The organism is Psychrobacter sp. M9-54-1 (assembly GCF_016613355.1).
Classification (GTDB): Bacteria; Pseudomonadota; Gammaproteobacteria; order Pseudomonadales; family Moraxellaceae; genus Psychrobacter; species Psychrobacter faecalis.
This window is the reverse complement of record NZ_JADGFW010000026.1, coordinates 57,672-115,342: the sequence shown is the minus strand read 5'-3', so window position 1 is coordinate 115,342 and position 57,671 is coordinate 57,672. Positions and strand designations below refer to the sequence as shown.

Here is a 57,671-nt window from a genome sequence, read left to right as displayed (position 1 = left end):
TGAGGCAACGCCTAAAAGTACACACTATACTTAATATTAATGGTAATCATCTATGAACCATCTTGCCCCCACCGTAGGCAATGCGCAACTGTATTCGCCTGCCGCTGCACCCGCTATTTTTGATGGTGATTCATCATCGAAAACGGCTATCACGTCGTATTCCCCGACTACGCCCTCTCAACCATTGACCGATGGTTTCGCAAGACGTCTTACCTATTTGCGTCTATCGATTACTGATTTTTGCAATTTTCGCTGTGAGTATTGCCTGCCAAATGGCTACCAAGGTAAACCGCCTAAGGGTGAGCTTAGCGTCACTGAAATTGCGACCTTAATACGTGGTTTTGCTCAAGTCGGTACCAAAAAGGTAAGAATTACGGGCGGTGAGCCGTCTATACGTCGTGACGTGGTAGACATTATCAGAACCATCAAAAACACCGAAGGCATTGAAACGGTTGCTATGACCAGTAATGGTTATAAACTTGGCAAACACTTAGCAGCTTGGCAAGCGGCTGGCCTGAATCAAATTAATATTAGTATGGATAGCTTTGACGCCGCGACTTTTCATAAGATGACGGGCTTTGATATGTTGCCGCAGCTGTTGGCTGATATGGATACTTTGCTTGCGACCACAGATATTAAGCTAAAAATAAACAGTATTTTGATGGCAGAAACCGCCTTTGAAAATCTGATGAATGCGATCAACTATGTCAAAGACAGAGCCGTTACCTATCGCTTTATCGAATTTATGCAGACCAGTGACAACAGCGATTTGTTTTTTGCCCAGCACGCACAGTCCGATATCATTACCAATTATTTAATCAAGCACGGCTGGCAAACCCACGAGCGTGGCAGCACCGATGGTCCAGCGATAGAATATAGCCACCCTGATTATAAAGGTCGTATCGGCATGATTGCCCCTTATGCTGCCCATTTTTGTGACAGCTGCAATCGCTTGCGCGTCAGTAGTCAAGGTAAGGTGCATTTGTGCTTATTCGACCAAGGTAACTACGATATTCGTCCGTATCTCGAGCAAGATGATGTGGCCGGGCTTGTGAATACACTGCACAGCTTTATGCCGATTAAACCTGAGCATCATCACCTTCACGAATCAAACAGCGGCATGATGCATAATTTGTCGATGATTGGTGGCTAATTGATTTATCATAAAAACTTTTAATTTTTATAACAAGCGTTAAGGAACATCCATGAGTAAGCTGCAAGCACCTTTTACCCCGCTTAACATTGCTATTTTAACGGTTTCTGACAGTCGTACTCTTGCAGAAGACACCTCAGGGCAATATTTGGTCGACCAATTAACCGCAGCAGGTCATCAACTTGCCGACCGTCAGCTGATAACTGATGACATTTATAAAATCAGAGCCGTCATTAGTAACTGGATTGCCGACCCTGAGGTGCACGCTATTATTACTACCGGCGGTACTGGCTTTTATATCCGCGACAGCATGCCAGAAGCGGTTGGCGTATTATTTGATAAATCGGTCGATGGCTTTGGCGAGATGTTCCGCTTAATCTCAAAAGACGATATCGGCATGTCGACCATCCAATCGCGCGCCGTCGCTGGTATGGCAAATGGCACGGGGATTTTTTGCCTGCCCGGTTCATCAGGTGCTTGTCGCACTGCTTGGGAAGGTATCTTACAAGAGCAGCTTGATAGCCGCACGCGTCCTTGTAATTTTGTGCCGCACTTTATGCGTACCAACCCAGGTCATGACTAATTCATGCTTGCAGTTGCAGATGGCTTAGTCCAATCAGACGAAGTGGATAAATCCAAGCGCTTAGCAGGTATCGTTATTTTGGCAGGTGGCGCCTCCAAACGTATGGGGTCGCCAAAAGCTGAGCTTACCCTGCCAACAGGCGAACGTCTGCTTGATTATCACGTCAGGCAAGCGCTTGAATTAAGCAGCGCAATGATGAGCAATCTACCTATTATGATTGCCGATAATGGACGTGGTTTTAGCGTCCATGTAGATTTGACTAAGAAAAAACCGCAATCGCCAATTTTTTGTATTGCTGACTACTTATCTGCTAACGGTCTTTGTAGCAAAAAACTATCTGACACAAAGCTATCTGGCAAAAGTCTTTCTAACAAAGATGACAACTCGATTGAAACAGGCGGGGCGTTGGTAGCGATTGAAGCAGCACTGCAAGCATTGACGCCACAAGAAAACACTAATAATCTCACCAAAATAACAGATACTAAATCGTCTTGGCTGCTGGTTATTAGCTGCGATAGCTTAATCCCTGTCATGGGTTTATGGCAAAAACTGCGGCCTTATATTACGCAAGACACAGATAAGTCAGTCATTTGCCTTACTGATGACAGTCATTTATACCCTTTGTTAGCTTTATATCGTTTAAGTATTGAACCTGACTTAAAGCATTATATCGACAATGGTCAGCGGCAGGTGATGAAATTTATTAAGCCAATTGTGCAAACGGTACCTTTTGCCAAAGTATGGCAAGAGTTAACCAATTTTAATACACCTAAAGATTTTGTCCGTGCTTGTTTAGCTTTAAACGACTCATGAACTAAACAACTTAAAAAAACGTTTATTGAAAAGAGCCGACCGTTTAAGAGAAATTCGTTTTCTAAGAGAAATAAAGAATGAATAGTGACAATCCAAAAACCAACAATCAACCAAGCAATCAATCGGGCCTCTCGCATTTAGACAGCGACGGTGATATTACCATGGTCGATGTGAGTGACAAGACGCCCACTACCAGAGAAGCCCATGCGAGTGGACAAGTAATTTTTCCAGCGCCCATTTATGATCAAATCAAAGCTGCTGATGGTATGACCAAAAAAGGCAGCATTACTCAAACTGCTCATATCGCTGGCATCATGGCGGCCAAACGCACCCATGACCTCATTCCGCTTTGCCATCCCTTGCCTTTAGATAAGATTGGTTTAAGCTTTGCATATGACGATGCGCACCAGAGCATTACCGTAACCGCTACCGTCAAAGTCACCCATAAAACTGGGGTAGAGATGGAAGCACTGACCGCGGTTAGCGTTGCCTGCTTGACCATTTATGATATGACCAAAGCCATCTCGCATGATATTGTGATTGACAATATTCATCTGATGAAAAAAACGGGCGGTAAATCCGACTATCAGCATGCGTAAAAGTGCTTTAAAAATCATAAATTCTTGAAAAACATACAGTTAAACAATGAATAAGCAGTTTAAAAAATAAGGAAGATTGCCATGAGCACCTTAGTAGAAAGCAATACAGAGACAAATGCGACGATGGATATCAACGTTTTATACTTTGCCAGCTTAGCTGATGAAGCCAATTGTCATGAAGAAAAAGTTACGGTGCCACAGTCGACCTCATTAACTGAGCTATATGAGCAGCTGCGCCAAAAGCATCGCTTTAGTCGTCCGCAGTCAGAACTACGTGTGGCGGTAAATGACTATTTTGTGAAATGGACAGATGAGATTTATGACGGCGATAGTGTGGTGTTTATCACCCCAGTCGCTGGTGGTTAATTCAAATGGTTAATTGAAAACCGTTTATTTATTTATCTACTTTTTATGAGGGGCGTTACTTTGCGCGCCGCTTAACAGCTAAACACCTTGTTAAACACTAGAGTGAACTCACTATAAAATAAACATGGTGCTACCGGTATAAATTTTCCGTAGCCTCTGTCTGCGTAGGCACAGCAAGCAAGGAAGATTTATATCAGTAGCACATTTTTGTACAGAATTTTTAAGATTAACTATAGGCAGAGAAATAAATGACAGACAACGTACATGGGCAATCGATGAGCATCAAACGTAGCATCGATGAGGCGTATCTCATCGCTGAACGTGATGGTTTTGCGCTTTTAGATACCGATATTGATGAAAGCCGCCTTAAAAAAACGCTCGATGATGACAGCTGCGGTGCCTTTGTCTGCTTTGAGGGGCGTGTTCGCAACCATAATAATGCCACGAGCGTTAACCGCCTAACCTATTATGGTTATGAAGATTTGGCCATCAATCAAGGCCGCGCCATCATCGAAGAAGCCAAAAAGCGTTTTGAGATTACCCATGCCATTGCTATCCATCGTATTGGCGCGCTAGAGATTGGCGATGTGGCAGTTTGGGTTGGTGTGGTTTCTGCCCATCGCTATCCTGCTTTTGACGCTTGCCGCTGGATATTAGATACCATTAAAGCCGATATTCCGGTGTGGAAACAGGAATACTATCAAGATGATTCTTCAAAATGGCTGAGCAATAATGGCTAATTAACGGTTAATTAATGATGACTCACTCAATAACATTGATGAAAAATAGGTAGTCGTGATATGCATATCGTTTAGAAAATAATTAAGCCAATAACTATAAAAAACTGATATATACTGCAAAATTATTCATTTTTACTGACTATTGTTCTTTTTTAAAGTAGAGGATGTAGGTTATGCACTCAAAACCATCAAATGCTCAGCATCAACCCCTTACCAATTTTTCTTATTTAAAACGGTATAAATCGATAGCAACATTGGGCGCATCCGCGTGCTTGGCTTTAATACTCAGCGCTTGTAGCCAAGAAAACAGCCCTAATGAAACCGCAGTGGTTACAGAAAACGCACCACAGACCACTCAACCTAGTGAAGCCATTCGCATTGCTGCCGCCGCCAATTTATCGGACGTATTGCCTGAAATCATCGAAGGTTATAAAAAAGATAAGAACCTGCCCAATCAAGAGATTGAGGTTACCTTTGCTTCTTCAGGTAAGCTATATTCGCAAATCACTGCCGGCGCACCTTACGATATTTTCTTAGCCGCCAACCAAGAGTTTCCGGCTAAATTGGTAGATGGGATGTTTAAAGGTGACAGCAGTCGGACGCCGTTTACCTATACTCAAGGTCAACTCTCTATTTATAGCGCGGCCAAGCCGGTTGATAGTTTGAATCAGAGTACACTGACTGAGTTATTAAAGCGTGATGACAAGACGAAAATTACTATCGCCAACCCTGAGCTTGCGCCTTATGGCGAATCTGCCAAGGCTTATTTACAAGCACAAAACCTTTACGACTCTCTAACGGCAAAAAAGCGCATCATTCAGGCGGAAAATATTGGCCAAGCTTTTCAATATGCCCACACAGGTAATGTCGATTATGGCTTTGTCGCCCAGTCGCAAGTGACAGCCATCAAAGCGACGCCCGAGCAATTTTATATTTTACCAGCCGACTCTTATCCTGCTATCCTGCAGGACGGTATCGTTATTACCGATGTTGCTAGCGCAGCAGATTTTACTGATTACCTGCGCTCGCCTGCTGGACAGGCCTATTTTGCTAAAGCGGGTTATTTGGCTGTTAAGTAGCTTGTTTGTAGCAATCTATCGAAAGAATAAGGACGGATTAGGTTTGCTCAAGTGAATACTTTAGCCCTTTGATAAGCTTGCCTTCGTGAAATAAGTGAAATGTGACATAAGTAACACGTTATCAAGGCAAGCGATCTATAAATAACGTGACAGCATAAATAATGCCCTATCAGCGGCGCACTGGATAAAAGGTAGATAGATAATCACGCTATGATGTCCCAGTTTCTTATTTCAGACATGCTGCTGCCGGTATGGGTAAGCATCAAGCTTGCCAGCATTACCACCCTTTGCTTATTGTTATTTGCGACGCCATTGGCCTATTGGCTTGCCAAGCCTAGCCGAGGAAATATCGTTGGGCGTATAAAGATTCTATTGATGGGCATCATTGCGATGCCTCTTGTTTTGCCGCCTACCGTCATTGGTTTTTATTTATTATTATTACTCAGCCCGAGCGTCGGTATTGGACAATGGCTTATCGAGCATAATATCAGCCCTTTGGTTTTTACCTTTGAAGGGCTGGTAATTGGCTCTATCATCTACTCCCTGCCCTTTTATATTCAGCCCGTCTATGCTCAGTTTTTGCGTATTCCCCAAAGCGTGATGGAAGTGGCAAGCTTATTAGAACCTAGCCGTCTTAGACGTTTTATAAAAATTGTCCTACCGCAAGCGCGTATCGGTATTATTCTAGGCGGCTTAATCAGTTTTGCGCATACCATTGGCGAATTTGGCGTGGTACTGATGATAGGTGGCAGCATTTCAGGTGAGACCAAGGTTGTCTCTATTGCGATATATGAGCAAGTAGAGGCGCTAAATTACGAAGCAGCGCACCTGATGTCGGGGATTCTTATTATTATGGGTATTATTATGGTGGCGCTGATTGCTGCTGTCAGTCGGCTTAATCAGCGCCTGTAAACACTTGCTTTATAAAACAATAATAAGTCAAATTTCTTGTTGTAAGGAATCAAACTTCTGACTTACGGCTTTTTTCGCCAAATCCAAATCGTTGGCATAAGCAAATAAAGCTGGCGCACCGCCAGTATGCCAAAACAACACACTATCGGTTTTCTTAATCTTCCCCCTACGAATCATATCGATAAGTCCGCCCATCGCGCGACCAGTATAAACAGGGTCGACCAATATCCCTTCTGTTTGCGCCGTTAAAGAAATCGCCTCATTTTCTAATGCACCCACTACGCCATAGCCTTCACCAACGTAATCAGAGTTAAGAAATAAGTCTGACGCGGTAAATTTATAATCTGTCTTGATTAATTTTGCCGTGCTATTAGCAAGCGCTAGCGTATATTGATCAAAGGCGACTTGATCGGTTTCGCTTTTATCAATATTAATACCGACGATTTGATAAGGTGAGTTAAAGATTTTATTGCCAAGCATTAAGCCCGCTTGCGTGCCGCCAGAGCTTGAGGCAAATACGATATGGGTCAAGGATATACCCATGCTTTGACGCTGCGATTCTAGCTCTTTAAACGCCTCTACAAAGGCTAACGCCCCAAGCTCGCTTGAACCACCGTACGGCACCACGTAGACGTTTTTGCCTTGGTTGGTTAATTGTTCAACGATGCGAGGAATGTCCTCGCCTTTGCGATGATTGCCTGCCCAGTGGATATGACAACCAAACAGCTTATCTAGCAAGAGATTGCCATTTGCCTGCTCCGGCTCTCCACCGCCTAACACTAAATGACACTCCAGTCCTAAGCTTGCCGCTGCCGCTGCTGTCTGACGGCAATGGTTTGACTGTATCGCGCCCGCAGTGATGATGGTATCGGCACCTTTGGCAAGCGCGTCACCGAGGATAAATTCAAGCTTGCGGGTTTTATTGCCACCCAATGCCAGCCCCGTATTGTCATCTCTTTTCATATAGATTTTGGGGCCGCCCAAGGCTTGACTCAATCGTTTCAGCTCAACCAGCGGGGTTGGAAAAAAGCCTAACGGCTCTCTAGGTATGTGGTTATATTCCATGTTATTTTCTATCCCTATTAACAATAGCCATGTAAAATTTAGCTATTAGCACAGCATACAATAGAAATATAAGTCACGCCGCTACTATTTAAAATGAGCAGACACAAAAAAACCTCAAACAAGCTAATGTTTGAGGCGAAACTTGCTTAGACTTAACAGTCTAAATTCGTTTTAAATATGGCGCAGCGGACGGGACTCGAACCCGCGACCCCCGGCGTGACAGGCCGGTATTCTAACCAACTGAACTACCGCTGCTTAGGTCGTTTTTAGCATTTCATCTTTTAAAAGACCCACTTGCTAATAAGTGGTGGGTGATGACGGATTCGAACCGCCGACATTCTGCGTGTAAGGCAGACGCTCTACCAACTGAGCTAATCACCCTGAGAAGCGTTAAAGAATTGCACCGCAATTTTAGCTTCGCAAGGGAAATCCTTTAAATAGGATTTCCTGAAAGTTTTAACATTTAAAGCTGTCACCCTTTAAATAACTTTCAACAGAAGAGAACTAACTAAAGCCTCGCTCTGTGGGTGTGTATTATATAGATTTACACATGGCTGTCAAACCCTATTTGCTCTTTTCTCGCGTATTTTTTCTTAATTTAGCAAATATACAGACAAGCCTCTGTTTTTATTGGCTTTATATTTTACATAAAACCAAAAATTTTTTTAGCTTATCGTTTATTTAGCTGCTAGCGCGCGCTCGATGTCCGCTTTAAGGGCGTCAGGCTTGGTGGTTGGCGCATAACGGTCAATGACTTGCCCATCTGGTCCAATCAAAAACTTAGTAAAATTCCATTTAATACCGTCTGTCAGCAGTCCGCTCTTTTGGTTTTTTAGCCAAGCAAAAATTGGATGGGCGTCCTTACCGTTGACATCAACTTTTGCCATCATCGGAAAGCTAACGCCATAATTCTTTTGGCAAAACGCCCCAATCTCCTCGTTAGTCCCCGGGTCTTGAGCGCCGAACTGATTACAAGGAAAGCCAATCACAAAGCCAATCACAACGAGTCCTTGCTCTTTATATTGTTGATACAGCGCCTCGAGCCCTTCAAACTGTGGCGTAAAGCCACATTTACTGGCGGTATTGACGATTAATAATACTTTACCTTTATAATCGCTAAAGGCTTGCGAGGTGCCATCCATACGTTCAGCGGTAAAATCGTAAATAGTGCTCATATTCATCCTTAAATTGATTGTCTTGTTATTTTTATCATAAATTTACATGCTTATAAGAAAAAAGGAAGCACCATGTACTTCCTTTTATCAGTCTAACTTTAACTAAAATACTGACTATATTGATACTTACTCTTCAGCTTTATCCAAATCGATAGACACTGAGTTGATGCAGTAGCGCATACCTGTGGTCTCACGCGGTCCATCGGGGAATACGTGTCCCAAATGCGCGCCGCAATTGCTGCACGTCACTTCGGTACGGCGCATGCCAAGCGAGTTATCTTCATGCTCATCGATAGCGCTATTATCGATACTTTGATCAAAGCTTGGCCAACCACAGCCTGCATCAAACTTATTGTCCGACTCAAACAAACTTGCCCCGCAGCCTTTACAGCGATAGATACCTTTATCATTGACATCGTTATAGACGCCGGTAAATGGGCGCTCAGTGCCCTTCTCACGCATCACATGGTACTCATCTGCAGTCAGGCGCTCTTTCCAATCCGCTTCGGTCAATTGGCTGATTTCTTCTTTGCTTAATTGATTGTCTTGCATCTTTTATCCTTATTAAATGATTGGTTATCTCATTTGCGGTGTGTCAGTTACTGACCAATTTATCGTACGTTTTTATAAAAACGCTAGGCTTTATCTGCTGCTGATTGTCTGACTATTCAAGGTAGTGACTATAAAAGTCCTCAATCTAGCAGTGTAAAGTTTCAGGTTTAAAGAAATAACATTAGAGATAGAAAGATAAAATATAGCAAATTACGCTGCCGCCTCAATCAGTAAAGTTGTAATTTTATTAAACGAGCATTTGGCTCATTTTTTCATTGCTGAAAAATCACGATAGATTGCAAGTTATTCTTGCATTAAATATCAACTTTATAAAAATTCTGTCTTTAGGCTTGCATTAATAAAGTGTATGCAATAATATCTTGCATTAGGAATAGATTATCTTTAATAAAAGGCTTAAACAACAATGGCTGATAGCGAATTTTCCCAAGCTCCTCAAAGTACGCAAGCCGAACGACTGGTACAACTGCGCCGCGATAAAGGCATGACCGCCGAGCAATTGGCGCAGGCGATGACGGCAGCAGGTGCCAAGGTGAGTCGTGGTGCGATTTCTAATTGGGAGCGCGGCACCAATGGCATCGTGTCATCGAAGCTGCCGACCCTAGCGCGTATCTTAGGATGTAGTGAAGGCTATTTATTACGTGGCGATTTACAAAACGACATGGATAGCGTTTCTAATTCAAATCAACCTATCAATTCTCATAATAAAAACGAAACGCCTACGCCGCAAAACGTAGCCCCTACTTCTACCGCAAATTCACAACCCAATCCGATAAGTGGTCACTCTATGAATCCAATTAAAAAATCTGATAAATTACAAAACGTTTGCTATGACATTCGCGGTCCACTTTTGCAAACAGCCAATAAAATGGAAGCTGAAGGTAAGCGTATTTTAAAGCTGAATATTGGCAACCCTGCGCCGTTTGGCCTTGAAGCACCGCACGAGATTTTGCGCGATGTAGCGATGAACCTGCCAGAAGCGACAGGATACTCGGACTCGCAAGGGATTTTTGCGGCACGTAAAGCGGTCTTGCAATATTATCAATCAAAAGGTCTGCTGTCGGCTGTCGATGTGCGCGATGTATATTTGGGTAATGGTGTCTCTGAGCTGATTGTGATGACCATGCAAGCACTCATGAACGATGGCGATGAGGTGCTGGTTCCAATGCCCGACTACCCGCTTTGGACAGCAGCGGCCAATTTGGCAGGCGGTACAGCCGTGCACTATCGCTGTAATGAAGAGGATAATTGGCATCCTGATATCGAAGACATTAAGTCTAAAATTACACCCAAAACCAAAGGCATTGTGGTGATCAACCCCAATAACCCAACGGGCGCGCTGTATAGTGATGAAGTATTATTGCAAATTATCGAAGCCGCCAAAGAGCATGATTTAATCATCATGGCCGATGAGATTTATGACCGTATTCTTTATGATGACATGACGCATACGCCGATGAGCACCTTGACCGATGATGTACTGGTGCTGTCTTATAACGGCTTATCAAAGTCGCACCGTATCGCTGGTTTCCGTGCGGGCTGGATGATGGTTTCTGGTAAAAAAGACCATGCTGCCGACTTTATCGAAGGCTTAGATATGCTGGCGTCTATGCGCCTATGTTCTAACGTTCAAGGTCAATATGCCATTCAAACAGCAATGGGCGGCTATCAAAGTATGAAAGAGCTCACTTCAAAATCAGGACGGCTATCAAAGCAGCGCGAACTGGCCGTTTCACGTCTTAATGCCATTAAAGGTATTTCTTGCACCATGCCGCAAGGGGCGTTTTATTGCTTTCCAAAGATGGACCCTGAAGTTTATCCTATCAAAGACGATATGCAGTTTATGATGGATTTATTGATAGAAGAAAACGTCTTAATGGTACAAGGGACCGGCTTTAACTGGGATGCACCCGACCATTTCCGCTTGGTGTTTTTACCCAATCTGCATGATTTAGAAGATGCGATGGACAGATTGGACCGCTTCTTTGCCAAAAAACGTAAGCAGTTTGGTACCGAGTAAACATTCAAACTTGTATAAAAAAACGCTTATCGGCAGCTGCTGATAAGCGTTTTTTATTTATTAATAGAAAACCATAATAAATAACGATAAAACTTTTATTTAAAAATATTACTTAATAACAGATAGCTGATAGCCGACATCGAAGCCGCCGCAGGCAAGGTAATTACCCATGCCAGACCGATAGGTTTCATCAGCGCCCAATTGGTATCACGATTGACGATACCGATGCCAAGTACTGCACCAACCAGCGTATGCGTACTGGATACGGGCAGACCCATGGTCGACGCGCCCATAACGACGGCAGCTGCAGCCAATTCCGCGGAAAAGCCTGAAGCTGGATGCATTTTTGCCAAATTGGTCCCGACGGTTTGAATGACTTCTTTACCGATAAACCAAAGACCAACGATGAGCGCCACACCAAAGGTCAACATCACCGCAGGCGGTACAGCCGCTTCGGTCGCTATGCTATTGGTACGGATAACGTCCATAATCGCGGCAAAAGGACCGACGGCGTTGGCAATATCGTTTGAACCATGACTAAAAGCAAAGGCAGAAGCAGTAAAGACCTGCATCCAGCTAAACATAATAAACGTCGCTTTGGTCAAATCTTCTTTATGCTTACCGCGGATACTCTTGGTATAAATAAAGGTCGCAAGCCATACCAGCGCCGCTATCATACCCATGATAAAAAAGCCTTGCAGCGTCGTCATGTTGCTGTTGACGTTCTTTAAGCCTTTGAACACCACCAACGAAGTCATGACCGCGCCGCCTGCGCCAGCGATGAGCGGTACCCATTGTTTAAGGGCTTTTAGGGTATCAAGGTTGCTACGTTCGTGCTCAATCTTATAAAGCTGTTTGTAATAATCGGTTTCTAAATCCTCGATGTCACAATCATCATCTTTATAGATTTCTTGATCGCGCAGCATCGCTGAGGTATACGCCAATTGCTCTGACTCGGTTAGACTTTCTAGATACTCTTTATGATTTTGCTTGACGGTTTTTTTATCGTCTTTTAGCGTCGCAATATGCGCTTCGGTTCGATCATTATATTCAATGATTTTTTTCTTAATTTGACCATATAAAAGGTAAGAAAATACGCCGCCTAACACGGGTGAGATGACCCAAGAGATAGCAATTGTTCCAATCGTACCCCAATCGACGGTCGATAGTGCCATGTCGGTACCACCTAAAGAGATACCGAGTACAATAGAGCTACCAACGACGCCGCCAATAATGGCATGGGTGGTCGAAACAGGCAGACCTTTTTTGGTGGCAAACAACAGCCAAAATGCCGCCGCGATAAGCGCTGAGAGCATGACATAAATAAACTGATTGGGCGAAACCGATAAACCATCTAAGTCAACGATGCCGCTGCGGATGGTATCGGTAACTTCACCGCCCGCCAGCACCGCGCCCGACACTTCAAATATCGCGGCGATACCCAAAGCTTGCGGAATCGTCAATGTCCCTGCGCCCACCGAAGTACCGAAGGAGTTGGCGACGTCGTTACCGCCGATATTAAATGCCATAAAGACACCAAAAGCCGTCGCTACGATAAATAGCGTCGTCTGCTGATGCATGGTGTAATCTAGACCCCACCATAAAAAGTAAGCGGTCATCGCAATCAGTAAAATGGCAAAAAATAGATTGATTCTCATAGAACCGACTGCTTTGGTTGGTCCTGTAGAACTGCTGCTAATACCCATACGTTGATACGTCCTGCGTAAGCTGATTGAAATTATAGGTGATTGATGTCATTGCGGCGCTATTGATGGTGTCGTTTTCACCACCCAACATCATGATAGCGTGTCCGCAACGTGGTTTTGTCATACTGTTTTGAATATGTTTCTCGAAATACTGTTTTGAATGTACGAATTTGAAAATAGGGTTATAAAAAGTTACTATCTACTGCGCTCTATATTGTCCTGATAGTTCTGCGTGCTTGTAAATATTTACGCGCAAGCTTGCCCACCTATCAGCGAAAAACCTAAGCCACAAAATGCCATAAAGCCGCAAGTAGTCTTGCCAAATCGTCCGATTACAGCAGCTTGCGGCTTAGGTTTTATAGTGATAGCGTTGGTTATAAAAAATCTGTTGTTAATAATTAAAATATTTATAGGATAAATACCATCTCTGACTGTGCAGCTATTTTGTGAGCAGGCAGAAGTTGTTACGCGCCTATTATATTAAATATAGACACAGATTGCATGATGATATTACGAGATTTGTAACTTTGAATATATCACTCAAAAAAGCTGCTTATTTAGTAGAAAAATGTTGTTAATTTTTCCTAAGACTTCAAATAAAAAATAATATTAACTTTTAAACTCGTATAAAGCCTTTATCACTATTACTATTCAATACGAGCCATCACTTATCATCCATTTATTTAGTATCAGCAGTGATAGACAATGCCGCGGATAGCTGTTTAATAGCGTGGTCTAATACCTCTAGGCGCGCTTGACGCTTTTCATTAGTCGCGATGATTGCCCAAGGTGCATCCTTGGTATTGGTACGTGCCAACATATCAGCTGCCGATTGCACATAATCCACCCATTTATCACGATTACGCCAATCATCATCGGTCAGTTTAAACTGTTTATGCGGCGTCTCTTCGCGCGCCTCAAAGCGTTTGAGTTGCTCCCCTTTATCAATAGCGAGCCAATATTTGATAACTACCGTGCCAGCAGCGACCAAATCTGCTTCAAAACGATTGATTTCGTCATAAGCGCGCTGCCATTCTGCGTCAGTCGCAAAGCCCTCGATACGTTCGACCAATACGCGCCCATACCACGTACGATCAAAGATGGCGATACGGCTGATACGATCGATTTGCTCATTGGGCAGCTTGGTCCAAAAACGCCATAAATAAGGATGCTGCAATTCATATAGCATCGGTGCGCCAATATTATAAATCTGATATTCGCGCGGATCGAGTGGCGCAACCAGCCTTTTGATCGCGCCGCCTTTGCCAGCGGCGTCCATCCCTTCAAAGGCAAAGACCACGTGCCGACCCTGAAGCGCCCGTAGCAATTTGGCAAGGTGTGCTTGCTTATCGGCAAGCGCTTTATGATAGTCAGATTTATCTATCTCGGTATCGTCAACCTCTATCAAAATTTTAGGGATTGCTACAAGCTCGAATTTTGCTGCTTCTTTTATATTCTGACTTTCTGCTTTACCGCTTTCTGCTTTACTGCTTTCGAGCGCGGTTTGCATCGCTTGCAATACTTCATGACAAAAATGAGTGGCAGCCTCTGATTTATCATCACCATTGATAATAATCCAGTCATTCTGCTGGCGTAATAGCGCGGTTGCTACCTTATTAAAAGTATCGACGACCTGTTTACTTTTCCAATCGATTTGATATAAAAACTCTGGATCAGCTTCATCGTCATTTAGCCGCGCCTGCAAGGTTTCGATATCGACATGAAACCAACATTTAAGCAACTTGGTTTGGTTAGCAGCAAGGTCTTGTTCAAAGGCTTGTAGTTTGGTGAGTTCTTGCTTTAGATAGTCTTGCCATTGGCCAATAGGCAAGGCGTTATTTTTCAGCGTCTTATTATTCTTATCTTCACTTTTTTTCACCTTATCGTCATCATCTTCATTGTCATCTAAGGTCGCCATGCGCATGACGTTATAGAGTAAGTCGGCATACCAGTTGCCAAAATACACCATCACATCGCCATGACGTGGCAGCGCTTTGGTATGCGCCTGCCAAATCGGCTGATGCTCTAAGGGACAATCTCCGATAGTCGCCTCAACCTTGAGTAAGCGCGGGTCAACCCATTGCCGCAGCTGGGTGACTGCGGTGCCCTTGCCCGCTTGCTCCATGCCGTTGACCAACACCAAGAGCCCAGTTGGTTTATTGGTAGTCGGCGGTGTTTGCTGCCGCGTGGCGCGTAGGGCAAACTGAGCGGTGACTAACGCCAAGCGCAATGTATCTTTGTCCATAGCAAAGATATTTAACGGATTGGGCGTCAAACGCTGCTCGACGACTTGCTTACTAAACTGGTCACTTACCGCTTCTGGCGCTTGGCTTTCAGTCGATTTATTTTTTTTGCTCATGTCCATACTCGCTTTATTATTAGATAATTTTTATACATCTCTTATTTATAGTTTTTATAAGCTGTCTTATTTATATAGTGAATCATAGCATTGCGTAAAACCAGTAAATAACCCTGCTATGTAACAGTTTGACATTTGTATTCTGTGGTATTTTCTTTTAAGGTGAACAAAATCTTGCGCGCATGCTTTAATAGCTGCCCACAAAGATAAGAATTTAGTATCATTTCTAATCTTTTATTAGCAATTTTATTGCCATTTTTACTTTTTATAGGATTACCTGCCATGTCTGCGTTAGCCAATTTACAACAGCACTTAAACCGTTTTTGGGCGTTGCCACACCATAAAGATGCTGCCTTAAATACCAAGCTCAAAGAAGTGCAAACATGGCAACAGGCACGTATTAAGCGTACCCATAGCGCGCTGTTTGAACAACCAAAAAACAAACCGATGGCAGAGTATTTTTTAACGCAGCTATACGGTGGTGATGAATTTAAAGTATTGGCAGAGCAGTTAGATCGTATCTTACCCAAAGCCAAAAAACTTGAACGCCTTGCCAAAGAGGCTTCTTTAGAAGCGGGCAGCATGGGCATTCAAGCGTCTATCTTGGCCATTGAGCTGGATTTACATTTGGCCGAGTGGTTGGTTGCGCAAGATTTAGCAGTCAATGAAGAAAATATGCTTGCCGCTTACCGCGCAGTCGATGAAGCCAATGAGCGCCGCGTGCAGATTAACAATCTAAAAGAGGTCTGCTACCGTACTGATAAAGATTTGAATTCATTTATGCTCAAAAAAGCCTTTGGTCTCGCAAAAGGCACGGCTTATCGCCATAACTTCCAGCCGCTTTACGACTTTATCGATTCAGGCTTTAAAGCGATGAAACCGCTAAAAAGTGTCAGCAGCTTTATTGAACCGTTTTGTGAGCGCGAGCTTGAGATTATTGACGAAGTTCATGACACCAATAATGGCGGTAAGGCAGTAGCGTTTGGTGTATGATAGGGTCAATAATGCCCGTGGCTAACTGACCGCTATAGTGCTTAAATAGGGTTTAAACCGTATGCAATCGGTGTTTAAACCCTATGCAAACAACGCTTAAATACGCCATCATAAAAACAAATAATAGGATAATCGTATGACTGATAACTCAAATAACAACCCTAGCCAAGCCGATCAATCCCATACTGATAACCCTACTTCTCATGGTCATCTGCAAGATAAATTGGTTAAAGACAGTATTGCTCACAATCAAAGCATCACCGCGCAAGTAAAAGCGCGTCAAAACCAAAGCGCTAGTACGACGCTGAATGCCAATGCTGCAGCCGATAGCAGCGATAATAATGACTTCACCCAAGTGCAAGACTTACCAACCGGAACCCCACAAGGTCAACAAACGACTATGCCAAATACCATAAATAACAGCGCCAATCCTACTGCTGCGCACGCACAAATGGCCAAGCAAACGCTTTTTAACCAACGTGATGACATCAATAATCCACATACGCCTGATACCGATGGTAATGAGCAAACGCATTTTGGCTATAAAACGGTTAATAAAGCAGAAAAACAAGCACGCGTTGCTGATGTTTTTACCTCAGTTGCCAAAAAATACGACATCATGAATGACTTAATGTCGTTTGGTATTCATCGCTTATGGAAGCGTTATGCGATCAGCTTATCAGGCGTGCGTGCGGGACAGCAGGTGCTTGACATCGCTGGTGGCACGGGTGATTTGGCCAAAGTATTTAGCCGTGAAGTGGGTCGCAACGGCCATGTGGTATTATCAGATATCAATGCAGCGATGCTAGAAGTTGGCCGCGAACGCCTCATCAATGCCGGCTGTAATAACGTTGATTTCGTCTTAGCAAACGCTGAAACTTTGGCGCCATTTGATGATGAAAGCTTTGATTTGGTGACTATCAGCTTTGGTCTGCGTAACGTCACAGACAAAGATGCGGCGCTAAAATCTATGTATCGCGTCCTCAAGCCAGGCGGTCGTTTATTGATTTTAGAATTCTCAAAACCTGTGTTTGAGCCATTATCTAAAGCTTATGATTTGTATTCATTTACGGCGTTGCCGATTATGGGTAAGTTGGTTGCCAATGACTCTGAGAGCTATCAGTATCTGGCAGAATCAATTCGTATGCACCCTGATCAGCAAACACTTAAGCAGATGATGCAGCAAGCAGGCTTTGAGAATTGTGATTATCATAACTTGACCGCTGGTATCGTTGCAGTGCATCGCGGCTTTAAAGCTTAGTTTTAAAAAATCACAGTTTTAGAAAAGCACAGTTTTAGAAAAAGAATAGCTTTAGCGCTTTTCAAAAGCTGCTTAGATAAACACGCTTTTTATAATACAAAAACGTCTGTCGTTGAGCAGGCGTTTACATTGTTATAACAGCCAATATTGAAATATGCGCCGCGCTTATGGCGCTCAACCAAACATTGTGAGGGCCTTATGCTGACTGTTTTACTTTTGGCAGGTGCCGAAAAGCTGATTAATATCGCCATTGCCAGCGATGAGATTACCAAAGCTGGGTTAGCGCCGCTTGCGGGCAAAGTGCTGCGTCTAAATATGGGCATGCCTGAGATTAATCTAGACGTTTTATTTACCGAAGAGCGTTTGCGCTTTGAGCCCGTCATGACAGAGAGCGTGTTTGAACCAAGCGGCAGTATGAATGAGCGCCAACAGGCCAGCCTAGAGCGTTCGCGACTTGGCCATAGTCGAACAGATTGCACCATTACCGTTGATAATCCAGCGCAGCTGCTGAACCTGATGCGCGGCACAGAAGGCAACTTACCGATTGCTGGTGACTACAAAGTGCTCATGCAACTTAAGCAGCTGATTGCAGGTTTTGACCCTGATGTCGCCGGCCAGCTTGAGCCGTTTATTGGGAAACCGATGGCCAGTCAGTTACATTTGCTGATATCGCAACTAAAAGGCAGCTGGCGTCATAGTGCCAAACGCGCCTTTAACGATGTCAGCGACTGGGCCAATGACGTAGCGGGTAATGTTACTCCTGACCCGATGGAAGCCGCCGAAGTCAATGATCTAAAGCAGCAGTTATTAAAACTGCGTGCGGATATCGAACGCGAAGAAGCCAAGCTTGCCGCTATCAAAGATGAGCAAGCACGTTTAACCAATCATAGATAATAATAAATAGAGTCTATGACTGTCTAAACGTTCATCACACATAGGCATAGACTCTGCCCTATTTTCGACTTTTTAGAGTAACCCTATCTCATGCTACTATCCCATCGCGCCCGCTTGCTTGAACTTTGGCGTATTGCCGCCGCTTATCGCATTGATACCCACCTTTCTGTCGAAGAAGCGCCGCAGCTACAACCGTTAGCGCGTTTAATTCGCTTGCATCCGGCAGCTTGGGGTAAAAGACATCAGCCTAATGCCATTAAATACGCGCTTGAAGATATGGGTACGCTGTTTTTAAAACTGGGACAACTGCTCTCGACGCGTCGCGATTTGGTGCCGCCTGAGATTATCGAGCAATTGGTGCAGCTACAAGACAAGGTCAAGCCTTTTGACTCTGATGTTGCCATTGCCCAAATCCAAGACCCAAAACATGGTTTGGGTCAATCTATCGAAGCGCTATTTACCCGCTTTGATTTTAAACCATTAGCAGCAGCCTCTATCGCTCAAGTACATACGGCGGCTCTGCACGATGGTCGTGAGGTAGTAGTGAAAGTGGTTCGCCCTGATATTCGCACCACTATCGTTGCAGACTTTGAGCTACTGCGTGAGCTTGCTAATTGGGCATCGGCGCGTATCGAAGCGGCGCGCGCGATTCACATTGTTGATATTGTCGAAGACTATCGCCAAGTGATGCTTAATGAATTGGATTTAACCTTGGAGGCGGACAATACGACGCAGATGCGCAATAACTTCTTGAGTTCTGCACTGATGTATGTGCCTGAAGTTTATGACGCTGCCAAAAACGTCATGGTCATGGAGCGTATTCAAGGCGTTCCTATCTCGCAAGTTGAGGTGTTTGATAAGCTTGGTTATGACCTTGCAGCACTGGCAGAAAAAGGCTTAACGATATTTTTTACCCAAGTATTTCGCGATAACTTTTTTCATGCCGATATGCATCCGGGTAATGTCTTTGTAGAAACGCCGCCAGTTAAAACGCTCACTGCAGATATGACAGCGGTTGACCTAGGTCATGAGCCACGCTATATCGGGCTTGATTGCGCCATCATGGGTACGCTGTCAAAAGACGACCAACTTATCGTCGCGCGCATGCTGTTGGCGGTGATGAGTAATAACTTTACGGCGATGGTTGATATCGTCAGCCGTGCTGGGTGGATACCGCCCAATACCGATAAGCATGCGCTCATGCGCGATATGAAACGCACTGTCGGTCCGATGCTGCAAAAATCCATTAACGATATCGATTTTGCTGGTGTTTTAATGCAAATTCTGGATATCGCGCGACGCCATCATATGAGTATCCCGCCTCAATTGATGCTGCTGCTGAAAACCTTGGTGCATGTCGAGGGACTTGGTCGCGATTTATATCCTGAGCTGGATATTTGGTCACTTGCTAAGCCCATTTTAAGTGGCTGGATTAAAGAGCAACTCGATCCGATGCGTAATTTACAACATCTGCGTCAGCAGTTGCCAGAGATTTTATTATCAACGACGGATATTCCTAAGCTACTAGATCAAGGATTGCAAAGTCTTGCTTCACAAGGCTCGCGCCAAGACAGTCAGCTACGAGAAATCCAGCAAATTCGCGCCGATATGTTAAACGACCGTCGCCGAGATTGGTTAGCACTATCAGGTTTTGCGGTGTTTATTGCTATCGCCACCCAAGTTGGTTGGTTTGCGCCTATTTTTTACTTATTGGCTATCATCGTCGTTATTTGGCGGGTTTTAGCTTAGGTTATTAATTTTTAACGAAAAAATATCCGTTAATCATTATCAAAAAATCGCACTTGAATAAGCTCTAATGCATTTTAATTGCCCTCTAACGACAATTAAAATGTATTAGAGCTTAACTTTTTATCTTATTTAGCATGTCGTTTACCCAGTAAATATACGTCTTATATGGAGAATTTACCTATGTCGACCATATCATCTATATCGCCTTCCAAATCTCATGATTTAATTAAATCAGACCATAGTGACGCTATTGCCGCTTTGCAAACACGCTTTGGCAAACAACTTAGCACCAATACCACTGTACGTGAACAGCATGGTCATACCATGACCTGGCTTACTAACCAGCCACCCGACGCGGTATTGACCGTGCAGGATAAACACGAGGTTGCTGCTGCGGTTGAGATTTGCAATCAGCATCAGATGCCAGTCATCGCCTTTGGTATTGGCTCATCCTTAGAAGGTCAATTAAATGCGCCCTATGGCGGGCTATGTATCGATATGCATGCCATGGATGCGATATTACAGGTTAATAATGAAGATTTGACGGTAACGGTACAACCTGGGGTCACGCGCGAGCAGCTCAATCATTATTTACGTGATACCGGACTATTTTTTCCAATAGACCCCGGTGCCAATGCCAGTATCGGCGGTATGGTCGCGACCCGTGCTTCAGGCACCAATGCCGTCCGTTATGGCTCCATGAAAGATGTGGTACTCGCCCTTGAAGTGGTGACCGCGAGTGGTGATATTGTGCGCACAGGTACTCGCGCCAAAAAGTCGGCCGCTGGTTATGACTTGACGCGCTTAATGATAGGCTCTGAGGGGACACTTGGCATTGTAACCGAGATTACGCTTAAACTATTTGGTATTAGCGAGTGTATTAGTAGTGGTATTTGTCATTTTCCAACGATTGAGGATGCTTGTCAGGCGGTGATGTTGACTATTCAAATGTGCTTGCCAATTGCCCGTATCGAGCTGCTTGACGCGATGCAAATCAAAGCTTGTAACCAATATGCCAATTTGAATTTAACAGAAACGCCTACGCTATTTGTAGAATTTCATGGCACAGAAGCCAGCGTCGCCGAGCAAGCGCAAATTTTTACCGACATCATCGAAGAGTTCGGCGGTACAGATTTTGCTTGGGATACCAACGAAGCCGAGCGTAAACGTCTGTGGCAAGCGCGCCATAACGCCTATCACGCTAGCTCTGCCCTACGACCTGAAGCCAGCGCTCTATCGACTGATGCCTGCGTGCCCATTTCACGCTTGGCAGAATGTGTCAGCGCTACGGCAAAAGACATCGAAGCATCGGGTATGATTGGACCTATCGTCGGTCACGTCGGCGATGGTAATTTTCATGTTCTTTTATTGGTCGATACCAACAACCCTGAAGAAGTCGCTACCGCTGACGGTATTATCAGCCGCCTTGCCTCGCGTGCGATTGAGATGGATGGTACTTGTACCGGTGAGCACGGTATTGGACAAGGTAAGCAAAAATATATGGAGCAAGAGCATGGTAATGCCTTATTGCTGATGCAAGCGATTAAATCTGCCTTTGATCCCAAAAACATTTTAAATCCTGGGAAAATATGGCCTGAAGCCTTACCTAAAGCTTAATTTTAAAAAAACTGCAGTATGAAAAAGCGTTTACCTTTAATTGTGTGATTAAAGGTAAACGCTTTTATAGTTTTAATATGGTTCATTCATTTTGAAGTAAATGCGTGACTGCAGATATCAATTTTTTGAAGCCTCTAGCGTGCACAGCAAAAAGCAAGCGAGGACAATTGATACCCGCACCGTGCAATTAAAGACACGCTTCGTGCGTTTTGAACTGACTATCCTACAACATCTGGTCAATCGCCATTTGTGTCAATACCCGACCACGCGCCGTACGCAGCACATAACCTTGCTGTATTAAATATGGCTCAATCACATCTTCAAGCGTACCGCGATCTTCGGCCATTGCTGCTGCTATTGCTTCAACGCCTGCAGGACCACCATCGAAACGCTCGTGTAATATCTCTATATAGCGTCTGTCCAAATGATCAAGCCCGCGTCTATCTACGGCAAGCATATCAAGCGCACTACCCGCTATCGCGCCATTGATACTGCCATCTCCTCTAACTTGCGCATAATCGCGAACACGGCGTAATAGACGATTGGCAATCCTTGGCGTCCCACGCGAACGGCGCGCAATCTCTACCGCGCCATCTTCACTCATCGGTACCCGCATCAAACGCGCCGCACGGCTAACAATTGTTGTCAAATCAGCAATATTATAAAATTCTAAACGCTGCACAATCCCAAAACGATCTCGCAGTGGTGAGGTCAGTAGTCCAGCGCGTGTGGTTGCTGCCACCAAAGTAAACGGCGGTAAATCTAGCTTGATAGAACGTGCCGCCGGACCTTCGCCAATCATAATATCGAGCTGAAAATCTTCCATTGCTGGATAAAGAATTTCTTCAATGACCGGACTTAGACGATGAATCTCATCGATAAAGAGCACATCGCCCGCTTCTAAATTGGTCAGCATGGCGGCCAAATCCCCAGCGCGTTCAAGTACAGGCCCTGAGGTAGAACGCAGATTACCACCCATTTCACGAGCGATGATATTAGCAAGTGTGGTTTTACCAAGCCCCGGCGGACCAAAAATCAAAGTATGATCTAATGCCTCGTCGCGACCACGTGCCGCGCCAATAAACACTTCCATCTGTTCACGCACCACCGGCTGACCGATATATTCAGCCAATAATGCCGGTCGAATATTAGAGTCAGGCGCATCACCTGCCCCTTCTAACGGATTAATCAAACGATCTTGCATCATAGGTTTTATCATTTTACTAAAATCATTATTTTTAAAAGACTAAATCATAAACAGCATAACCAAACGCTGCGCATAAGTCATGCAAAACATCATAAAGCAGGTAGTCAATAAAACACAGCCTAAAACGAAAATAAGCGACAATCAATGTCGCTTATCTGTTTAAAATTTAACATAATTACTTATAGTTTAAATAATTAAAAGCCAGAGAGCTGTTGCAGAGTGGCTTTTAACAAGCTTTGCGTATCGGCAAAGGTATCACCATTACTTTTCGCTGCTTTAATAGCTTGCTGCGCTTCTCGTTCTTTATAGCCCAAGCTAATCAACGCGCCCTCGACCTCAGCGATGATACTGCCTTCAGCAGACATAGGCGCAGGCTGAAGCGCAAATTCTAAACTGCTATTATCCACTTCGATATTTTTCAGCTTATCTTTTAGCTCAATCAATAAACGCTGTGCGGTCTTTTTACCAATACCCGGAATACGCGTTAATGCCGTCTCAGACTCTTGCTCGACGTGCATTTTTAGCTCAGCCGCTGACATCGCAGACAGCATCGCCAGCGCCATTTTTGCCCCAACGCCATTGATTTTAATCAATTGGCGAAAGACATCGCGCTCTTTACGATCGATAAAACCAAAAAGCAGCTGCGCATCTTCACGCACGTGAAAATGCGTCCAAATGCTCGCCTGCTCGTTAAGACGCAACTGACAAAATGACGGCAGCGGCAGCTCTATATCGTAGCCTACGCCAGAGGCAGTCATGACACAGGCAGTGGGCGCCATCAAATATTGCACCTGCCCCGTAATCAATCCAATCATTATCCACCACCTTTTATAAGATTTGACTATAAAAACTGCTTATAGCATTTGCGCTAAAAATAAGCGGCTGTTATGGCTCAATGAGCATGCTTTTTTGGCCACACTTATTTATAAAAATCGACCATACCTTCAAGGCTGATTGGACGAATTTTATGCGCCTGACCCGCTGAACCAAAGGCTTCAAAACGATTGGTACAAATATCTGACATCGCAACCATAGAGGCTTTAAAATATTTACGTGGATCAAATTCGCTAGGGTTTTCTGCCAAGAATTTACGGATAGCGCCCGTTGATGCCAAACGTAAATCGGTATCGATATTGACTTTACGGACGCCATGTTTAATCGCTTCAACGATTTGCTCAACTGGCACACCATAAGTTTCCCCGATATCACCGCCGTTTTCATTAATAACTTTTAGCCATTCTTGCGGCACTGATGACGAACCATGCATGACCAAATGGGTATTCGGGATACGCGCATGAATCTCTTTGACGCGCTCAATCGATAAGATGTCGCCTGTCGGTGGACGGGTAAATTTATACGCGCCATGACTGGTGCCAATAGCAATCGCTAGCGCATCGACATTGGTGTCTTTGACAAACTGCTCGGCTTCATCAGCACTGGTCAATAGCTGCTCGTGATCAAGCACACCTTCTGCACCTGAGCCGTCTTCTTCACCTGCCATGCCGGTCTCAAGGCTACCTAAGCAACCAATTTCACCTTCGACAGAAACGCCGCACGCGTGGGCCATTTTCACCACTTTGCGGGTCACGCTGGCATTATAATCATAATCCATAGGCGTTTTTCCATCTTCACCGAGCGAGCCATCCATCATCACCGATGAAAAACCAAGCTGAATTGAGCGCTGGCAAATAGCAGGTGACATGCCATGGTCTTGATGCATCACCACCGGAATATGTGGCCACTCTTCAATCGCAGCAATAATCAGATGACGTAAAAACGCAGACCCTGCATAACTACGCGCGCCCGCACTGGCTTGCACGATGACAGGTGAATCACAAGCGTCGGCCGCCATCATGATGGCACGCATCTGCTCTAAGTTATTGACGTTAAAGGCAGGGACACCATAGCTGTGCTCAGCGGCATGATCCAAAAGTTGACGTAAAGATATTAAGGCCATAAAACGCTCTCTGATTAGATTTTAAAATAAATACTTATAACGATTAGGTGATTACAAGTGTTCCATCCTCGCTGCAAGGTAAGTAAATCGACAAGCAGCACTATAGAACAGTTGGGAAAATGCAGGATTTTTACTAGCAATTATCACGCGCAGATTATAGCAAATTTTGCCCACGCTTCGTAGCGGTTGAGCGACTATTTATTAGGCTCACATTATTAAGCTCGATTAAGCTTGCGGTTTTATTGAGCATACCGACTGTATTGAGGTTATAGCTTTGGTTTAATTGATGAATGATGCTATTGCATACTTTACTTTTAGCAATGCATAAAACGCAAAAAGCCTTGGTCATCACCAAAGCTTTTTAGTATTTCGAGGCTTATAAGACCGCTATTGATTATAGCGCTATGCATGCAAGTCGATTATTAAAATCAAATAACTTGAATGAATCATAACTGCTTAGCAATCAATTAGTACTGTTGTTCTGCTTCTACTGCGTTTTCACTGGCTTTCTCTTCAACAGCAGAGGCACCATCAGCAACCACGCCAGCAGTAGCAGAAACGGCTTCATTTGCGCCCACTACAACTGCTTCACCAGTATTTTCTATCGCGTCAGTCGCAGCAGCACCAGCTGTTTCAGCGCTTTCAGCAACTTCTGCGCCGGCGTTTTGGGCAGCAACTTCAGCGTCAGCAGCAGCGGCTTCGGTTTCAGCAGTAGCAACTTCTGTGTTAGCAGCAGCGTCATCACCAGCAGACTCAGCAGCAGCTTCCGTTTTATCTTGTGTTTCTTGGCTACATGCAGTAATTGCAAAGGTACCAGCAAGGACACTAGCAAGTAACAAATGACGTTTTAACATAATAAACCTCTCGTAAATAAAGCATGCCAAATACATGATTTTCGCTATTTTATAGAGTACAAATTGGGCATGCAATCATAATTTTCAGTATGGAAACAAATAATTACTACTTAATAATAAGCTGTGACCTTTCACGCTCACCTTTATCCTGCAGCTCTCATATAGACAGGCCAAACAGCAATAAAACCAAACACGGTGGTCACTTTATTATTTTTATAGCCTACCCCAGATACTCATAATAAGTTGTACATCTAATGTTACTTAATTGATAAATGACGATAAAACGATTACTCGCTGATTTGTAAGGCGGCAACCGCAGGTAATACTTTACCTTCTACGAATTCTAAGAACGCGCCGCCACCCGTCGACATATAACTTACACCGTCAGCCACTTGATATTTATCAATTGCCGCTAACGTGTCACCGCCGCCCGCAATCGAGAACCCTTGGCTATCTTTAACCGCGTTTGCCACAATTTGCGTACCTTGACCAAAAGCATCGACTTCAAATACGCCGACCGGTCCATTCCATAAAATGGTTTTTGCCTTAATAATAGCAGCCGCTAATTGCTCAGCGCTCTCTGGCGCGATGTCTAAAATCATATCGTTCTCGCCGATGGTATCGACCGACTTAATAGTAGCGGTAGCTTTCTGTAATGAGCCGGTAAAGTCCGAAAAATCAATCTCATTTTTATCGGCCACGACCACATACTCTGGCAATAAAATCTCAGTCTTACTCATAATATCACGAGCGGTATTGACCAGTTCCACCTCATATAATGATGCTCCAACGCTATGACCTTGCGCTGCCAAAAAAGTATTGGCAATACCGCCGCCAACGATAATTTGCGAGCAGACTTCAGCTAAGCTATGCAGTACTTCAAGCTTGGTCGAGACTTTTGAGCCACCAACGATTGCCAGCATCGGTTGGGCTGGCGTTTCAAGCGCAAGACTTAAGGCGTCAAGCTCAGCGGCCAATAAAGGTCCAGCGCAAGCGACTTTGCCCGCCTGATGCATCGCTTGGGTCACGCCTTCGGTTGACGCTTGCGCGCGGTGCGCCGTGCCAAAAGCGTCCATGACAAACACATCGCACAAATCCGCATATTTTTGCGCCAACGCTGTGTCGTTTTTCTTCTCGCCGTTATTAAAGCGCACGTTTTCTAACAGCACGACTTCGCCTGCCTTGATTGCCACGCCTTGAGTTAGATAGTCTTTATTTAAGCTGACTGGCGCAGCTAGCTTATCGCTTAAATAATCAGCAACTGGCGCAAGCGAATAGATGGCCTCAGGACTGCCTTCTGTCGGACGACCAAGGTGTGAGCAAATAATCACCGCTGCGCCTTTTTCTAACGCCATTTTGATGGTAGGCAAACTGGCTTGCAGGCGCGCATCGCTTGCGACTTTGCCATCTTTGATAGGCACATTTAAGTCTTCACGAATCAATACCACCTTATCCGCTAAGCTCAGCTCACTCATACGCAAAAAATTCATTACCTGCTCCTATGCATCATCTATGGTTAATCTACAATATGGCTGTTTGCTAACTGAAAAACGTTTTCACGAAATAGTCATTTTAAGACGTATATTATGGAACATTCTCGCACTTGGTGTTATAGAACTGTCCAAGCAAGAATTTCAGCGGTGTATTCTAGCAGTTTTTAGTCTTCTCTTATAAAGAACTGCGATAAATTTTGCGCTATAGATTATCAATCCATATAACTGCCAAATTTCAATAGTAATCACATGCACTAAAAACAGTAACATTTCGTGGTGGTACTTTATCGTTAGGCTGTCTATGATAAAAGAGTGTTTATGATAAGCACCGCTCATTATAAGAAAGCAGCTTATTATAAAACCTATGATGATAATGAATAATAAACCTAACAATAAAAACAATTTCTCGGGAGAAAATTATGAGTATTGATATTGAAACTGCCAAACAAGACCTGCTAAACCTAAAGGAAGAATATGAAACTCGCATTGATAAAATCGAAGACCATATTCAAAACCCGCAAGACGACCTCAATGAACATTGGGAAGATCAGGCCATCTCATACCGTCAAAACGACATGCGCGCAAGCTTGATGGATGAAGCACGTCAAAGCCTTATCTACGTCGAAAACGCGCTAAGCCGTATTGAAAACGGTACCTACGGTGAATGTGAAGTGTGCGGCAAACAAATTGAAGCGCAACGCTTAAAAGCGCTGCCATATGCTACGTTGTGTATGGAACATGCAGAATAATTTTTGGTGGTGTGTCAAAAAGTATGCTGATTAAAATTTGAATAATTTTTGAAGTCTTGAAAGCCCTATAGAATCAGAGAACTTCGCATAGATTTCTTATTGGCTTTCATCGCCAGCATACTTTTTAGAACACCACCTAATTTTTAATGGCTATTTTAAATAAATGTCACTTAAAATAATGTTACTTGAAATAAATGTTAGCTTTAAAGATTAAAGAATTGATATAACTTTCTAATCAAGCAGGCGTTTGCCATCTGCTAAGCGCCTGCTGCCATTGCTGACAACGCGCGGCAATTTTCTGTACAGGCAAATCCATAATATCGCCAACGACCGCCACATAGGTAATTGGCAAACCCGCCAGCTCGATTATATTTTCCGCCGTCAACCCCCCTATCACGCAGATATCAATCCCCTGTTGACAACCTTCGATGAGCTGCTGGCGAGATATCACATGGGCATTAGGTTTGGTATTTGAAGCAAAAACTGCGCCCATCGCCGCATAGCTTGCGCCGTCTTCTTTTGCCTGTTTGACCAGCGCTACATCGCCGTGACAAGTTCGCCCAATAACTTGTTCGGCTGCAAGATAACGTTTGGCATCATCGATAGCGCCATCTTGTTGACCTAAATGCACCCCGATGCCAAGTTTTTTGGCAAGGGCAATGTCATCGTTCATCACAACATCGACATTATAGGCTCTAGCTAAGCTGACTATCTGCTGCGCTTCCTCATAGAGTTTTTCTTTGCCATTTGCTGATTGTAAGGTTTTTTTACGGCGAATTTGCAATAATGCTACCAGCCCTGTTGCTAATGCTGCTTCTAGTTTTGCATATAACAGCGCGAATTCATCATCATTTGTCAGTAAATATAGTTTGGGCGCGGGCGTCATAGCCGATACTTGGAACATATGGTTTTTCCTTAAATGGGCTTAAATTTGACCCAATAAAAAGGCTGTTATATTACATAACAGCCTTGTACATCAATATTAAAATAACACGCTTATACGGTACGGCGAGTCGCCAAACTGTTTAAGATATTTTTAGCATCGCCCCAACGCGTCGCTGAGCTGTTCGCACCCAAAATCACGATAATCGCTGGACGGTTATTAACGCGGGTTTCCATCACCACGCAGCGCCCTGCTTCATTGATAAAGCCAGTTTTTGAGATACCGATTGGATAGCTGCCATCACGCACTAAGCTGCTGGTGTTGTTGGCTTTATAGGTACGGTTGCCGCTTGAGTAGTTAGAGACATAAAAGTCATAGCTTTTGGTGGTCGAAAAACGACGAATGACATCGTAGTTGCCAGCTGCACGTACCATTTTAACGAGATCATTTGATGAAGCGACGTTACGCTTATCAAGACCCGTTGGGTCACCGAAGTAAGCGGTGGTCATGCCCAAGTCTTGAGCTTTACGGTTCATAGCGCGCATAAAGGCACTATAACCACCTGGATAGTTACGCGCTAGGCTTTTTGCGGCTGGGTTTTCTGACTTCATCAATGCCATGAGTAGCATCTCAGCACGGTTCAAACGGTCACCTGACTTAAGGTTTGAGCTGGCGCGTTTTGGACCGACGAAATCTTCTGGATCAAGGGTAATCTCTTCACGCATGTCAAGACCGGCGTCTAGCACCACCATCGCTGTCATAATCTTAGTAATACTTGCCATCGGACGGGCAATATCAGCAGCTTTTTCGTAGATAGATTCGCCAGTTTCAGCATCGATGACCACAACACTGCGCGAATCGGTACTGATCGGAATCATACTACCGCTGTTAAAACCACCACGATAAGCGGTGTTATAGCTGTTGGTATTATTGAAGCTATTATTGCTGCTACCAAAACTGTGTGCATTAGTAATATTGGTGGCGCCGTAGCCATTGTCTACTTTTTTAATCGCCGAGCTATTACTGCTGTTGTACATGATTTTACGCGCTTCAGATAAGCTATCGGCACCGCCCCAGCTCACACGAGCACTAGACTCAGAGCCAGAACTACCATTAATGGTAAGCGCCGCTTGTGCAACACTGCCCAAACTCAATGAAATCAGAGCAGCGATTAATTGCTGTTTGGTTAATGGTAGTTGCTTCATTATGCCTCCTGCAGCCGCGCTGCCATTAGTTAGAAAATCGGTTACATACTAACTAATATCAACAACGTACGTAGCGTTTGTGGTTGTGTTTGTAGATACTCGCATAGAGTTTTTGTATTTTTAGTGTATCATGGTTTGCATTTAAGTTTAATCTACTAAATCAATTAGATGTCGTTTTTTGACCACATTCAAATTTTACTACATTTAGTTTATATTGTAGCAATATTAATTAACAATGGCGCAATATAGTATTACATTTAAGCTTATAAGGGCACAATTGCAAGGTTCATATAAAAGTATGCTGCTTAATATAAGGGAATTTGTGAGTTTACATATTTTAGTCAATAAATTTATAGCAGCTGACATTTATAATAAGACAGTAAAATCATTTAGATAGTTTAAGTTTAACAGTGCACCCTTTATTCTGACCAATAGAAAAGAGTATAACTATGATTCGAGTACTAGTAGTAGATGATCATGATTTGGTGCGAATGGGCATTAGCCGCATGTTGGCAGATAGTGCCGATATAGAAGTCGTCGGTGAAGCGGATAGTGGCGATATGGCGATTAAATTGGCAAAACAGCTGCGTCCGGATGTGATATTGCTCGATGTCAATATGCCCAATATTGGCGGCCTCGAAGCCACCAAACGCCTCATCCAGCTTGATATGGGCTTTAAGATTTTGGCCGTGAGTAGCATGTCAGCGCAGCCTTATCCGTCAATGCTTATTAAAGCGGGTGTCAATGGTTATATTACCAAAGGGACGCCGCTTGACGAGATGATACGCGCGGTGAAAAAAGTCTATCAGGGCGGGCGTTACTTTAGCCAAGACGTCGCTGAGCAATTGGCGGATGTTTTGTTATCTGATAATGCCAGCTCACCTTTTGACTTATTAAGTGACCGAGAAAAACAGGTCGCCATGATGGTGGTGAATTGCCAAAGCCCGCAGCAAATCGCCGACCAGTTATTTGTCAGTGTCAAAACCATCAATACTTATCGTTACCGCATTTATGAAAAAGTCGGTGTCGATAGCGATGTAAAGCTGACCCATTTGGCCATTCGCCATGGGCTTATCCAACCGTAAGTCGCTATGCGCATGCATTTTAGGCGTCTTTTCTTTTATGACGATTAATTTTTAAAGCCTATAGAAATACCGAAACCCTTAACGCCTATGAAATCTTTAAAGTCTGCGCCGTCGAAACCTATGAATTCTATTAGTAGAGTTATAGCCGCTATTACGGATTATTTTCAGCGCGATGACACCTTACCTTTGCCGCAGCTGCGCAGGTTAGGATTGATTTATAGCAGCTATCGCTTTGTCGTCAGCCTATTTTCGATGCTGATGGTGTATATCACAGCGCGCGCTAGCGATGGTTCATCGTTACCAAGTTTTTTGCAGCAAACCGCGCTCAGTTTTTATGTCCTTTTAAGCTTAATTTTATTGGGTTTATTTTATGTAGTGACCAAGCATCCACGGCAACAGCTGGCGTTTGGTTTGGCAGTAGACGTTATTATTTTAAGCTTACTGCTTTATACCGCTGGCGCGCCTGATTTGCAGTTGACCATGCTGTATATGGTGGTGGTTGCCGCCAGCTTTATGCTGCTTCATAGCTCGCAAGCGCTGATTATCACTTTACTGGCGATTATTTTCGTTATCTATCAGCAGTTTTTTTATGCGATTGCCAATAGCATGAGTTTGGCAAATTTGGGTGATGCGCTCCTGATGTCAGCCAGCTTTTTGGCAGTCGGCGGTTTAAGTTGGTCAATCTCGCAGCGCTTGGTACAAGTTGAGAAAGTAGCAGCCCGCCACGCCAAAGAAGTCGAACGCTTAAACGTTATCAATCAAGAAGTCATCACCCAAATGGCCAACGGTGTCATTGTTATCGATTGTGAACAAGTAGTTTTAGCTAACCTTGCGGCTTATCAATTACTGAGTATTCCAAATACTACGGCAATGGAGGCAGAGTATGTTGAGACAAATGCTGCGCTCAGTAGCTCGCCAAACAGCTTGTTAAACAATTCTTTAAACAGCCATGCAAAAAACACTGCAAATAATATTAAAAACCATATTATAAATAAGCCACTCGCCGACTTTCAGCAGCAGCTTCGCGCGCAACATCTACAGTTATTTGAGGCTTGCTTGTCGATAGAAACGGGACAATCTCGCAGTTTTATCTATGAGTTACCTGCTACTGCCAATGCCTCTGTCTTTGGTAAGCTTCGCGTTGAAATTATCCCGCTAAAAGATGACAGTAAGCTGATCATTTTAGAAGATTTACGCCGCGAACAAGCCAGCGCCCAACAGTTAAAACTGGCCTCACTCGGGCAACTGACCGCCAGTATTGCTCATGAAATAAGAAATCCGTTAGCCGCTATCTCGCAAGCCAGTCAACTACTGATAGAAGATATTGAAGAAAGTCAGGCCATAGAGAGTGCAAGCGCAAATGATGCGTTGGCTGGAAATCATGAGCTTTATAAAATGATATTCACGCAAACAAAGCGCGTTAATCGTATTATTGAAGATGTCTTAAAACTGTCACGTCAGCAAACCGCCAAGCAGCAATTCATTGCCCTTACCGACTGGATGCCAGAATTTTTGGCAAACTATTTTCAAGGTCACGATGTTTTTTTACATAGTCATGCGCAGCCGTCCATCTCATTTGACCCGCATCAATTAGAGCAAATTTTTATCAATTTAATTAACAATGGCTTACGTCATAGCAGTTATGCTCACCCTCATGCCGTTGTGGAAATCGAGATTTATTGTGCCGACAACGATGTTATAATTGATGTATTGGACGATGGCACAGGTGTAAGCACGGCAGACTTAACCCACCTGTTCAATCCATTTTTTACCACTGATAAGGCGGGTACGGGTTTAGGCTTGTATTTATCGCAAGCATTTTGTGAAGCCAACCATGCGCGCCTACTTTATATTCCAGAACACAAAAAGACTTGTTTTCGTTTGATTGCGCCTGCTATTGACAACGCGGCCATTGATAATGAAGCAGTTGAAAACTTAGATAAAACCTATTTTTAATGCCTTGCAATATTTTAAGACAATGAGATGATGTATGACCACAACCGCGCTAGTCGTTGATGATGAAGTAGATTTATGCCGCTTGATGCAAATTACCTTAACCAAGATGGGCATCAAAAGCGATGTGGCTTATACCTTATCGCAAGCCAAAACCTATTGGCAAGCAAACGACTATGACTTTTGTCTAACCGATTTAAAACTCCCTGATGGGTCAGGCTTAGAGTTGGTTAAGCATATTAGCAGCAGTTCAAGTACGCCCATTGCCGTGATTACCGCGCATGGCAGCATGGATTTGGCGATTGAAGCACTGAAACTGGGCGCTTTTGACTTTGTTAATAAGCCGCTCGAGCTGCCGCGTCTACGTCAATTGGTTGAAAATGCACTCAAGGTTATTCATCAAGATAACGCCGCAAAGTCAACGCCTGAGCGCTCACCTGAGCAGCAAATGCTCGATAGCCGTCTGATTGGCGACTCAGCCGTCATGCACCCGCTAAAAAATACCATTTTAAAGTTAGCGCGCTCACAAGCGCCAGTTTTTTTATCGGGGGCGTCAGGCACTGGTAAAGAAGTGGTGGCGCGCTTAATACATGACTTAAGTCCACGCCGCGATGGCAGCTTTGTGCCAGTCAACTGCGGTGCGATTCCGTCGGAGCTGATGGAGTCAGAATTTTTTGGTCATAAAAAAGGCAGCTTTACTGGCGCTGTCGCTGATAAACAAGGACTGTTTCAACAGGCTAATGGCGGCACGCTATTTTTAGATGAGGTCGCCGACTTGCCACTAGCGATGCAGGTCAAATTACTGCGCGCCATTCAAGAAAAAACCGTGCGCGCAATCGGCGATACCAAAGAAGTGCCAGTTGATATTCGTATCCTATCAGCGACGCATAAGGATTTAAATCAGCTGGTACAAGCAGGTAGTTTTCGCCAAGATTTATACTACCGCATCAATGTCATTGAGCTTAAACTGCCGACGCTTAACGCAAGACGTGATGATATACCGGTATTGGCCAAACACTTTTTGACCCTGATTGCCGATGAATGGCAATTGGAGTCGCCGCCAACGCTGACCGATGCTGCGTGCGCGCGCCTACAACATCACGACTTTGCGGGTAACGTTCGCGAATTACGTAATATCCTTGAACGCGCGATAACCTTAGCGGAGACATCCACTATTGATGCGAGTCATTTGGGCTTAGCTGATGTAGACAATGAACAATTAGAGAACGCGCAAGAAGCTATTGGAGAAGTAGAGCAAAATAACAACGCTGACAAAGCGACCCTTTCGAGTAATACTATTTTAGATAAAAGTGAAAGCTTAGAAGCGCAATCTATAAAAGATAATGTGGTAAAAAATAACGTAGAAGCCGTAGAAAAAGACAGCGCACAACAAGCAAAAACTACTATATCTCCTTATCGCACCATTACGCAGCACTATCCTTCAATGAATGCGCGCGCTGCGACCAGTCCCGTAGGGCAAACTGATAAAACAGCAGCCAGCGCTATGTTAGAACCATTAAACAATGAAGCTAATGAGCAAGAGAAATTAGATAAATCACTAAAAGAAGAAGTTGTCGCTGGTCAATTACCTGCCCAAGGCTTAGAGCATTATTTGCAAGAGCAGGAAAGGCAGCTGATTATTACCGCCCTTAAACAGACAAACTGGAATAAGACCCAAGCTGCTGAATTGTTGGGCACCACTTTCCGCTCGTTACGCTATCGTATGTCAAAGCTTGGAATTGCTGAAAACCAGTCTGAATAATATATAAGCGCTAACCATAAGACGATAATTAAATCAGTTCGAAAAGTCTCAGTTTAAATGCTAACGAAATTAGGGCTTGGCTTTAACAGCCGGTTTTTCAGTCGGCTTTTCAGTCACATGGTCGATAAGCCTGTTGTTTTGAGTCACTTTGTTTTTAACAACTTTATTATTAGTATCATCTTGACTAGGATTATTCACTGCTTGAGGCTTGCGTACAAAGCGAACACCCGACGGCAGGGCTTTTTGTCTGAGTAAATCAAGCGCCTGTTGCTCCCATGTGCTTTCACTTCCTGTTAAAGTCACATCAGGCGCTACCCCAACCCCATCTATTTTTTTACCCGAAGCGGTCATGTAATGAGCAACGGTCAGCTTTACCGCCTGCTCGTCATTAAGCGGTATCACGGACTGCACCGAACCTTTACCATAACTGACCTCGCCTAAAATAGTCGCGCGTTTTTGCGCTTGCAAACTACTGGCTAAGACCTCAGCCGCTGAAGCAGAATAACGATTTTGCAACACCACAACTGGCATGGTATCTAATAACGCTGCACCTTGCGTCGATAGTGTGCGTGAGTCGCTTTGACGACCTTTGACTTGTACCACATCGGTATTGGTCATAAATAAGCTGGCAACGCTTACCGCTGACGCCAATACACCGCCTGGGTTGTCACGCATGTCTAATAAAATTCCCTTAACAGGCGCATCCAAATCAATTAACCCTTGTAACAGCTTTTCACGGCTATTGTTTTGAAAGGCGGGTAATCTAACAATAGCCATTCCATCTACCAGGCGCGTTTCAATAACTTGTGGATGGTTGTGATTACGCTGTAAAGTCGTGGTATGTTTACGCCGGCCTGCTTTTGACGTCACCACATCTACTTGGGTACCTGCAATGCCCGTTAGCAATTGCTCAATGTCATTACTTTCTTCGTCTTCACGAAGTTTAAACTCGTCCACTTGGTGCAAATAATCACCAACGGCAATGCCTTTTTTATCGGCAGGTGAGCCATCAACCACCTCAGTAATCACCCAATAGCCTACTTTAGGCTGATACTGCACCTTGATACCGATATCACCGACGTCGCCTTCAGTAAAAGCGCGCAGATTCTCATAAGCTTCTGCATCCAAAAACTCAGCGTGGCTATCAAGCTTGGTCAACATACCGCTCATGGCATTGCTAAATAACTCTTCGTCATTCACCGTATCCACATATTCGCGGCGTACCAAATCAACGACAGCCACAAAGGTCTTTAGTGTTTCAGGCGAAATGGCCTTTAACGATACTTGCGCGACTTCAGCGGGAATATCGGTGTTTATCACGTCTGACTCGTCATTTAGCGCACTTTCATCAGCGACAGCATCTATCGAGTCATCGACTTGATCGGCAGATTCGAGCATATCGGCGATATCTGATAAATCGTCGGCGTTATTAACTTGCTCGGCATTATTTAAGGATACATCGTCGTCGTTAAGCCCAATCAATTGCAAGCTTGCCGTGGGATTTTTGCCAGTATTATTGATTTTTTGATTATCATTGGTAGCAGCCTGTGCTGGCATATTGACCACACCTAGCCCTACTACACTGCTTATAAGAGCGGGTTTTAATAGCTGAGAGCCGATTGATTTGATATTAAAAGACTTCATTTTAAAAGATTTAGAACCAATAAATTTAGAAGTAATAGATTTAGAATCAACAGGCAATGGCATGATGATATTTCTCAAGCTTTTAGACCGCAATAAGGATAAAGGGCGAATTAGACGCATAATAAATTACTCAAAGAAAGGATTTGGTTATTATTTTTATAACTTTTGGATTATATGGATATTTATGATTATAAAGTTATTCATGAACAATGTCGTCTAAAATAACACTGCGCTTCTACCTAAGACTAGGACAGTATTGCAAGTAACTTAAACAATATGTATCAAGCAAAATGCGGGGATGCGCAAAAAAAATGCAAAAAAAGGGAAAGACACTCAATATCTTTCCCTTTTTATGAAACCCCATAGCTTTAGCAGTAGTAATAGACTGCTAAATGATCCTATTAAATGTCTAGTTTATGTAGCCGAAAGCAGTAAGTTTTTACCGGTCATCTCATCTGGCTGTTCGATATCCATTAATGCCAAAATCGTAGGCGCGATATCACTAAGCTTGCCGCCGCTACGTACTTTTACGGCTTTCTCACCAATATAAATCAGTGGCACCAGCTCAGTAGTATGCTGCGTATGCACCTGGCCGCTTTCGTAGTCCTGCATCTGCTCACAGTTGCCATGGTCAGCGGTGATCAGCATATCGCCACCCGCAGCGCGTACCGCCTGCTCTAAACGACCAATGCACACATCCAACGCCTCTACCGCCTTGATAGCGGCTTCAAAGACACCTGTATGCCCGACCATATCGCCATTAGCATAATTAACAACTAACACATCGTATTTACCAGATTCGATAGCAGCGACCAGCTCATCGGTCACCTCAGGCGCGCTCATTTCTGGCTGTAAATCATAAGTAGCAACATCAGGCGATGGCACTAAAATCCGCGTCTCGCCTTCATACTCGTCTTCGCGGCCGCCGCTAAAGAAAAAGGTCACATGCGCATATTTTTCAGTTTCAGCGATACGTAGCTGGGTTTTACCTTTATCTTGTAAATACTCGCCAAGCGTATTGGTCAAAGACGCTGGATAATAGGCAATACTGGTTTTTGGATTGTCCGCTAGCACGTCAGAGTATTTGGTCAACATCACAAAAGCGGCAAGCTTTGGTTGCTTATGACGGGCAAAACCAGAAAACTCATGATCTGGTAGCACAAAGGCTTGCGCAAGCTCACGGGCACGGTCAGCGCGGAAGTTCATAAAGATAAGCGCATCATTGTCATCGACCGTATAAGGCACTTCGTCGCGACCAATCACCACCGTTGGATTGATAAATTCATCGGTTTCACGTGCTTTATACGCCGCTTGTATGGCCCCATCGGCACGTGTTGCTAAGCGATCGGCTTTACCTTCGGTGATAAGCTCATAGGCTTTTTGCACGCGGTCCCAGCGATTGTCACGATCCATTGCATAATAGCGCCCAATAATACTGGCAATTTGCACGCGGCCACCTTCGTAATGGTCATTAAGCTTGGCAATATGGTCGCGTAAGCGGTTGATGTACTTATCAGCAGATTTGGGCGGGGTATCGCGGCCGTCTAAAAAACAATGCACAAAGACATTTTTGGCACCGTGTACTAATGCCGAATGGCACATGGCTTCGATATGATCTTGGTGCGAGTGGACGCCACCATCAGACAACAATCCCATAATATGCACGTTACCACCGAGCTTATTTGCCGCTTTCACCGCATCAACCAGTGCTTCGTTTTTATAGAACTCACGATTGGCGACTTCATTTGAGATACGAGTGGAGTCTTGATAAAGCACGCGGCCGGCGCCCAAATTCATATGGCCAACCTCTGAGTTACCAAACTGACCATTTGGCAGGCCGACATCTTCTCCTGAAGCCGATATCAATCCATGCGGATATTGCTGATAAATCTTATCTAGGTTTGGCATATGGGCGGCAGCAATCGCATTATCCTTATCGTCTTCACGATGCCCAAAACCATCTAATATCATTAAGACATGGGGCACTTTTTTATTTTGCTCGCTATCTTGCTTATTATTGAGCTGAGCCTGACTATCGTCGATAATTTCTGCTTGTTGCTGGTTATGGGTCATGGATTACCGCTCCTCAAGTGAATGAACGCCTAGAATGCTATCTTAGGATGTTTACAGTCCTCTATATTAACACATATCTCGAAATAGCTGAAAAATCGCCCTTTTAAGCCATATTTAAGCCCTTAAAAATTCTGTCATTTCATGGTAAACACAGTGAACACTCAACATCATTCATGCTGCTCATTAACCCTACGTAGCAATCTGTAAATCGTACTTGCAATCACTCAAGTCATTGGTTAAGATAATTATATTCTGAAGTGTTGGCTAGTAGATGTTTATTCCCTGAGCCGATAATGCTTTACCAGGATGTGGTACCTATTGCCTCATTGTGTATGCCTGCACCGCTTGCGGTGTCTCAGGAAACCTGCAGAGGCAGTGACGCATCCGCCCTGAACTTCACGGTTCATGGGTCACCATCTTACGGCGGCACTTCGGTTGTTTTATTCAGTTATTAGCTATTTTATTTATAAATATTATCTTTTATAAAAAATAGTTTTAACACTCAAAAAGCCCCTTTTATTAATGGTAAAAGGGGCTTTTTTTATGTCGGCAAGAATGTCTATTTAATAATAAATCGATTATTCGTCATTGGCAGATTTGGTAATTTTTTTGACATCTTTAGGGATGTTTTTAGCCGTACCATCAACGGTAGTATGTTGTTTAAACACATTGCCAAACGGATTTTGTTGCTGCTGACCAAATGGGTTTTGGTTATTCATACCACCAGCACCACCAAACGGGTTTTGTCCACCCATCTGTTTTGCCATCATCTCCATCATTTTTTGCTGATTGTTCATAACGTAATTATTAGCAAAGTTTTTGAGCTTTTTTTGCACCGGCGGCAATATCACCAGTAAGGCTAATAAATCACTGAGCACACCTGGAATCAGCAGCAACAGACCCGCCGCTGCTACAGCGACACTTTTAATCATGGTTGATTCTTGTGGACGCATCGCAGGGTTCATCATACCGCCCGCTTTCATCTGCTGCGCCATTGGATTGAGTGCTGCCATCCCTTTACGTATAAGAGAGATACCGATAACGGCGGCGATAATAAACCACATAAATACCCACCAACCGCTCATAAACTGCGCAAGTAAATACCAAAGCAGCATCTCGATAATAAACCAAACGATGGCAATACCAACTATCTGACCCATAAAGTGTCGTCCTATAAGATAAAATCTAAAAAATTAAGCGCCATGCAAATTAATATGGCTAACATATGATGTATATGGGGATTGATTGCTATACTATCAAACTTACGGCTGATTTTTAAGCCATAAAACAAAATGTAAGTAAGACGGAATACTATGGCAATTATTATCGGGATTGACCCGGGTTCGCGCATGACCGGTTATGGCATTATCCAACAAACGGGCGACAAACTTACGTATATAGACGCAGGCACCATTCGCACAGATACCAAAGAGATGCCTGAGCGCCTAAAGCGTATTTTCAATGGCTTAACGCGTATCACCCAGCATCATTTAAAATATGGCGACGAGCCGATTTATACCGCTATCGAGCAAGTTTTTATGGCAGAAAACCCAGACTCAGCGCTGAAGCTCGGGCAAGCTCGCGGTGCGGCGATTGCCGCTATGGTCGCTCTTGATTTAGAAGTGTCGGAATATACCGCTCGCCAAATTAAGCAAGCGGTTTGCGGCTATGGTGCGGCGGCAAAAGAGCAAGTACAAGAGATGGTCTGCCGCATTTTGGCGTTAGAAGTTGTACCGCAACAAGATGCCGCTGATGGGCTTGCCTGCGCCATTTGTCATGCGCATTCAAGCCATTCCATGAACAAACTCATAATGAATAGCGCCATGCGCGGACGAGGCGCTTCGAAGAAAAAAGGCCGCTGGCGTTTGACCGAAGAAGACTTAGGCAATTTGCGTTAAAAAATAAGTTCGCAGTAAAGTAATAGAAGTAATAAATATAAAAAAACACGCGTCCAAACGGCGCGTGTTTCTTGTTTAAATTATCTCTTCTATTTGAGTCATCGTTTAAAATAATAAAAATGACCAACAGACCTACTCTAACAAAGCATTACTCTACCACGCTACTCTCAATCACTGCATCGAGTACATAGGCATATTCTTGCGCTTCTTCATTCTCGTTAGCGTCTAACTCATAGCGCTGGAGACGTAGTACTTCATCGTGCATACCATCGGGCTGATAGCCATCGATTTCACCGTTAAAGGCTGTCCACTCACCTTCGCTAACCTTGATACCTTGGTCATCATAAGTAATGGGTTTTACTTGTAAACACAACTCTGAACTCTTATCAGCGCAGGCTACTTTCTTAGAATTGACCGCCCAAAATACCGTTTCACCTTTACTGTTATATTTGGCCTGTGAGGTTAACTTACCTGCCCAAACTAGCGTCGCCGCATCGCTTGTGATTTGCGTTAAGATTGGTTGACGACTTTCAGCCGTTGCGCTCTCAGCACTACCGTTTTCGATATTGGCTTCTAATACTAAGGTCAATTGATTCTCGCCTTGCATTAGCTCATTCAATTGGTTTTCAGCCTTATCAAGCTCACCGCACGACATTTTGGTGCTCATGCCGTCTTCGATGGTCAACGTTTGACCTTGAAGCTGATAACCTGCGCTCATGGTATTGCAGCCGACACTATAGTTTAGGCTATTCTCGCCTTGGTATTGGCTAAAGCTCAAGCGTACTTGGTCTTTGATATCGAGCAATGTATTTAGTGGCTGTGCACCTTTATCGCTTGCAGACATCAGTGTCCAGCGATAACGGGTAAGATTGGCTATCATTTGTTCTTCAGTGCTCATCTCAGCCGCCTTGAACTCATCATTTTCTAGCGTAGCATCAGGCGTAGCAGCATTACCATCGACTTCGTTAGCATTTTCTGTCTGTACATCATTCTCGCTTGGTACTGAGGATTCTTGGCAGGCAGTCAATGTCAGACTTACCGCTAGAATGCTAGGCAATACAGCAAATCTAGCCAAAGACTTTATAAAAGATGATTCCGTAAAATATTGGGTGTCAAAAGATGAGGTCATAACAGTCATACCTTGTGAGTAAACCTTTTCGATATTCCGCTTTTTAACATACGAAGTTTTTACTATACAAATCGCAATTGTATCTATTTTTGTAAAGTGTTCATAATTTGACCACTATAGCGCCGATGTCATCTATTATTGTTACAAAGTGTTTAATTTTATAGATTGATAGTAACTGTTTTTGATAGTTTTTCTAATTTTACAATAAAAAAAGCCTTAACTGGCTAATATGGTGGTTAGCGCATTAAGGCTTCTGGCTATGTAAAGCTCGATTTATAAAGCGACCTTATCATTCATCATAAGCAGGTTTGGCTTTTGCCATATTTTTAATACTAAAGCGCTCATGCATCATTTGATAAAAACGCGCCAAATTTTCGCCCTGCTCGTTTGGATTAAATTTTAGCGCTTTACCAAAATCTAGACCCAAATACAGTACGATATCGGCAAAGCTTAACTGGTCACCGACCAAATAATCATGACCGTTTAAGGCATTTTCAAAATAAGGTAGGGCTTTTATCGCGCGGGCAATAGAGGGCGCGACAAACTCAGGTACTTGCTCGACACGCTGCGCTTTGGACGGATGGCTATGCTGAAACGCCAGCATAAAGTTGTATAGCACCTCAAACTCGGCAATACGGCGCATCGAGCATACTTGCGCCCGCTGTACGACGTCATTACCCATCACCGAGCGCTCGCCATAGACGCGGTCGAGATACTCGCATACCGCCTGCGAGTCATTCAGCACCGTACCATCATCCAAGGTTAATACCGGCACCGTCTGCATAGGGTTAATTTTGGTAAATTCCTCGGACATCTGCTCATTGGTAGCGAAGTCGATATCGACCACATCAAGATCATCCATATCATCGACATCGATACCTTTTGACGCTAATAAAATAAGCGCTTTACGTGGATTTGGGGCGGTACGGGTAAGGTATAGTTTTTTCATGGCAAACTCCTTGTAAGATGGTTTTAAAGCGACTCAGCGCCCTTTGGTTTTATTATGGTTACTGCATTATCGGTTATGGATAAAATTATAAATATCATGTGTAGACATTTCAGCCTGTTATTATCATAGCAAAACCTTATGTAATATGCTGTTTTAATAAAAGGCTGAAAAGCGGAAAAAGTAAAAGCCCTATAACATAACGTCATAGGGCTTATTAACTTGAAAAAACTGTTTGGCCAACCGCCTAATCTGCTTAACTTATTTGTTAGGCGCAGGCGTGGTACGTAGATAAGGCTTAATCTCGGTATGGCCTTTTGGATAATTGGCTGGGATATCTTCGTTTTTCACACTTGGTGGAATGATAACGTCATCGCCTTCTTTCCAATCAACTGGCGTTGCGACATTATACTCATCAGACAATTGCATCGCATCGATAACACGGACGATTTCATCGAAGTTACGGCCACAGCTGGCTGGATAAGTCAGCGTTAAGCGTACTTTTTTGTTTGGATCAATGATAAATACACTTCGAACCGTCGCGGTATTGTCGGCATTTGGATGAATCATGTCATAGAGATCCGCCACTTTGCGATCTGAGTCCGCAATGATAGGGAAGTTAACGGCGGTACCTTGGGTTTCTTCGATATCTTTGGCCCAGCCTTTATGATCATCTAAACCGTCAACTGATAAGGCAATTGCTTTTACATTGCGCTTTTGAAACTCGCCGCCCAATGCCGCCGTACGCCCAAGCTCAGTGGTACAGACTGGCGTGTAATCAGCAGGATGCGAAAATAATACTACCCAGCTGTCCCCTGCCCAATCATAAAAGTTAATATCACCTTCTGTGGTGCTTGCGTCAAAGTTTGGGGCGGTATCACCTAAACGTAAATTTGCCATGCTTTATTCCTTATTTATATGAGTGATGAGCGTTAGTATTTGTTCACCCCTAAAGGTATCCATGCGCTCTATTGTTATAAACGTACTTAGTTATAAATATTCCTAGTTATAAATGTACCTAGCTATCAACGTACTTGGTCAATACTACACAATAACTCAAAGTACGTCAGCAAGAATTCTCTTCTATCTTAGCAAACTGGTTATGAATGTCTTGTGATGGATTGTAATGCGCTTATGCCATTTATTACTAAGAACCCAAGTTTGCATTTAAAATATTAACTAAATGACCATGCCTGCGTCCCACAAACAAAACTCGCCAAATTTACCTTTTTTACTTATACCACCAGCGGCGCGTCCTTGATCTGTTAATACCAACTCGCCCTCTTGCTCTTGTACATAACCCGCGGCTAGCAATTTTTCATTCAGCTCTTGGGTTTTAAAGCCAAGCTCTTTGGCAAGCTTTGCAGTTGTTAGCTTCGAGTAAGTAGGCGTATTCAATTCTGCAGTGGACTTGCTCGCTACACTAGCATTAGAATTGGCGTCAACACTGGTATTATTAGAATTGGCTTTATCATCCGCTATCGTTTCAGATTCAGTTACCTTTTCTAGCGACATGCGCACTTCATCACTGATGCGAATGATACGTTGGGCTTCTTCATAAGTATCAGCATAAAGCTTAGCGTCTTCGTTACGATAAATCAGTACGCCCATTTCATTATTATTCACTTGGCTAAATTCGTAAAGATTCAAACTGGTAATAATACATTCATTTTCATTGAGATAGCATTTGGCATGTAAGTTTTTGCAGAAACTGGTACGAATAAAGGTTAAATTTTTAAGCCAATTGATTTCTTCAGGGTGTAAATCATTTTTACCATAAACGATTCTAATATCAATTTTTAGACGATTGCGATCTTCTAGTAGCTCTTTAATGCGCTCATTCAGCTTCAGATACGGACTAATGATAATCAGCCTGTCAGAGGCATTTTTGATCAATTCTTCTAAATGATAAGTCGTACCGCTACTGTTTAAAAACTTTGCCATTTAACTACCCTCACCCTCTATTATTAAAATCCATGCTCATAAAAAAAGCCCATCTCTAGCGTACTAGAAATGGGCGATTTTGAAAACTACTATTGTTGAGTAACGTTTTAAACTTTAATAATAGAACCAATAGTTCTACACTAAGCCGGTTTATAGCTGTCACGTAAGCTCACGATTTGATTAAATACAGGCTTGTCGCTCATATGGTCTTCACTATCAGCAATAAAGTAGCCTTCACGCTCGAACTGGAATCGCGTACCAGCATTGGCATTAGCAAGCGATGGCTCAACTACGGCATCGAGCTCAATCAACGAGTTAGGATTTAGCGCTTGATGAACGTCGGCGACGCTACTTGGATCTTCAGCGCTAAATAGCTGCTCATACATGCGTACCGTCGCTGGAACGCCTTGGCTTGCTGAGACCCAATGAATCACGCCTTTAACCTTACGGCCTTCAGGGTTGTTACCCAAAGTCGCAGGGTCAATCGTTGCTTTTAGCTCAACAACATTACCTGCGTCATCTAGCACATGCTCAGTCACTGCCAACACATAAGTGTTACGCAGACGGATTTCTGGCTTTTCTGGAGATAAACGCTTATAGCCTGCTGGCGGCTCGATCTCATAGTCGCCTTGGTCAATATAAAGGGTTTCGGTAAACGGAATTTCACGCTCGCCCATATCGACATTTGGATGGTTTGGCTGGGTGAGCCATAAGGTCTGTGCATCATCGTCCCAGCGCGCATTGACGCTATCAGCTTTTTGCGACTCCCAACTGCTAACAGCATTGCTAAAGTTAGTAATCGTTACCTTTAACGGCTTGAGCACTGCCATACCGCGCGCCGTCGTCGTCTCTAATGACTGACGAATACTAAATTCTAATAGACGAAAATCAACCACGCTGTCTACCTTAGTCACACCGACGCGTTCACTAAAATCGCGTAAACCTTCAGGCGTATAACCGCGGCGGCGCATGCCTGCAATCGTCGGCATCCGTGGATCATCCCAGCCGCTAACGATACCTTCATCAACCAACTGCTTTAATTTGCGTTTACTGGTCAACGTATGGTCGACATTCAAACGGCTAAACTCGTACTGGTGCGGCGGCACATCAAAGCCAATTTTTTCAACCGCCCAATCATAAAACGGACGATGGTCTTCAAATTCTAGTGTACATAACGAATGGGTAATGCCTTCGAGTGCATCAGAGAGTGGATGGGCAAAATCGTACATCGGATAAATACACCATTTATCACCGGTTTGATGGTGCGCTTGGTGCATGACGCGGTAGATAACAGGGTCGCGCATATTCATATTTGGGCTTGCCATGTCAATCTTGGCGCGCAGCACGGCTTTGCCTTCGGCAAACTTGCCTTCTTTCATATCATTAAAGAGTTTTAAGTTTTCTTCGACACTGGCATCACGCTGCGGCGACGGCGTGCCAGCTTCATTAAATGAGCCACGATTATCGCGAATTTGTTCAGGCGATTGCAAGTCTACATAAGCATCACCCTGTTCAATCAATTGCACGGCCCATGCGTACAACTGGTCAAAGTAACCGGACGCATGGTGCGCCTCGCCTGCCCACTCAAAGCCAAGCCATTTCACATCATTTTCAATATTATCGATATAGTCTTGCTTTTCTGCAGTTGGGTTGGTGTCATCAAAGCGCAAGTTACAAACGCCGCCAAACTCTTCGGCGATACCAAAGTTTAAGCAGATAGATTTGACATGACCTAAGTGCAAATAGCCGTTTGGCTCAGGCGGAAAGCGCGTCACGATTTGCGGGTATTTTTGCGCTTTGATATCGTTACGAATGATATTACGAATAAAGTCATTTTTTTGTTCGTCTTTTTGTACATTGTTGCTTGAGTGCTCACTCATTACTCATTGCTCCTAGCGCAAGGTTTCAGTCTATAACACGTGTCATTACGCTTTATAAAAGGTTCAAAATAAGAAAATTTAAAATAATCAATCAAAAATCGCTGATAAAAGATAACGTTGCGTTATTCTATCAGCTTTTGCAAAGGCATTAACAGCCTGATACATGACAGACGACAAAAAAGCCGTTAGACTAGCCATAACTTTTTAGTCAGCAACTTTTTAGCCACCACTTAACAGCGTTATTTTAGACGCTATAATCAAAAAGGAATATCACATGGTAGACATGCCACCAGTAGTAGAACTTGACACCAATATGGGTGCGATCGTTATCGAACTCAATGAAGAAAAAGCGCCAAAAACGGTCGAAAACTTTTTAAACTATGTTAAATCTGGTCATTATGACGGGACGATTTTCCATCGCATCATTGACGGCTTTATGATTCAAGGCGGCGGTATGGACGCTGAAATGAATGAAAAAGCGACCAATGCACCCGTTGAAAACGAAGCGGACAATGGCTTGAAAAATGACAAAGGTACGATTGCGATGGCCCGTACGCAAGACCCACATTCAGCAACCAGCCAGTTTTTTATTAACGTAAAAGACAACGATTTCCTAAATCACTCTGGCAAAAACATGCAAGGTTGGGGCTACACCGTATTTGGTAAAGTCACTAGCGGCATGGATGTTATCGACAAAATGCGCGGCGTACCAACGGGCCGTTTTGGCATGCATGCGGATGTGCCAAACGAGCCAGTGGTCATCAACTCTGCGACCATCATTACGCAGTAATCGTTTTTTTATAAACGGTATAAGATAAGCGGTTTGTTATTAACGGCCGCTTATCTTACCTTATGAGGATAAAGATACATGCAAAGCTTTAATCATTTAATCACGACCCGCCCTCATGAGGTGCGGCAAGTTTTGATTAGCGATTTGCATTTATCGCCAGAAGAGCCTGCCTTAGTGCAGGCTTTTTTGGCACTGCTTGATGATTGCCTTGCCTTGCCTACGCTTAAACGCTTATTTATCTTGGGTGATTGGTTTGATGTTTGGATTGGCGATGATGCTTATTTGACTTTGTCAGAAGACGCGCGCCAAAACCATTGGCTCACGCCGCTTATCGTTAAACTAAAAAAACTACGAGTCGCTGGCTGTGAGATATTGGTCATGCATGGCAACCGTGATTTCCTCTTAGGTCAGCCCTTTTGTAGCTTATTCGGTGGTGAGCTGATTTATGAGCCGTATTATTTAACCGTCGGACAGCAGAATTACCGCTTAGAGCACGGCGACGCGCTCTGTACTGATGATAAAAAATATCAGTTTTTTCGTAAAATGATGCGTAACCGTTTGACCCAGTGGTATTTGCTCAATAAATCGCTGACAAAACGCTTAGCGATTGCCGATAAATTACGGCAAAAAAGTCAGCAAAATAATGCCAACAAAGCCGCTTATATCATGGACGTCAATGAAGATGCAGTAATACAAGCCATAGCAGACAGCGATGCGTTGTTACATGGTCATACCCATCGCCCAGCCATTCATCAGGCGACGACAGATAAAAAGCGCTACGTACTTGGTGATTGGCGCGTGCTTGATAAAGACTCACGCCAGCCAAAAGTCAGTGCGGTGATTGGGGCGGTGACATCAGATGGCGATACAGGCGATAACGCTGCTGAGTTTGAGTTGATTGAGTTTAAGATGACTGTCTAAACCCTATCTAAACTACTGCTACAATTTTTATAAAACTGTACGAACAAAAAAAACTCCGCTTAGCACGGAGTTTTTTTTATTTATGAGAGTTAATTATTTTTAAACCATCGTTGTAAATAACGATTATCTAAAAACAGCGACTTTACTCTGTCTCACCATCCTGCCAATGAAGATGCTGTGCGTTGAGTGATAAAGCCGTCTGGCGTTTGACCATTATCTGCTTGCCAGCGCTGGAACGCCTTACGCGTATTGGTACCAACGATGCCATCAGCGCCTTTGGTATCATAACCCATGCTGGTTAAACGCTGCTGCAAATTACGCACTTGCGCGGTCGATAATGGACGCTCATAGCGCGGCCATGATTTTTGTAAGCCGCTCTGACCTGCCAGCGCTTTACCAAGTAGGCTCACACCAAGCGCATAGTTTGATGAGTTGTTGTAAACCTTGATGACATCAAAGTTTGGGCTAAGTAATAGGACTGGACCATCTTTACCAGCAGGTAGCCATAGCTCCATTTGCGTATTGGCATCTAAATAAACATCAGCGATGGTATCCACGCCCATCGCCGCCCATCTAGCCGCAGGTTGCTTGGTACCAACCGTTGAGTAATCAAACGACGCAGGTACAGTCGCTTCATAAAATGGCGCAAGGCCTCGCACCCAACCTGAATTACTCAGGTAATTGGCAGTAGAGGCCAGAGCATCGCTCGTTGCCCATGGGTTACGATGACCGTTACCATCACCATCAACGCCGTGTTTCAGCCAGGTATCAGGGATAAACTGCGTCTGCCCCATACCGCCTGCCCAAGAGCCATCGAGCTGTGACCATGAGACATCGCCGCGCTGCAATAGCGTCGCTAGTGACAATAACTGGGTTTCAGCAAATTCTTGGCGACGGCCATCATAAGCAAGGCTGGCAAGCGAGCTTGGAATACTGCTATTGCCCGTTACCACACCGTATGACGACTCCATCCCCCAAATCGCGGCAATGATTTCTGCATTGACGCCATATTGCGACTCTAACTGTGATAAAAAGGCGCGTTGCTCGGCAAACTTACGCTTACCTGTGCTGACACGGCCATCTGATACGGCAGAATCGACATATTCCCAAGGCATTTTAGAAAACTCTGGCTGCCCTGAATCTAGCGAGATAACTTGCTGATTTAAATAAGCCATGTCCATCAAACGACGCACGGTTGAAGCATCATGACCCGCTGCAATGGCGCGCATCGAAAAATCAGACTTCCAATCGGAAAAACTGTTATAGCTTGGTTTAGTAACCGGCTGCGGCTTGACGACTGGTACAGGCGTTGGCTTTACCTGAATGGTTTGGGTTTGGGTAATTTGCACATTACCTTGGCGTACAGGGGTATTCGGCTTTTGCATTGCCTGCTGGCTGGTACAGCCGACCATAACTAACGCGGGAAACAAGGCAAGGTATTGTTTGTTTAATAACATAAATTTCTCAAATATGAATAAGTAAAGCAACTGATAGCTAATAATTAATAGCGAGCAAGCAATAACAATTAACAGCCACCAAAAAATTGCAGCAAATTTAACGTCTTAAAATCTAACGTCCTAGCACCGCACGTGGGTCAATAGGGTTACCATTTAGGCGTACTTGGAATTCTAAGCCGACCTGGTTGGTCTCGCCGCTGCTACCCATATTTGCAATACGCTGTCCGCGCTGTACCGCTTCACCTTCTTTTACCAGCAAGGCACTGTTGTGCGCATAGGCGGTAATATAGTTATCGCTATGACGAATCATAATCAGGTTGCCATACTCAGGCAGGCCGTTACCTGAATACAGCACCGTACCCGATTGGCTGGCAAGCACTGGATCGCCAACATTACCGGCAAACCACATACCCATATTACCGGCAGCAGCATCAAAGTTACGAATCACTTGGTTGCGACTTGGATACTCATAACCCGATGTTGCGTTGGCGGTCACTTCATAAACAGGCGTTTGCGAATAGTTCGGAGTATTGTTCACAGGCGGTGTATAACTCGGCTGTGGCCGTGTTTGAGCAGGGGCATTATAGCGACTGTTATTATTGGCGTTTACTGGCTCGCCTTGCCATAATTTGAGCCACTGACCACTATAAATCGTATATTTGCTATCTAAACCATTGATCGCACCGATTTGGCGATAATTGAGACGATAGCGGGCGGCGATTTGACTGACAGTGTCGCCCCGCTGCACACGATAATAATTGGGCACGCCTTGTCCATTGGTGATAATCTTCGGACCCTGATTAGCGCCTTGATAAGTAGGCTTGGTGGCACAGCCGACCATCGTCACGGTCGCTGCCGTCAATGTTCCCATCAAGGCTAGGGTTGCTAAGCGTGATCCAGCAATAAGCTTCTTCATACAAGATTTCCTATTCTTTATGTTACTCACAAACTCCTTGTGTTACTCACAAGCATTTTGCTAACGGTTGTAACGTTTAATGTCCTAAACACCATAATTATTCATTTAATAATCAATGGTTTTTAGCTCATTCAATAATAAATGGTTTTTAGCGATTTTAAGCTCTAATAAATTTAGTGCTAATAAACTTAAGCATTGGCCAATTTAAGCACAGGCAAATATCATCATGAACTTAGATAAATCAGTCAATTTGCAGCACTAATTACAGGGCTAATTACAGTACTAAGGCTGAGAGTGACGCAAGGGCTTCGGTTGGCGTATGATGCAGGCGCACAGGCGATAGACTAATATACCTTGCTGCCACCGCTTGGTCATCCATCATCTGTATTTCTGCTGATTCAATACTTGCGTCGTCTGTTAATAATTCTCGTTGGCGTTTGCGTAACGATAGCCAGTAGGCATCGCGTCCGCGTGGATCGACCACATGATGGACGGGACGTGCAATCTGACTGTGGCTCAGCGCCGTTATTTTTCGACCTTTAATCGCATCGGCACTATCAACATCAGGAATATTAACGTTTAATACATGATAGGGCAAATTTTTGCAAGCCTCCAATATCGGTGTATCGGTCATGAGTTTGACAATCTCATTGGCCGCCATTTGATAATGACTGGCCTGCTGCGCTTCGTCATTTTTTGTGCCGCCACCTACCAAAGAGGTTGCGATCGCTGGTATGCCAAAAAGCTGGGCGGTCAATGCCGCGCCAAAAGTACCCGAAAACAATACGTCCTGACCGAGATTGGCACCGGAATTGATGCCGGTAATCACCCAGTCAAAATCCCTATGACGATAGAGTTCATGTAACGCCAAGTAGATACAATCAGCGGGTGAACCATTGACCGCTATAAAACCCGAATCTAACTTATGGGTATATAACGGCGTTGAGATGCTCAAAGCGCTGGCGCAGCCGCTTTGCTCATTACTTGGTGCGACCACCACCACTTCTGCGATGGTCGACAATGCCTGATAAAGCGCCAATAGCCCTGGCGCATGCACCCCATCATCATTACTCAATAAAATTTTCATTTTTGCCCAACTCTGCTTAATATCGTCATTAATGACCGTCTGTCAGGTTCTCTACTTTTTTATCCTAAAACCGCTATAATCATGCCTGCCAAAACTAGGAGAGGCATTACAGCGTTTTAGATTTTGGGCGATTATACCCTACTCGCCTCGCGAGGCGAACCCAGACTTTAAGCAAGTTCAAATTACTATTTGATTTTATTCATAATTTTAATAGTAGCAGTAAGCATCTTTTGCAAAAGGTAAGACGTCGCGGTTACAGTAGGCAACAAGGGACAACACGAACAATTGATACTTTTATGTTGAGGTAACTTAGGGCGATATAATGCTGATATGTTGCTGTAAAGGCGGCTTAGCTCACAATATATCTACACATAAATCAATATTTTATGTGACTTTTATTTTTTTACCCATTAACATAGCACCATCAAACAAAGATAAGCGAGTGTAATACTGAATGAAAAATCAATCGATATTATCTATAGCTTCTGTGATAGCAAAGACCGCCTCAAAAGTTGGTCTTGCAGGACTGATAACGTCTATTGCTATGCTGTCTCAAGCGACCCAAGCTGCGTCCAATGCGTCGACTACCATTCCAGTAGATTTATCGGGCATTAATATCACTAAGCATGAGATTGCGGTGATGCATGTGTTATCAGAGATTTGCCCGCCGATGTTAACCGGCAAACAAAAACAGCGCTTTTATAAATCTTATAACGTGCAGCTGCATGAATTGATGCCATCGTTAGAGGATCCAAAAGCGGCTATTCAATACTTGTCTACGCAGCAAGATTACCGTCAAATTCTGCAAGGTATTCGTAGTTGGACCATGGGCTTCTCAAAACAAGAGAACAAAGCCTTATGCGAAGATTTGGCCAATGCTGAATATCATTAATCCGTTTCGATAGAAAAGTAAATTCGCTAAAATCTAGCATCTGGTCAACGTAAATAAATACCTTTACTATTAACGACAATAAAATCTGGTTATTATGACGTGATAGATGCTAGGCAAAAACCTTTGATAATCAGCTTTTAGTAATTGCTCTTATAAATTTTAAATAAGAATCTGCATTAAGCCTATACTGGGTTTATTAAAGACTACATTTATATTGCAAAATCAGCTTGCTGTATCGTCCGCTCATAGCAGACGATACAGCAAGTTTTTTTATGGATATTAAAAAAGTTGCTATAAATCCAATTTCTAATCGTGAATAATTTTATTTTATTTATCATTTCCCCATCGAGCGGCATTTTGCTAAGATAAGGCGTTAATTTTATGTCCATCGCTCAGTCACTAAGGCTTTCAGCAAAAATCTGTTCTGACGCTTAAATTTAAAGCGCTTATGTTAGATTAACTTGAGATTTAGCCTGTGATAGCAGCGATAGATACATTTGGTTTTATGATGCGGTGTAACAATCTATGACAGTAAAGCATGTGAAAAAACAGCTGGTACAGCTGGTAGTGGGCGTTAGTGTTTCTATGAGTGCAATGATGGCGGGCGCAGCCATTCAGCCTCCTGAAATGGACAATACCGCCTATGTATTAATGGACTATAACACGGGTGAGATACTGGCGCAGAAAAACGCCAATCAACCATTGCCGCCAGCATCTTTGACAAAGATGATGACCAGCTACATGATTGAACAGCGCTTAGCATCAGGTGATCTTAAAGAAGACGAGCAAGTACTGATGAGCGCCAATGCTTGGTGCCGCGGTAGTAGCAGTGAATCGTGCATGTATGTACCAGTCAATAAAAGCGCCAGCGTGATCGATATGCTACGCGGTATCATCATTCAATCAGGTAACGATGCTTCAAAAGCGATGGCCGAACACATTGCTGGTAGCGAAGCTTCGTTTGCGATTTTGATGAATGAAGAAGCCGAAAAAATCGGCATGAAAAATACCCATTTTGTCAATGCCACAGGTATGCCCGATGAAGGCCACGAAGCATCAGCTTTAGACTTAGCAAAACTTTCGCGTGCTATTATCAAAAACAGTGGCGACTATTATGGTCTTTATTCGGAAAAAGAGTTTACCTATAACGGTATCACGCAGGGTAACCGTAACGCCCTACTTGCGACCGACCCGACGGTTGATGGCTTAAAAACAGGTCATACTGACGCCGCAGGCTATTGCTTAGCAGCGTCAAGTAAGCGTGACGATATGCGCCTTATCTCTGTCATTATGGGCACAAAAAGTCAACAAGCGCGCGCCGATCAGTCACGTGAGTTGCTAAACTGGGGCTTTGGCCACTTTACCACCGTCACTAAAGCGCCGGCTGGCCAATTCGTCAGTAAAGTACCGGTTTGGTTTGGCGAAGCAAAAGAAGTGGAGTTGACAACCGGTGACAGTTTGCAGATTTTGACCAGCAAAACCCAAAAGAATAAAATCACCACCGTGGTCGATATTCCTGAAAGCTTAGAAGCTCCTATCAAAAAAGGTCAAGAAATTGGCAAAATGATGGCGGTAATTGATGGTAAAGCAGTTGCCTCAGTTCCTGTCGTTGCTACGAGCGATATCGAACAATCAGGATTTATGAGCCGTATTTGGCAACGTTTCACGCGCTGGGCACAAAACTTGTTTTAAGCACTTGTCTTAAATCTTTAGCTTAACAATTCGTTCTAAAAGCCATTTGATATTAGATAACAGTGTTTAGCGAGCTTAATATAAAAAAGACGCCTTTGATGGGTGTCTTTTTTATTGGTCTTTTTTTAACTTTAGCCTCATGAGTACCGTGATATTTAAGAGCAAGCAAGCCAGCTTTTTAGCAAATTACTCAGCGCTTTGTCTTCATAGTTCGCCACCTGACAGTAATCTACCCCCGCGGCTTTTAATCCATGCTCAAAACTATCCAAATGTAGCACCTGCTGCTGCGAATACCAATACACCAGCAAAGCACGATGACTGGTCTCAGAAGCACGAATACGTCTTGCTAAGGCTTCAGCGCTACTTGGTAATACGTCTTCAGCAAACATTACCATATCGAAATTTTTATCAGCTATGTCATCAATGACCAGCTGTTCATGTTGATAGCAGGTAACACGTGCCCCTAGTCGCTGTAACTCTTCTAGCAAAGCGCCGCTATCTTGATAGTAGTAATAAATTACGTCAAGCCCAGACAGCAAATACTGCTGGCGCGATTGGCGCTGATTGGACAGCTGCAAGGTAACTATAAATTCTGTCCCAACCCCTAATGTACTACTTACCTCGACACTAGCACCCATCAGCTGCGCCATTTGCTTAACGACTGGCAAGCCAATACCCGTGCCTTCATACTGACGGGTTTGCGATGAATCTACTTGAAAGAACGGATTGAAAATATCTTCTATAAAGCTGCTATCGATACCGATACCGCTATCTTTTATCCTTATCTGCCAGCGGTTGCTGTGGTCGAAATGGGTCAGCTGCGAGGTAATGCTTACTTGCCCTGCTGGGGTAAACTTAATAGCGTTACTCAGTAGGATCGACAATATCTGCTGGATTTTTTCGGCGTCGCCTTCGAGGCTATAATCAATATGATGAATATGACTGCTTAACGTAAGACCCTTTTGCTGGGCAATAGGTTCATATTCGGCCAATAGGTCTGAAATTAATTGCAGCGGATTAAATTCGCTAATTTGTAGGCTGATTTGCCCTTTTTGAATTTGATTCAGTTGTATAATTTGATTGAGCGCCAATACCAATTTATCACTGCCATTGTGAATAATCTCAACTGCGTCTTTTTGCTCAGCATTTAGCTGTTCACTATCTAACAGCTGTAAGCCGCCAACGATGGCATTTAGGGAAGTTTTTAGCTCATGGGTTATCATGCTTTGAAAATTATGCAACTGCACATCAAGCGATAAATCTTTTTGATGTAACTGCTGCTCAAACACGGCCAGCGCTGCATAATCTTGTTTCGACGCTTGCAGGCGATTAAACAAAGTAATAAAAGCCTGCTTAATCTGCACCAATTCTTCAAATTTAAAGCGCTGCGGAATCGCCGGTAGCTGCTCAAGCTCAGGGTTTTTTAGCACAATATCGCAAACTTCGGTCAGCGCAGCGATATCTTTTGATGGCCAGTTTAGTTTGCGTAAAATGAACAACGCCCAGATAATCGCCAACGTCGTAGTCATTAACCACAACCATAAATTGCTTTGCACCCAATCTGCCCGCAGTGCCGCCACATTTAAAGTAATATTGATATAGCCGACCAAGGCGGTATCAGACGACATTTCGCTCACTGATTCGCTTATAGGGTCGCTCTCTGAGTTTGAGTTAGTATTGATGGTGGTCAAAGTCGTAAAATTTTTCTGCTCGCCGTTTAGCGTATCACTACCGATAGAAAGTGTGCTAGTACCATCAACATAGTCACCGACGACCGGATAATTAAAGTTGACCGCATTGGCAAATAAAGCATTTTTCCAATCGTCTTTTGACAGATTGCTATCAGGAATTGGCTGCGAGGTGGTATAAAACAAAATACTTTCGATATTTTGCTCATTTTCTAACAAAAAACGCACTTGATCAGCGACTACCTCATCGCCATCTACGCTCGCCGCGCTAAGCGTCAGGAGGTTCGCCAACTGCTGAGTATGCCGACGTTCTTCCTTATAATGCTGCACCAAGCCATAAACAAAAGACAATAAAAAACCTGCCAATACAGCCAAAATCATGGTCTGCATGATAGATTGCCAAATAAGCATGGGTAAGGTTTTTGGGGAGCGGTTGTTCATATGACTCAACTGAGTGAAGACAACTTGTAATTATAATATAGATATATTATAGAGAGGATAAGGATAATGCGACATTTTAATGTAACTTAACACAGTCATGAACTACCCACTACCTTTGAAGTAGAGGTTTCTTAGGTAACGCTCTTACTTGACACGGTGTTCTGTATCAGCGGTTAAGCGAATTGACTAAGCTAACCCTGTCGCACCGACAGTTTTTGATTGTTTAGCCAGTAACAGCCCTTGATTTAAGATATTGATACTGGCGTTAATGTCTCGATCATTTTTCTGCAAACAACTGGGGCAATCCCATGTTCTGACCGATAGCGGTAATTCAGCTTTATTCAGTAGATGATCGCAGTTTGAGCAAGTCTTAGACGATGGATACCATCGGTCTATTTTGACAAGCGCTTTGCCGTACCAGTCTGCTTTATAGGTCAGCATGGTGGTGAATGCTGACCATGAGCTGTCTGATATGGCTTTAGCTAATTTTCTATTCTTAACCATGCCTTTGACGTTCAAGTCCTCAATAGCAATAACATCGTGGTTTTTGATGAGATTGAATGAGAGTTTATGTAGAAAGTCTTTGCGAGTATTGGTTATTTTCTCATAGACCTTGGCGACTTTTGTTTTTTGCTTTTGATAGTTGCGGCTCTCTGACAACTTGCGTTGATCCGCTTTAGCAACGGCTCTGCGTTTGGCTAGTATTTTCTGTTCACGCGCAAGCTTGTCTTGCAGCTTCGATAGAAACTTAGGATTGGCAACTTTGCTGCCGTCCGATAAGACGATAAAGTCTGTCAATCCTAAGTCAATGCCGATGTTAGAGTGGGTTTTTGGTAATTCATCAACGATGGTTTCAACCAACAGGCTGACGTAATACTTACCTGATGGGGTACGGCTGATAGTGGCGCTCTTGATAAGCCCATTAATAGATTGATGTATTTTAGCCTTGATGTGACCTATTTTAGGTAGTTTAATGGTGTTTTTGGTGACGGCTACCGATCCTTTTTGATTGTTGGTGGTGTAACTGTCTTTAATGCCTTTTTTCTTGAACTTAGGGAACCCTGCGCCTTGCTTGAAAAATTTACTGTAGGCAGCTCTTAGATTTTGCTGAACATTGGCTAATGCCAAGCTATCGACTTCTTTTAGCCATTCAAATTCTTTTTTATACTGAGCAGGGGTGTTGTTTAGGGTGGTCTTCGTAGTTTTGTAGTGATCTATTTTATCGCCAAGCATTTTATTCCAAATAAAACGAGCGCAGCCGAATGACTTGGCAAAGAATACTTGCTGTTCATCAGTCGGATATAGCCTGATTTTATGGGCTTTTAGGATCTGCTTTGGCATGAGATATTTATTGTTAGTTGGTTGCATAATTATTATACAACAGGTTGTAGGAGTAGTTACCAACAACGCATTCATCTCCCCACCTTAGAGGTGGGAGAATTCTGCGCTAAGATGTTAAATTAAAAAATGC

At 43.7% G+C, this 57,671-nt stretch carries 48 protein-coding genes, 2 tRNA genes and 1 other RNA gene; 24 read left to right on the top strand and 27 right to left on the bottom strand.

The genetic code is table 11. The features are described from left to right. Window positions 1-52: 52 nt before the first annotated feature. The 8 genes from moaA to modB all read left to right on the top strand — a co-directional run bounded on the left by moaA (window position 53) and on the right by modB (window position 6,245). Window positions 53-1,153 carry a GTP 3',8-cyclase MoaA gene (gene moaA, locus IQ457_RS11105; RefSeq protein ID WP_200663273.1) on the top strand — a complete coding sequence of 367 codons (1,101 nt, stop codon included), beginning with the start codon at window positions 53-55 and terminating at the stop codon, window positions 1,151-1,153. Window positions 1,154-1,205: 52 nt separating this feature from the next. Next, window positions 1,206-1,736 (top strand): molybdenum cofactor biosynthesis protein B, encoded by a 531-nt coding sequence (gene moaB, locus IQ457_RS11100; RefSeq protein WP_200663271.1) that lies wholly within the window; start codon window positions 1,206-1,208, stop codon window positions 1,734-1,736. A gap of 3 nt (window positions 1,737-1,739) precedes the next feature. After that, window positions 1,740-2,549, top strand: a complete 810-nt coding sequence (gene mobA / locus IQ457_RS11095) for a molybdenum cofactor guanylyltransferase (protein ID WP_200663269.1) — start codon at window positions 1,740-1,742, stop codon at window positions 2,547-2,549. Between the two features lie 77 nt (window positions 2,550-2,626). Next, a complete protein-coding gene (gene moaC, locus IQ457_RS11090; protein ID WP_200663267.1) occupies window positions 2,627-3,148 on the top strand; it encodes a cyclic pyranopterin monophosphate synthase MoaC in 522 nt (173 codons plus the stop codon). A gap of 81 nt (window positions 3,149-3,229) precedes the next feature. Beyond that, entirely contained in the window at window positions 3,230-3,514 is a 285-nt protein-coding gene (locus tag IQ457_RS11085) for a MoaD/ThiS family protein (protein WP_200663266.1), read from the top strand. Window positions 3,515-3,762: 248 nt separating this feature from the next. Next, window positions 3,763-4,254 (top strand): molybdenum cofactor biosynthesis protein MoaE, encoded by a 492-nt coding sequence (locus tag IQ457_RS11080; protein ID WP_200663264.1) that lies wholly within the window; start codon window positions 3,763-3,765, stop codon window positions 4,252-4,254. A gap of 272 nt (window positions 4,255-4,526) precedes the next feature. Continuing rightward, a complete protein-coding gene (modA, locus tag IQ457_RS11075) occupies window positions 4,527-5,333 on the top strand; it encodes a molybdate ABC transporter substrate-binding protein (protein ID WP_242465425.1) in 807 nt (268 codons plus the stop codon). A 210-nt stretch (window positions 5,334-5,543) separates the two neighbouring features. Beyond that, a complete protein-coding gene (gene modB / locus IQ457_RS11070; protein ID WP_200663260.1) occupies window positions 5,544-6,245 on the top strand; it encodes a molybdate ABC transporter permease subunit in 702 nt (233 codons plus the stop codon). A 27-nt stretch (window positions 6,246-6,272) separates the two neighbouring features. Here the strand turns inward: modB and IQ457_RS11065 are convergent, their stop codons facing one another. The 5 genes from IQ457_RS11065 to msrB all read right to left on the bottom strand — a co-directional run bounded on the left by IQ457_RS11065 (window position 6,273) and on the right by msrB (window position 9,037). Beyond that, a complete protein-coding gene (locus tag IQ457_RS11065; RefSeq protein WP_200663258.1) occupies window positions 6,273-7,310 on the bottom strand; it encodes a D-cysteine desulfhydrase family protein in 1,038 nt (345 codons plus the stop codon). 178 nt (window positions 7,311-7,488) lie between these two features. Next, a tRNA-Asp gene (locus IQ457_RS11060) sits at window positions 7,489-7,565 on the bottom strand. A 50-nt stretch (window positions 7,566-7,615) separates the two neighbouring features. After that, window positions 7,616-7,691 (bottom strand) — tRNA-Val (locus tag IQ457_RS11055). Between the two features lie 296 nt (window positions 7,692-7,987). After that, on the bottom strand, window positions 7,988-8,485 hold the full coding sequence (locus tag IQ457_RS11050; RefSeq protein ID WP_200663256.1) for a glutathione peroxidase: 498 nt from the start codon (window positions 8,483-8,485) through the stop codon (window positions 7,988-7,990). A 126-nt stretch (window positions 8,486-8,611) separates the two neighbouring features. Beyond that, window positions 8,612-9,037, bottom strand: a complete 426-nt coding sequence (gene msrB / locus IQ457_RS11045; RefSeq protein ID WP_200663254.1) for a peptide-methionine (R)-S-oxide reductase MsrB — start codon at window positions 9,035-9,037, stop codon at window positions 8,612-8,614. A 424-nt stretch (window positions 9,038-9,461) separates the two neighbouring features. Here msrB and IQ457_RS11040 point away from each other — a divergent pair, with 424 nt between their 5' ends. Then, window positions 9,462-11,075, top strand: a complete 1,614-nt coding sequence (locus tag IQ457_RS11040; protein ID WP_200663252.1) for an aminotransferase class I/II-fold pyridoxal phosphate-dependent enzyme — start codon at window positions 9,462-9,464, stop codon at window positions 11,073-11,075. A gap of 95 nt (window positions 11,076-11,170) precedes the next feature. On the opposite strand, the gene IQ457_RS11035 is transcribed toward IQ457_RS11040, so the two are convergent. Beyond that, complete coding sequence (locus tag IQ457_RS11035) at window positions 11,171-12,781, bottom strand: inorganic phosphate transporter (protein ID WP_200663250.1); 1,611 nt, start codon at window positions 12,779-12,781, stop codon at window positions 11,171-11,173. A gap of 679 nt (window positions 12,782-13,460) precedes the next feature. Beyond that, a complete protein-coding gene (locus tag IQ457_RS11030; RefSeq protein ID WP_200663248.1) occupies window positions 13,461-15,140 on the bottom strand; it encodes an ATPase in 1,680 nt (559 codons plus the stop codon). Window positions 15,141-15,422: 282 nt separating this feature from the next. On the opposite strand from IQ457_RS11030, the gene IQ457_RS11025 reads away from it, so the two are divergent. The 5 genes from IQ457_RS11025 (at window position 15,423) to IQ457_RS11005 (ending at window position 21,654) form a co-directional block, all read left to right on the top strand. Next, window positions 15,423-16,133 (top strand): FFLEELY motif protein, encoded by a 711-nt coding sequence (locus tag IQ457_RS11025; RefSeq protein ID WP_200663246.1) that lies wholly within the window; start codon window positions 15,423-15,425, stop codon window positions 16,131-16,133. Window positions 16,134-16,584: 451 nt separating this feature from the next. After that, the gene (gene ubiE / locus IQ457_RS11020; RefSeq protein WP_242465429.1) at window positions 16,585-17,394 is read left to right on the top strand and encodes a bifunctional demethylmenaquinone methyltransferase/2-methoxy-6-polyprenyl-1,4-benzoquinol methylase UbiE; all 810 of its coding nucleotides are present in this window, start codon (window positions 16,585-16,587) and stop codon (window positions 17,392-17,394) included. 198 nt (window positions 17,395-17,592) lie between these two features. Then, the gene (locus IQ457_RS11015; RefSeq protein WP_200663244.1) at window positions 17,593-18,288 is read left to right on the top strand and encodes a ubiquinone biosynthesis accessory factor UbiJ; all 696 of its coding nucleotides are present in this window, start codon (window positions 17,593-17,595) and stop codon (window positions 18,286-18,288) included. Between the two features lie 90 nt (window positions 18,289-18,378). After that, complete coding sequence (locus IQ457_RS11010) at window positions 18,379-20,037, top strand: ABC1 kinase family protein (protein WP_200663242.1); 1,659 nt, start codon at window positions 18,379-18,381, stop codon at window positions 20,035-20,037. 180 nt (window positions 20,038-20,217) lie between these two features. Next, window positions 20,218-21,654: an FAD-binding oxidoreductase gene (locus IQ457_RS11005; protein ID WP_200663239.1), complete on the top strand. Its 1,437-nt coding sequence runs from the start codon at window positions 20,218-20,220 to the stop codon at window positions 21,652-21,654. A 223-nt stretch (window positions 21,655-21,877) separates the two neighbouring features. Here IQ457_RS11005 and ruvB read toward each other — a convergent pair whose 3' ends face one another. The 5 genes from ruvB to IQ457_RS10980 form a co-directional block, all read right to left on the bottom strand. Then, window positions 21,878-22,858 (bottom strand): Holliday junction branch migration DNA helicase RuvB, encoded by a 981-nt coding sequence (gene ruvB / locus IQ457_RS11000; protein WP_068404994.1) that lies wholly within the window; start codon window positions 22,856-22,858, stop codon window positions 21,878-21,880. A 197-nt stretch (window positions 22,859-23,055) separates the two neighbouring features. Next, on the bottom strand, window positions 23,056-23,676 hold the full coding sequence (ruvA, locus tag IQ457_RS10995) for a Holliday junction branch migration protein RuvA (RefSeq protein ID WP_068404947.1): 621 nt from the start codon (window positions 23,674-23,676) through the stop codon (window positions 23,056-23,058). Between the two features lie 104 nt (window positions 23,677-23,780). Continuing rightward, window positions 23,781-24,818, bottom strand: a complete 1,038-nt coding sequence (gene fba / locus IQ457_RS10990) for a class II fructose-bisphosphate aldolase (RefSeq protein ID WP_200663238.1) — start codon at window positions 24,816-24,818, stop codon at window positions 23,781-23,783. A gap of 467 nt (window positions 24,819-25,285) precedes the next feature. After that, window positions 25,286-25,672 (bottom strand): hypothetical protein, encoded by a 387-nt coding sequence (locus tag IQ457_RS10985; RefSeq protein WP_200663236.1) that lies wholly within the window; start codon window positions 25,670-25,672, stop codon window positions 25,286-25,288. Window positions 25,673-25,959: 287 nt separating this feature from the next. Beyond that, entirely contained in the window at window positions 25,960-27,162 is a 1,203-nt protein-coding gene (locus IQ457_RS10980; protein WP_200663234.1) for a phosphoglycerate kinase, read from the bottom strand. Between the two features lie 422 nt (window positions 27,163-27,584). On the opposite strand from IQ457_RS10980, the gene IQ457_RS10975 reads away from it, so the two are divergent. Continuing rightward, window positions 27,585-27,914: a TraR/DksA family transcriptional regulator gene (locus IQ457_RS10975; RefSeq protein WP_144297721.1), complete on the top strand. Its 330-nt coding sequence runs from the start codon at window positions 27,585-27,587 to the stop codon at window positions 27,912-27,914. A gap of 235 nt (window positions 27,915-28,149) precedes the next feature. On the opposite strand, the gene IQ457_RS10970 is transcribed toward IQ457_RS10975, so the two are convergent. Both IQ457_RS10970 and IQ457_RS10965 read right to left on the bottom strand, forming a co-directional pair. Then, window positions 28,150-28,818, bottom strand: coding sequence for a thiamine phosphate synthase (locus IQ457_RS10970; RefSeq protein WP_200663232.1), 669 nt, complete (start codon window positions 28,816-28,818; stop codon window positions 28,150-28,152). A 92-nt stretch (window positions 28,819-28,910) separates the two neighbouring features. Next, on the bottom strand, window positions 28,911-30,002 hold the full coding sequence (locus IQ457_RS10965) for a serine hydrolase (RefSeq protein ID WP_200663230.1): 1,092 nt from the start codon (window positions 30,000-30,002) through the stop codon (window positions 28,911-28,913). Window positions 30,003-30,451: 449 nt separating this feature from the next. On the opposite strand from IQ457_RS10965, the gene IQ457_RS10960 reads away from it, so the two are divergent. From IQ457_RS10960 to IQ457_RS10950, 3 genes are all read left to right on the top strand, one after another. Then, a complete protein-coding gene (locus tag IQ457_RS10960) occupies window positions 30,452-31,087 on the top strand; it encodes a response regulator (RefSeq protein ID WP_102076814.1) in 636 nt (211 codons plus the stop codon). A 120-nt stretch (window positions 31,088-31,207) separates the two neighbouring features. Beyond that, window positions 31,208-33,043: a sensor histidine kinase gene (locus tag IQ457_RS10955; protein WP_200663228.1), complete on the top strand. Its 1,836-nt coding sequence runs from the start codon at window positions 31,208-31,210 to the stop codon at window positions 33,041-33,043. Window positions 33,044-33,077: 34 nt separating this feature from the next. After that, window positions 33,078-34,802 carry a sigma-54-dependent transcriptional regulator gene (locus IQ457_RS10950; RefSeq protein WP_200663227.1) on the top strand — a complete coding sequence of 575 codons (1,725 nt, stop codon included), beginning with the start codon at window positions 33,078-33,080 and terminating at the stop codon, window positions 34,800-34,802. Window positions 34,803-34,871: 69 nt separating this feature from the next. Here IQ457_RS10950 and IQ457_RS10945 read toward each other — a convergent pair whose 3' ends face one another. Next, on the bottom strand, window positions 34,872-36,359 hold the full coding sequence (locus IQ457_RS10945; protein ID WP_242465424.1) for a S41 family peptidase: 1,488 nt from the start codon (window positions 36,357-36,359) through the stop codon (window positions 34,872-34,874). A gap of 501 nt (window positions 36,360-36,860) precedes the next feature. Beyond that, complete coding sequence (gene gpmI, locus IQ457_RS10940; RefSeq protein WP_200663225.1) at window positions 36,861-38,519, bottom strand: 2,3-bisphosphoglycerate-independent phosphoglycerate mutase; 1,659 nt, start codon at window positions 38,517-38,519, stop codon at window positions 36,861-36,863. 246 nt (window positions 38,520-38,765) lie between these two features. On the opposite strand from gpmI, the gene ssrS reads away from it, so the two are divergent. Then, a non-coding RNA gene (gene ssrS / locus IQ457_RS10935) (6S RNA) lies at window positions 38,766-38,961 on the top strand. A gap of 136 nt (window positions 38,962-39,097) precedes the next feature. On the opposite strand, the gene IQ457_RS10930 is transcribed toward ssrS, so the two are convergent. Continuing rightward, entirely contained in the window at window positions 39,098-39,679 is a 582-nt protein-coding gene (locus tag IQ457_RS10930; protein ID WP_200663223.1) for an FxsA family protein, read from the bottom strand. A 153-nt stretch (window positions 39,680-39,832) separates the two neighbouring features. Between IQ457_RS10930 and ruvC the strand changes: the two genes are divergently transcribed. After that, window positions 39,833-40,417 carry a crossover junction endodeoxyribonuclease RuvC gene (gene ruvC / locus IQ457_RS10925; RefSeq protein WP_068406664.1) on the top strand — a complete coding sequence of 195 codons (585 nt, stop codon included), beginning with the start codon at window positions 39,833-39,835 and terminating at the stop codon, window positions 40,415-40,417. Window positions 40,418-40,565: 148 nt separating this feature from the next. On the opposite strand, the gene IQ457_RS10920 is transcribed toward ruvC, so the two are convergent. The 5 genes from IQ457_RS10920 to IQ457_RS10900 all read right to left on the bottom strand — a co-directional run bounded on the left by IQ457_RS10920 (window position 40,566) and on the right by IQ457_RS10900 (window position 46,316). After that, window positions 40,566-41,546 (bottom strand): META domain-containing protein, encoded by a 981-nt coding sequence (locus IQ457_RS10920; protein WP_200663221.1) that lies wholly within the window; start codon window positions 41,544-41,546, stop codon window positions 40,566-40,568. 289 nt (window positions 41,547-41,835) lie between these two features. Beyond that, complete coding sequence (locus IQ457_RS10915; RefSeq protein WP_102076821.1) at window positions 41,836-42,495, bottom strand: glutathione S-transferase family protein; 660 nt, start codon at window positions 42,493-42,495, stop codon at window positions 41,836-41,838. Between the two features lie 258 nt (window positions 42,496-42,753). Beyond that, a complete protein-coding gene (locus IQ457_RS10910) occupies window positions 42,754-43,392 on the bottom strand; it encodes a peroxiredoxin (RefSeq protein WP_102076822.1) in 639 nt (212 codons plus the stop codon). A 279-nt stretch (window positions 43,393-43,671) separates the two neighbouring features. Then, window positions 43,672-44,436, bottom strand: a complete 765-nt coding sequence (locus tag IQ457_RS10905) for a phospholipase D family protein (protein ID WP_200663219.1) — start codon at window positions 44,434-44,436, stop codon at window positions 43,672-43,674. Between the two features lie 140 nt (window positions 44,437-44,576). Then, on the bottom strand, window positions 44,577-46,316 hold the full coding sequence (locus IQ457_RS10900) for a glutamine--tRNA ligase/YqeY domain fusion protein (protein WP_200663217.1): 1,740 nt from the start codon (window positions 46,314-46,316) through the stop codon (window positions 44,577-44,579). A gap of 274 nt (window positions 46,317-46,590) precedes the next feature. Here IQ457_RS10900 and IQ457_RS10895 point away from each other — a divergent pair, with 274 nt between their 5' ends. Further along, window positions 46,591-47,106, top strand: a complete 516-nt coding sequence (locus IQ457_RS10895; protein WP_068406650.1) for a peptidylprolyl isomerase — start codon at window positions 46,591-46,593, stop codon at window positions 47,104-47,106. 78 nt (window positions 47,107-47,184) lie between these two features. Further along, window positions 47,185-48,027: a UDP-2,3-diacylglucosamine diphosphatase gene (locus IQ457_RS10890; protein WP_200663215.1), complete on the top strand. Its 843-nt coding sequence runs from the start codon at window positions 47,185-47,187 to the stop codon at window positions 48,025-48,027. 152 nt (window positions 48,028-48,179) lie between these two features. On the opposite strand, the gene IQ457_RS10885 is transcribed toward IQ457_RS10890, so the two are convergent. From IQ457_RS10885 to surE, 3 genes are all read right to left on the bottom strand, one after another. Further along, complete coding sequence (locus tag IQ457_RS10885; protein ID WP_200663213.1) at window positions 48,180-49,484, bottom strand: lytic murein transglycosylase; 1,305 nt, start codon at window positions 49,482-49,484, stop codon at window positions 48,180-48,182. 112 nt (window positions 49,485-49,596) lie between these two features. Beyond that, complete coding sequence (locus tag IQ457_RS10880; RefSeq protein WP_193031894.1) at window positions 49,597-50,400, bottom strand: peptidoglycan DD-metalloendopeptidase family protein; 804 nt, start codon at window positions 50,398-50,400, stop codon at window positions 49,597-49,599. A 274-nt stretch (window positions 50,401-50,674) separates the two neighbouring features. Further along, on the bottom strand, window positions 50,675-51,487 hold the full coding sequence (gene surE, locus IQ457_RS10875) for a 5'/3'-nucleotidase SurE (RefSeq protein WP_200663211.1): 813 nt from the start codon (window positions 51,485-51,487) through the stop codon (window positions 50,675-50,677). 454 nt (window positions 51,488-51,941) lie between these two features. On the opposite strand from surE, the gene IQ457_RS10870 reads away from it, so the two are divergent. Both IQ457_RS10870 and IQ457_RS10865 read left to right on the top strand, forming a co-directional pair. Further along, entirely contained in the window at window positions 51,942-52,379 is a 438-nt protein-coding gene (locus IQ457_RS10870) for an MCR_0457 family protein (RefSeq protein WP_068406636.1), read from the top strand. Between the two features lie 525 nt (window positions 52,380-52,904). Then, entirely contained in the window at window positions 52,905-54,071 is a 1,167-nt protein-coding gene (locus IQ457_RS10865) for a D-alanyl-D-alanine carboxypeptidase family protein (protein ID WP_144297297.1), read from the top strand. 155 nt (window positions 54,072-54,226) lie between these two features. On the opposite strand, the gene IQ457_RS10860 is transcribed toward IQ457_RS10865, so the two are convergent. Together IQ457_RS10860 and tnpB are read right to left on the bottom strand one after the other, a co-directional pair. Further along, the gene (locus IQ457_RS10860; RefSeq protein WP_200663210.1) at window positions 54,227-56,200 is read right to left on the bottom strand and encodes a sensor histidine kinase; all 1,974 of its coding nucleotides are present in this window, start codon (window positions 56,198-56,200) and stop codon (window positions 54,227-54,229) included. 186 nt (window positions 56,201-56,386) lie between these two features. Next, complete coding sequence (tnpB, locus tag IQ457_RS10855) at window positions 56,387-57,541, bottom strand: IS200/IS605 family element RNA-guided endonuclease TnpB (protein ID WP_200663208.1); 1,155 nt, start codon at window positions 57,539-57,541, stop codon at window positions 56,387-56,389. Window positions 57,542-57,671: the final 130 nt, after the last annotated feature.

Bases quoted from the DNA above. Each gene is read 5' to 3' on its own strand.
- moaA (WP_200663273.1), top strand. From the start codon at position 53: ATGAACCATCTTGCCCCCACCGTAGGCAATGCGCAACTGTATTCGCCT.
- moaB (WP_200663271.1), top strand. From the start codon at position 1,206: ATGAGTAAGCTGCAAGCACCTTTTACCCCGCTTAACATTGCTATTTTA.
- mobA (WP_200663269.1), top strand. From the start codon at position 1,740: ATGCTTGCAGTTGCAGATGGCTTAGTCCAATCAGACGAAGTGGATAAA.
- moaC (WP_200663267.1), top strand. From the start codon at position 2,627: ATGAATAGTGACAATCCAAAAACCAACAATCAACCAAGCAATCAATCG.
- IQ457_RS11085 (WP_200663266.1), top strand. From the start codon at position 3,230: ATGAGCACCTTAGTAGAAAGCAATACAGAGACAAATGCGACGATGGAT.
- IQ457_RS11080 (WP_200663264.1), top strand. From the start codon at position 3,763: ATGACAGACAACGTACATGGGCAATCGATGAGCATCAAACGTAGCATC.
- modB (WP_200663260.1), top strand. From the start codon at position 5,544: ATGATGTCCCAGTTTCTTATTTCAGACATGCTGCTGCCGGTATGGGTA.
- IQ457_RS11065 (WP_200663258.1), bottom strand. From the start codon at position 7,310: ATGGAATATAACCACATACCTAGAGAGCCGTTAGGCTTTTTTCCAACC.
- IQ457_RS11050 (WP_200663256.1), bottom strand. From the start codon at position 8,485: ATGAGCACTATTTACGATTTTACCGCTGAACGTATGGATGGCACCTCG.
- msrB (WP_200663254.1), bottom strand. From the start codon at position 9,037: ATGCAAGACAATCAATTAAGCAAAGAAGAAATCAGCCAATTGACCGAA.
- IQ457_RS11040 (WP_200663252.1), top strand. From the start codon at position 9,462: ATGGCTGATAGCGAATTTTCCCAAGCTCCTCAAAGTACGCAAGCCGAA.
- IQ457_RS11035 (WP_200663250.1), bottom strand. From the start codon at position 12,781: ATGGGTATTAGCAGCAGTTCTACAGGACCAACCAAAGCAGTCGGTTCT.
- IQ457_RS11030 (WP_200663248.1), bottom strand. From the start codon at position 15,140: ATGAGCAAAAAAAATAAATCGACTGAAAGCCAAGCGCCAGAAGCGGTA.
- IQ457_RS11025 (WP_200663246.1), top strand. From the start codon at position 15,423: ATGTCTGCGTTAGCCAATTTACAACAGCACTTAAACCGTTTTTGGGCG.
- ubiE (WP_242465429.1), top strand. From the start codon at position 16,585: ATGGCCAAGCAAACGCTTTTTAACCAACGTGATGACATCAATAATCCA.
- IQ457_RS11015 (WP_200663244.1), top strand. From the start codon at position 17,593: ATGCTGACTGTTTTACTTTTGGCAGGTGCCGAAAAGCTGATTAATATC.
- IQ457_RS11010 (WP_200663242.1), top strand. From the start codon at position 18,379: ATGCTACTATCCCATCGCGCCCGCTTGCTTGAACTTTGGCGTATTGCC.
- IQ457_RS11005 (WP_200663239.1), top strand. From the start codon at position 20,218: ATGTCGACCATATCATCTATATCGCCTTCCAAATCTCATGATTTAATT.
- ruvB (WP_068404994.1), bottom strand. From the start codon at position 22,858: ATGCAAGATCGTTTGATTAATCCGTTAGAAGGGGCAGGTGATGCGCCT.
- ruvA (WP_068404947.1), bottom strand. From the start codon at position 23,676: ATGATTGGATTGATTACGGGGCAGGTGCAATATTTGATGGCGCCCACT.
- fba (WP_200663238.1), bottom strand. From the start codon at position 24,818: ATGGCCTTAATATCTTTACGTCAACTTTTGGATCATGCCGCTGAGCAC.
- IQ457_RS10985 (WP_200663236.1), bottom strand. From the start codon at position 25,672: ATGTTAAAACGTCATTTGTTACTTGCTAGTGTCCTTGCTGGTACCTTT.
- IQ457_RS10980 (WP_200663234.1), bottom strand. From the start codon at position 27,162: ATGAATTTTTTGCGTATGAGTGAGCTGAGCTTAGCGGATAAGGTGGTA.
- IQ457_RS10975 (WP_144297721.1), top strand. From the start codon at position 27,585: ATGAGTATTGATATTGAAACTGCCAAACAAGACCTGCTAAACCTAAAG.
- IQ457_RS10970 (WP_200663232.1), bottom strand. From the start codon at position 28,818: ATGTTCCAAGTATCGGCTATGACGCCCGCGCCCAAACTATATTTACTG.
- IQ457_RS10965 (WP_200663230.1), bottom strand. From the start codon at position 30,002: ATGAAGCAACTACCATTAACCAAACAGCAATTAATCGCTGCTCTGATT.
- IQ457_RS10960 (WP_102076814.1), top strand. From the start codon at position 30,452: ATGATTCGAGTACTAGTAGTAGATGATCATGATTTGGTGCGAATGGGC.
- IQ457_RS10955 (WP_200663228.1), top strand. From the start codon at position 31,208: ATGAATTCTATTAGTAGAGTTATAGCCGCTATTACGGATTATTTTCAG.
- IQ457_RS10950 (WP_200663227.1), top strand. From the start codon at position 33,078: ATGACCACAACCGCGCTAGTCGTTGATGATGAAGTAGATTTATGCCGC.
- IQ457_RS10945 (WP_242465424.1), bottom strand. From the start codon at position 36,359: ATGCCAGCACAGGCTGCTACCAATGATAATCAAAAAATCAATAATACT.
- gpmI (WP_200663225.1), bottom strand. From the start codon at position 38,519: ATGACCCATAACCAGCAACAAGCAGAAATTATCGACGATAGTCAGGCT.
- IQ457_RS10930 (WP_200663223.1), bottom strand. From the start codon at position 39,679: ATGGGTCAGATAGTTGGTATTGCCATCGTTTGGTTTATTATCGAGATG.
- ruvC (WP_068406664.1), top strand. From the start codon at position 39,833: ATGGCAATTATTATCGGGATTGACCCGGGTTCGCGCATGACCGGTTAT.
- IQ457_RS10920 (WP_200663221.1), bottom strand. From the start codon at position 41,546: ATGACCTCATCTTTTGACACCCAATATTTTACGGAATCATCTTTTATA.
- IQ457_RS10915 (WP_102076821.1), bottom strand. From the start codon at position 42,495: ATGAAAAAACTATACCTTACCCGTACCGCCCCAAATCCACGTAAAGCG.
- IQ457_RS10910 (WP_102076822.1), bottom strand. From the start codon at position 43,392: ATGGCAAATTTACGTTTAGGTGATACCGCCCCAAACTTTGACGCAAGC.
- IQ457_RS10905 (WP_200663219.1), bottom strand. From the start codon at position 44,436: ATGGCAAAGTTTTTAAACAGTAGCGGTACGACTTATCATTTAGAAGAA.
- IQ457_RS10900 (WP_200663217.1), bottom strand. From the start codon at position 46,316: ATGAGTGAGCACTCAAGCAACAATGTACAAAAAGACGAACAAAAAAAT.
- IQ457_RS10895 (WP_068406650.1), top strand. From the start codon at position 46,591: ATGGTAGACATGCCACCAGTAGTAGAACTTGACACCAATATGGGTGCG.
- IQ457_RS10890 (WP_200663215.1), top strand. From the start codon at position 47,185: ATGCAAAGCTTTAATCATTTAATCACGACCCGCCCTCATGAGGTGCGG.
- IQ457_RS10885 (WP_200663213.1), bottom strand. From the start codon at position 49,484: ATGTTATTAAACAAACAATACCTTGCCTTGTTTCCCGCGTTAGTTATG.
- IQ457_RS10880 (WP_193031894.1), bottom strand. From the start codon at position 50,400: ATGAAGAAGCTTATTGCTGGATCACGCTTAGCAACCCTAGCCTTGATG.
- surE (WP_200663211.1), bottom strand. From the start codon at position 51,487: ATGAAAATTTTATTGAGTAATGATGATGGGGTGCATGCGCCAGGGCTA.
- IQ457_RS10870 (WP_068406636.1), top strand. From the start codon at position 51,942: ATGAAAAATCAATCGATATTATCTATAGCTTCTGTGATAGCAAAGACC.
- IQ457_RS10865 (WP_144297297.1), top strand. From the start codon at position 52,905: ATGACAGTAAAGCATGTGAAAAAACAGCTGGTACAGCTGGTAGTGGGC.
- IQ457_RS10860 (WP_200663210.1), bottom strand. From the start codon at position 56,200: ATGAACAACCGCTCCCCAAAAACCTTACCCATGCTTATTTGGCAATCT.
- tnpB (WP_200663208.1), bottom strand. From the start codon at position 57,541: ATGCCAAAGCAGATCCTAAAAGCCCATAAAATCAGGCTATATCCGACT.